Annotated in this window: 49 protein-coding genes (1 of these 49 running past the window's edge); 24 read left to right on the top strand and 25 right to left on the bottom strand. The window is 44.7% G+C overall.

Annotation, left to right across the window (positions count from 1 at the left end):
• The 11 genes from fdhF to F7R24_RS09920 form a co-directional block, all read right to left on the bottom strand.
• Nucleotides 1–1,663, bottom strand: partial view of a formate dehydrogenase subunit alpha gene (gene fdhF, locus F7R24_RS09970; RefSeq protein WP_151671113.1) — the 5' portion only. Its footprint begins 1,106 nt before the window's first position; only the first 1,663 of its 2,769 coding nucleotides appear in the window; its start codon is at nt 1,661–1,663; its stop codon lies beyond the left edge, outside the window.
• A 3-nt stretch (nt 1,664–1,666) separates the two neighbouring features.
• On the bottom strand, nt 1,667–3,367 hold the full coding sequence (locus F7R24_RS09965) for an NAD(P)H-dependent oxidoreductase subunit E (protein ID WP_151671112.1): 1,701 nt from the start codon (nt 3,365–3,367) through the stop codon (nt 1,667–1,669).
• 139 nt (nt 3,368–3,506) lie between these two features.
• Entirely contained in the window at nt 3,507–4,838 is a 1,332-nt protein-coding gene (locus tag F7R24_RS09960; RefSeq protein ID WP_151671111.1) for a TRAP transporter large permease, read from the bottom strand.
• 68 nt (nt 4,839–4,906) lie between these two features.
• Nucleotides 4,907–5,500 carry a TRAP transporter small permease subunit gene (locus F7R24_RS09955; RefSeq protein WP_151671110.1) on the bottom strand — a complete coding sequence of 198 codons (594 nt, stop codon included), beginning with the start codon at nt 5,498–5,500 and terminating at the stop codon, nt 4,907–4,909.
• Nucleotides 5,500–6,525, bottom strand: coding sequence for a TRAP transporter substrate-binding protein DctP (dctP, locus tag F7R24_RS09950; RefSeq protein WP_240776075.1), 1,026 nt, complete (start codon nt 6,523–6,525; stop codon nt 5,500–5,502). The genes F7R24_RS09955 and dctP overlap by 1 nt, the downstream gene beginning before the upstream one ends.
• A gap of 193 nt (nt 6,526–6,718) precedes the next feature.
• Nucleotides 6,719–7,549 (bottom strand): electron transfer flavoprotein subunit beta, encoded by an 831-nt coding sequence (locus F7R24_RS09945; RefSeq protein WP_151671109.1) that lies wholly within the window; start codon nt 7,547–7,549, stop codon nt 6,719–6,721.
• Entirely contained in the window at nt 7,539–8,810 is a 1,272-nt protein-coding gene (gene etfA, locus F7R24_RS09940; protein WP_151671108.1) for an electron transfer flavoprotein subunit alpha, read from the bottom strand. Before etfA ends, F7R24_RS09945 begins: the two co-directional genes overlap by 11 nt.
• Entirely contained in the window at nt 8,807–10,726 is a 1,920-nt protein-coding gene (locus F7R24_RS09935) for a (Fe-S)-binding protein (protein WP_151671107.1), read from the bottom strand. The genes etfA and F7R24_RS09935 overlap by 4 nt, the downstream gene beginning before the upstream one ends.
• 14 nt (nt 10,727–10,740) lie before the next feature.
• The gene (gene dgcA, locus F7R24_RS09930; protein WP_151671106.1) at nt 10,741–12,810 is read right to left on the bottom strand and encodes a dimethylglycine demethylation protein DgcA; all 2,070 of its coding nucleotides are present in this window, start codon (nt 12,808–12,810) and stop codon (nt 10,741–10,743) included.
• Nucleotides 12,811–12,897: 87 nt separating this feature from the next.
• Entirely contained in the window at nt 12,898–13,431 is a 534-nt protein-coding gene (locus F7R24_RS09925) for a DUF5943 domain-containing protein (protein ID WP_151671105.1), read from the bottom strand.
• Between the two features lie 81 nt (nt 13,432–13,512).
• The gene (locus tag F7R24_RS09920) at nt 13,513–14,490 is read right to left on the bottom strand and encodes a dipeptidase (RefSeq protein ID WP_151671104.1); all 978 of its coding nucleotides are present in this window, start codon (nt 14,488–14,490) and stop codon (nt 13,513–13,515) included.
• Between the two features lie 394 nt (nt 14,491–14,884).
• Between F7R24_RS09920 and F7R24_RS09915 the strand changes: the two genes are divergently transcribed.
• Both F7R24_RS09915 and F7R24_RS09910 read left to right on the top strand, forming a co-directional pair.
• On the top strand, nt 14,885–15,172 hold the full coding sequence (locus tag F7R24_RS09915; protein WP_151671103.1) for a hypothetical protein: 288 nt from the start codon (nt 14,885–14,887) through the stop codon (nt 15,170–15,172).
• Between the two features lie 204 nt (nt 15,173–15,376).
• Nucleotides 15,377–18,106, top strand: a complete 2,730-nt coding sequence (locus F7R24_RS09910; protein ID WP_151671102.1) for a cation-translocating P-type ATPase — start codon at nt 15,377–15,379, stop codon at nt 18,104–18,106.
• 18 nt (nt 18,107–18,124) lie between these two features.
• Here F7R24_RS09910 and F7R24_RS09905 read toward each other — a convergent pair whose 3' ends face one another.
• Nucleotides 18,125–19,669, bottom strand: coding sequence for an MFS transporter (locus F7R24_RS09905; protein ID WP_151671101.1), 1,545 nt, complete (start codon nt 19,667–19,669; stop codon nt 18,125–18,127).
• A gap of 129 nt (nt 19,670–19,798) precedes the next feature.
• Entirely contained in the window at nt 19,799–20,830 is a 1,032-nt protein-coding gene (locus F7R24_RS09900) for an AI-2E family transporter (RefSeq protein ID WP_151671100.1), read from the bottom strand.
• Between the two features lie 114 nt (nt 20,831–20,944).
• Here F7R24_RS09900 and F7R24_RS09895 point away from each other — a divergent pair, with 114 nt between their 5' ends.
• The 3 genes from F7R24_RS09895 to F7R24_RS09885 are packed head-to-tail and all read left to right on the top strand — an operon-like array spanning nt 20,945 to nt 25,261.
• Nucleotides 20,945–21,598: an ABC transporter ATP-binding protein gene (locus tag F7R24_RS09895; RefSeq protein ID WP_151671099.1), complete on the top strand. Its 654-nt coding sequence runs from the start codon at nt 20,945–20,947 to the stop codon at nt 21,596–21,598.
• Complete coding sequence (locus F7R24_RS09890) at nt 21,598–24,168, top strand: ABC transporter permease (RefSeq protein WP_168926813.1); 2,571 nt, start codon at nt 21,598–21,600, stop codon at nt 24,166–24,168. The genes F7R24_RS09895 and F7R24_RS09890 overlap by 1 nt, the downstream gene beginning before the upstream one ends.
• Nucleotides 24,158–25,261, top strand: coding sequence for a lipocalin-like domain-containing protein (locus F7R24_RS09885; protein WP_206057520.1), 1,104 nt, complete (start codon nt 24,158–24,160; stop codon nt 25,259–25,261). The genes F7R24_RS09890 and F7R24_RS09885 overlap by 11 nt, the downstream gene beginning before the upstream one ends.
• Before the next feature lie 51 nt (nt 25,262–25,312).
• On the opposite strand, the gene F7R24_RS09880 is transcribed toward F7R24_RS09885, so the two are convergent.
• Genes F7R24_RS09880 through sbcD form a run of 4 tightly spaced genes read right to left on the bottom strand, consistent with a single transcriptional unit; the run spans nt 25,313 to nt 30,479 of the window.
• Nucleotides 25,313–25,837: an RNA methyltransferase gene (locus tag F7R24_RS09880; protein ID WP_151671097.1), complete on the bottom strand. Its 525-nt coding sequence runs from the start codon at nt 25,835–25,837 to the stop codon at nt 25,313–25,315.
• Between the two features lie 40 nt (nt 25,838–25,877).
• Nucleotides 25,878–26,579 carry a pseudouridine synthase gene (locus F7R24_RS09875; protein WP_151671096.1) on the bottom strand — a complete coding sequence of 234 codons (702 nt, stop codon included), beginning with the start codon at nt 26,577–26,579 and terminating at the stop codon, nt 25,878–25,880.
• 22 nt (nt 26,580–26,601) lie between these two features.
• Nucleotides 26,602–29,268 carry an AAA family ATPase gene (locus F7R24_RS09870; RefSeq protein ID WP_151671095.1) on the bottom strand — a complete coding sequence of 889 codons (2,667 nt, stop codon included), beginning with the start codon at nt 29,266–29,268 and terminating at the stop codon, nt 26,602–26,604.
• Nucleotides 29,265–30,479, bottom strand: coding sequence for an exonuclease subunit SbcD (gene sbcD / locus F7R24_RS09865; RefSeq protein ID WP_151671094.1), 1,215 nt, complete (start codon nt 30,477–30,479; stop codon nt 29,265–29,267). Before sbcD ends, F7R24_RS09870 begins: the two co-directional genes overlap by 4 nt.
• A 182-nt stretch (nt 30,480–30,661) precedes the next feature.
• On the opposite strand from sbcD, the gene F7R24_RS09860 reads away from it, so the two are divergent.
• From F7R24_RS09860 to F7R24_RS09835, 6 genes are all read left to right on the top strand, one after another.
• On the top strand, nt 30,662–31,822 hold the full coding sequence (locus F7R24_RS09860) for a multidrug effflux MFS transporter (protein WP_206057519.1): 1,161 nt from the start codon (nt 30,662–30,664) through the stop codon (nt 31,820–31,822).
• Nucleotides 31,823–31,873: 51 nt separating this feature from the next.
• Entirely contained in the window at nt 31,874–32,287 is a 414-nt protein-coding gene (locus F7R24_RS09855; RefSeq protein WP_151671092.1) for an NfeD family protein, read from the top strand.
• A gap of 26 nt (nt 32,288–32,313) precedes the next feature.
• On the top strand, nt 32,314–33,267 hold the full coding sequence (locus F7R24_RS09850) for an SPFH domain-containing protein (RefSeq protein WP_151671091.1): 954 nt from the start codon (nt 32,314–32,316) through the stop codon (nt 33,265–33,267).
• Nucleotides 33,268–33,522: 255 nt separating this feature from the next.
• Nucleotides 33,523–33,840, top strand: coding sequence for a high-potential iron-sulfur protein (locus F7R24_RS09845; protein ID WP_151671090.1), 318 nt, complete (start codon nt 33,523–33,525; stop codon nt 33,838–33,840).
• A gap of 252 nt (nt 33,841–34,092) precedes the next feature.
• Entirely contained in the window at nt 34,093–35,445 is a 1,353-nt protein-coding gene (locus tag F7R24_RS09840; RefSeq protein ID WP_168926812.1) for a diguanylate cyclase domain-containing protein, read from the top strand.
• A 24-nt stretch (nt 35,446–35,469) separates the two neighbouring features.
• Nucleotides 35,470–37,851 carry an ATP-binding protein gene (locus F7R24_RS09835; protein ID WP_151671088.1) on the top strand — a complete coding sequence of 794 codons (2,382 nt, stop codon included), beginning with the start codon at nt 35,470–35,472 and terminating at the stop codon, nt 37,849–37,851.
• A gap of 59 nt (nt 37,852–37,910) precedes the next feature.
• Here the strand turns inward: F7R24_RS09835 and F7R24_RS09830 are convergent, their stop codons facing one another.
• Nucleotides 37,911–39,137, bottom strand: a complete 1,227-nt coding sequence (locus F7R24_RS09830; RefSeq protein ID WP_151671087.1) for an EAL and HDOD domain-containing protein — start codon at nt 39,135–39,137, stop codon at nt 37,911–37,913.
• Nucleotides 39,138–39,174: 37 nt separating this feature from the next.
• The gene (gene nosR, locus F7R24_RS09825) at nt 39,175–40,527 is read right to left on the bottom strand and encodes a response regulator c-di-GMP phosphodiesterase, NosR family (RefSeq protein ID WP_168926811.1); all 1,353 of its coding nucleotides are present in this window, start codon (nt 40,525–40,527) and stop codon (nt 39,175–39,177) included.
• A 113-nt stretch (nt 40,528–40,640) separates the two neighbouring features.
• On the opposite strand from nosR, the gene F7R24_RS09820 reads away from it, so the two are divergent.
• Genes F7R24_RS09820 through F7R24_RS09805 form a run of 4 tightly spaced genes read left to right on the top strand, consistent with a single transcriptional unit; the run spans nt 40,641 to nt 44,143 of the window.
• Nucleotides 40,641–41,000 carry a response regulator gene (locus F7R24_RS09820; protein WP_151671085.1) on the top strand — a complete coding sequence of 120 codons (360 nt, stop codon included), beginning with the start codon at nt 40,641–40,643 and terminating at the stop codon, nt 40,998–41,000.
• Complete coding sequence (locus F7R24_RS09815) at nt 40,997–41,629, top strand: chemotaxis protein CheC (protein ID WP_151671084.1); 633 nt, start codon at nt 40,997–40,999, stop codon at nt 41,627–41,629. The genes F7R24_RS09820 and F7R24_RS09815 overlap by 4 nt, the downstream gene beginning before the upstream one ends.
• 4 nt (nt 41,630–41,633) lie before the next feature.
• The gene (locus F7R24_RS14670; RefSeq protein ID WP_206057518.1) at nt 41,634–42,935 is read left to right on the top strand and encodes a sensor histidine kinase; all 1,302 of its coding nucleotides are present in this window, start codon (nt 41,634–41,636) and stop codon (nt 42,933–42,935) included.
• Nucleotides 42,932–44,143, top strand: a complete 1,212-nt coding sequence (locus F7R24_RS09805) for a sensor histidine kinase (protein WP_151671083.1) — start codon at nt 42,932–42,934, stop codon at nt 44,141–44,143. Before F7R24_RS14670 ends, F7R24_RS09805 begins: the two co-directional genes overlap by 4 nt.
• A gap of 14 nt (nt 44,144–44,157) precedes the next feature.
• On the opposite strand, the gene F7R24_RS09800 is transcribed toward F7R24_RS09805, so the two are convergent.
• The 4 genes from F7R24_RS09800 to F7R24_RS09785 all read right to left on the bottom strand — a co-directional run bounded on the left by F7R24_RS09800 (nt 44,158) and on the right by F7R24_RS09785 (nt 47,372).
• On the bottom strand, nt 44,158–46,197 hold the full coding sequence (locus tag F7R24_RS09800; protein WP_151671082.1) for a sensor domain-containing diguanylate cyclase: 2,040 nt from the start codon (nt 46,195–46,197) through the stop codon (nt 44,158–44,160).
• A gap of 206 nt (nt 46,198–46,403) precedes the next feature.
• Nucleotides 46,404–46,769 carry a thiol-disulfide oxidoreductase DCC family protein gene (locus tag F7R24_RS09795; protein WP_151671081.1) on the bottom strand — a complete coding sequence of 122 codons (366 nt, stop codon included), beginning with the start codon at nt 46,767–46,769 and terminating at the stop codon, nt 46,404–46,406.
• Between the two features lie 10 nt (nt 46,770–46,779).
• Nucleotides 46,780–47,175 carry a DUF3429 domain-containing protein gene (locus F7R24_RS09790; protein WP_151671080.1) on the bottom strand — a complete coding sequence of 132 codons (396 nt, stop codon included), beginning with the start codon at nt 47,173–47,175 and terminating at the stop codon, nt 46,780–46,782.
• Nucleotides 47,176–47,195: 20 nt separating this feature from the next.
• On the bottom strand, nt 47,196–47,372 hold the full coding sequence (locus F7R24_RS09785) for a DUF6435 family protein (protein ID WP_151671079.1): 177 nt from the start codon (nt 47,370–47,372) through the stop codon (nt 47,196–47,198).
• A gap of 130 nt (nt 47,373–47,502) precedes the next feature.
• Here F7R24_RS09785 and trxC point away from each other — a divergent pair, with 130 nt between their 5' ends.
• The 7 genes from trxC (at nt 47,503) to F7R24_RS09750 (ending at nt 53,772) form a co-directional block, all read left to right on the top strand.
• A complete protein-coding gene (gene trxC, locus F7R24_RS09780; protein ID WP_151671078.1) occupies nt 47,503–47,934 on the top strand; it encodes a thioredoxin TrxC in 432 nt (143 codons plus the stop codon).
• Between the two features lie 66 nt (nt 47,935–48,000).
• Nucleotides 48,001–48,891: a MurR/RpiR family transcriptional regulator gene (locus F7R24_RS09775; protein ID WP_151671077.1), complete on the top strand. Its 891-nt coding sequence runs from the start codon at nt 48,001–48,003 to the stop codon at nt 48,889–48,891.
• 150 nt (nt 48,892–49,041) lie between these two features.
• Entirely contained in the window at nt 49,042–50,052 is a 1,011-nt protein-coding gene (locus tag F7R24_RS09770; RefSeq protein WP_151671076.1) for a TRAP transporter substrate-binding protein, read from the top strand.
• Nucleotides 50,053–50,078: 26 nt separating this feature from the next.
• Entirely contained in the window at nt 50,079–50,600 is a 522-nt protein-coding gene (locus F7R24_RS09765) for a TRAP transporter small permease (protein WP_151671075.1), read from the top strand.
• The gene (locus F7R24_RS09760) at nt 50,600–51,889 is read left to right on the top strand and encodes a TRAP transporter large permease (RefSeq protein ID WP_151671074.1); all 1,290 of its coding nucleotides are present in this window, start codon (nt 50,600–50,602) and stop codon (nt 51,887–51,889) included. The genes F7R24_RS09765 and F7R24_RS09760 overlap by 1 nt, the downstream gene beginning before the upstream one ends.
• Nucleotides 51,890–51,893: 4 nt before the next feature.
• Complete coding sequence (locus F7R24_RS09755; protein WP_151671073.1) at nt 51,894–52,562, top strand: aspartate/glutamate racemase family protein; 669 nt, start codon at nt 51,894–51,896, stop codon at nt 52,560–52,562.
• A gap of 16 nt (nt 52,563–52,578) precedes the next feature.
• A complete protein-coding gene (locus tag F7R24_RS09750; protein ID WP_151671072.1) occupies nt 52,579–53,772 on the top strand; it encodes an MFS transporter in 1,194 nt (397 codons plus the stop codon).
• A 7-nt stretch (nt 53,773–53,779) separates the two neighbouring features.
• On the opposite strand, the gene F7R24_RS09745 is transcribed toward F7R24_RS09750, so the two are convergent.
• Both F7R24_RS09745 and F7R24_RS09740 read right to left on the bottom strand, forming a co-directional pair.
• A complete protein-coding gene (locus tag F7R24_RS09745) occupies nt 53,780–55,447 on the bottom strand; it encodes an alpha/beta hydrolase (RefSeq protein WP_151671071.1) in 1,668 nt (555 codons plus the stop codon).
• Between the two features lie 32 nt (nt 55,448–55,479).
• Nucleotides 55,480–55,875: a DUF4870 family protein gene (locus tag F7R24_RS09740; protein WP_240776074.1), complete on the bottom strand. Its 396-nt coding sequence runs from the start codon at nt 55,873–55,875 to the stop codon at nt 55,480–55,482.
• A 632-nt stretch (nt 55,876–56,507) separates the two neighbouring features.
• Here F7R24_RS09740 and F7R24_RS09735 point away from each other — a divergent pair.
• Both F7R24_RS09735 and F7R24_RS09730 read left to right on the top strand, forming a co-directional pair.
• Complete coding sequence (locus tag F7R24_RS09735; protein WP_151671070.1) at nt 56,508–56,774, top strand: type II toxin-antitoxin system TacA family antitoxin; 267 nt, start codon at nt 56,508–56,510, stop codon at nt 56,772–56,774.
• Nucleotides 56,765–57,271 (top strand): GNAT family N-acetyltransferase, encoded by a 507-nt coding sequence (locus tag F7R24_RS09730; protein ID WP_151671069.1) that lies wholly within the window; start codon nt 56,765–56,767, stop codon nt 57,269–57,271. The genes F7R24_RS09735 and F7R24_RS09730 overlap by 10 nt, the downstream gene beginning before the upstream one ends.
• The last annotated feature ends 400 nt before the right edge of the window (nt 57,272–57,671 follow it).

The following is a 57,671-nucleotide window of genomic DNA, read 5'->3' as shown; positions in this document are numbered from 1 at the left end:
ACGCCAAGGAGATTAAGCAACGCGCATTATCGGTGCCATGCGTATGCTGGGAGATCCCCATACCCCAGAAAATCATCGCTTTATCTGCTTGCGCATAAAAACGGGCAACACTGCGAATCTCTTCAGCAGCGATACCGCACAGTGACGACATAGCTTCGGGAGTCATATCAAGGACATGCTGTGACAGTGCCTCAAATCCTTCCGTATGCTCCGCAATATAGTCTTCGTTATAAAGCTTTTCTGTCACGATGACATTTAACATGGCATTAAAAAGCGCCACATCGGTTCCCGGCTCAAATCTCAGCACTTTATGAGCATAGGCGTTTAGGGCCTGCCCACGAGGATCAATAATAATAATCTTAGTGCCGCGTTTAGCCGCTTGTTTAAAGAAGGTCGCTGCTACTGGATGATTCACAGCGGGATTACAGCCGGTCAAGATAATGACATCAGCTTGACTGGCCTGCATAAAGGAAGCGGTTACCGCTCCTGTACCGATACATTCGATCAGTGCAGCAACTGAGCTGGCGTGACACAGCCTTGTACAGTGGTCAACATTATTAGAACCGAATCCGGTTCTAATCAGCTTTTGGAATAACCAAGCTTCTTCATTCGAGCATTTAGCACTTCCAAACCCCGCTAAGGCCTCAGCACCATACGCTGCCCTGAGATGCGATAATCCGGTAGCAGCAAACTCTAAGGCTTCATCCCAATCCGCTTCTCGAAAATGTGTTAAGGGGTTAGCGGGATCGAAATTAGGATCTATCCCTTTAGGTATCCCTTCTCGACGAATAAGCGGACGGGTAATACGACTTGAGTGATTCGGGTAATCAAAACCAAAACGTCCTTTGACACACAGGCGTCCTAAGTTAGAGGGACCTTGACGCCCTTTCACCGCAATAATTTTCTCATCGCGAACTTGATAAGTGAGCTGACAACCAACGCCACAGTAAGGACAAACCGAATCCACTTCTTTATCGATGGCTGCGGAATCTCCGACGCCTTTTTCATCGACCAATGTCGCGGGCATTAAAGCACCCGTAGGACAGGCTTGCACGCATTCACCACAGGCAACGCAGGTGCTCTCGCCCATCGGATCATCAAAATCAAAGACAATTTTGGATTGAACACCGCGATTAGCATGACCGATAACATCATTCACCTGTACTTCCCGGCAGGCTCTGACACACAGATTGCAATCAATACACGCCGCCAAGTTTACTGTCATGGCAGTGTGAGAACGATCAGACTCAACAGCAACCGCTGTTTGCGTCGGCAAAGCTTGTTTAACAGCCATCGCATCAATGGCTAACAGATCCACCATTTGCCAAAAATGACTGGATTTATCGGGACTTTGATTACGATCAGGCTGATCAGCGATGAGTAACTCAAGTACCCCTTTTCTGGATGTGATCGCTCTTTCAGAATGCTGACTGTGCACCACCATGCCGGGTTTAGCCTCGCGAATACAGCTTGCCGCTAAAGTACGCTCACCCTCAATTTCAACCATACAGGCGCGACAGTTACCGTCGGCACGGTAGCCTTCAGTATCCTTAAAACATAAATGTGGAATGGTTTCACCGGCTCGCTTAGCCACTTGCCAGAGTGTTTCGCCTTCATGAGCTGTAACCGAAACACCATCCAAAATCAGTTCAAATGCAGACATAACTTACCCTCTCAAAATGATATTGGATGCGATCAATTCATCTTTAAAGTCACGCAACAATCCTAGGACAGGATTGGGAGCGGCTTGACCTAAACCACAGATAGAGGCATCCATCATCACTTGGGACAGGCGATGTAACTGCTCTACATCCCACTCTTTTGCTTCAATCAAAGAAAGCATTTTGTCAGTGCCAACACGACAGGGCGTACACTGCCCACAAGATTCGTCCCGAAAAAAAGCCATTAGATTACGGGCAACCTGTTGTAAGTTATCTTGATCCGACAACACAATGACCGCCGCTGATCCGATAAAGCATCCCTCTGCCTGAAGAGTGTCAAAATCTAACGGAATGTTGGCTTTACTCGCAGGTAAGATACCCCCCGATGCACCACCGGGTAGATAACCCAGTAACTGATGACCACTGAGCATGCCACCACAGTATTCATCGATGAGTTCTTGTAGCGTAATCCCAGCGGGAGCTAAGTGAACACCTGGCTTGTTGACGCGTCCTGACACAGAAAACGAGCGTAAACCTTGTCGTCCATAACGCCCATGAGAGGCGAACCAGTCTGCTCCCTTGTGATAAATTTCGGGAATCCAATAAACGGTTTCCACGTTGTTGACGAGCGTGGGTCGATCAAACAAGCCCTTTTGGGCAACAAAGGGTGGACGATGACGAGGCTTACCCGGTTTACCTTCAAGAGATTCGATCAACGCTGATTCTTCACCGCAGATATAAGCGCCAGCACCCCGTCGTAATTGAATATAACCAACCTCGATGATCCCAGACTCCTCTAATTCTGCAATAGCTGCTTTCAAGAGCTTATTAACACCGGGATATTCATCACGTAGATAAATATAAACACCTATTGCTTCGATAGCCCAAGCACTAATTAATGCGCCTTCTAGGAACTGATGAGGCGATTTCTCAAGATAATAACGATCTTTAAAGGTCCCTGGTTCACCTTCATCTGCGTTAATGACGCAGTAACGAGGTCCTTGTTCAGCACGGACAAACTGCCATTTTTTAAAGGTAGGAAATCCAGCCCCGCCCAAGCCTCTTAAACCCGCCTTTTCCAGCATGGATATTAAGGATTCAACCGAGGTTTTACCGTCTCGACATGCCTGCAAAAGTTGATAACCACCTGCTGATTGATAAGCCGACAAGGACTGCCAATTCAGCGGCTCTGGTTCAAACATTTGCACTGACAGTGCCGCCTTTGTTTTTTCAACATCGGCATGTTCAATGTGATGGTGGCCCAGTTCTAAAACAGGAGCCTTATCACAGCGTCCCATACAAGGTGCATGAAGAATACGTACCTCATGGGGATCAAGCTCAGCTTTCAAGGCGTTGGTTAACGCCTCTGCTCCCGCTAATTGGCAAGATAATGAGTCACAAACACGAATAGTCACTGCGGGAGGTGGAGTTTCATCATCACGAATAATATCAAAGTGTGCGTAAAAGCTTGCCGTTTCATAGACGGCGGCCATAGGCAGATTCATGCGTTCGGCTAAAGCACGCAAAGAAGCGAAGGATAGATAACCTTGATGATCCTGTATGACATGAAGATGCTCTATCAAATACTCACGGTCGTTAGGTGCATCACCTAAAAGATGATTTAACCATGCCAATGTCTCGGGTTGAGTCATACGACCCCGCTGTCCCGACCGGGTTTTGTTTCGCTTCACAGTTGTTTGGCTCATGACAAGTCTCTTTTTATAATCGAGTCGAATGAGCTAATGATGTCACTGCCCTTTCAGGATCGCAATTCAATCACGATCATGAAGGGCAGTAATGTCTTTAGAGTATAAAGAAGGGTCGTTTAGAGGTAGCTTTCTAGGTCTACCTAGGTGGACCATAGATCAATTCAGGTAACCAGAGAGTTATCTGTGGGAACATGACTAGCAATGCTAAACCGAAGATCTGCAATATAATGAACGGAATAGCGGCTAAATAGAGGTCATAGATAGTCACCGACGGAGGTGCCACCGATCGCATATAAAACAAGTTATAGCCAAAGGGTGGCGTCAAATAAGCGGACTGCATACTCACGATAAACAGAATTGCGAACCACACAGGATCAAAGCCTAAGAACTCGACCACTGGGACAAACAAAGGCACGGTAATAAAGACAATAGCGAAGTCATCTAGGAACATACCGAGCACATAGTAACAAGCCAGCATCATCACGATAACTGCCATCGGCGCAAGGTTGGTATCTTCAACTAAGTCCTGCAACAGGAAGCCAGCACCTAAGCCTATATAAACCTTACTGAAGAAAATCGCTGTTAACGTTATCCAGATCAACATACCCATGATTTTGGTAGTATCTAGTAACACGTCTTTCATCATCTTAAAGGTTAAGGTTCGGTAAACCGCTGCACACAGAATGGCACCCGCTGCACCGATTGCAGATGCTTCAGATGGAGTTGTAATACCCAAAATAATGCAAGCCAACACCGTAACGATCAGTGTACCAGGCAAAATCAGCGCTTTGAGTGATAAGAGTTTGCCTTTCCAATCCACACGCTCCGATTCCGCTAATGGGGGTGCAATGGAAGGTTTAATTCGACTGATAACTAAAATGTAGACAATATAAATACCTGCCAACATCAGACCAGGTACTAGGCCTGCAGCAAACAGCTTACCTATCGATTCTTTCGCTAAAAATGCGTAAAGAATCATCAACACACTGGGCGGTATCAAGAAGCCGAGTGCACCACCGGCCATAATGGTTCCTGTGGCGAGTTTCTTGCTATAACCCCGCTTGAGCATCGCGGGTAATGCGATAACCCCTAAACTGACCGTTGCCGCACCTGATACACCCGCCATGGCTGCAATTAACGCACAGAGTACAATCGTACCAACACCCAACCCTCCTGGCTGTGCGCCCATCAGTTTGTTCATCATCTCGAACAGATCATCAGTGATTCCGGATCGTTCAAGCATGAGCCCCATAAAGATGAACATCGGCAATGCCACGAGGATAAAATTATCCATCGAAGAGAAAGCACTAATGGTGAGAAGATCTAAAGCACCTGTACCCCACAGGAAATAGGCAAAACCCATACCGACGGTTAACAGCGCCCATGAAAGTGGAGTACCCATTAGCAGCATAATAAACATCGCTGCAAACATACCCGCTGTAATCAATAAAGGATCAATATCTGACACCTTAAGTACCTTTTATCGTTATTTATTTCTAAAGCGACCGGTCTTAGCCGCACAGCACGTGATTCACATCACTTTTCAGTAACTTTATTTTCAGCAGTTTTGTTTTCAGTAGCCGTCTCTTCGGTTTCTTCAATGCCTCGCGTCGCACAGGCATCGCAACCAACATTGAAAGCCACACAGATATCTCTCAACAAATGTGCCGCACTCTGTAAGGTAATTAATCCAACCGCAACAGGTAATACTGTCTTGAATGGATATAAGGGCGGTGCCCAAGTACTGCGTGAAGACACTTCATTTCTTACCCATGAGTCATGGGCGAAATCAACGGAGGCGATAAAGAATACAATCAGAACAAAGAGTACCAAGGAACCCGTCAGCGTATCGATAATCGCTTTACCTCGGCGTGATAGCAGATGATAGAGCGCTTCAGAACGTACATGACCTTGATAACGATGAGTGTAGGTGCCAGCAATGATACAGAAAGTCCCGTAGAGCATTGTGGTCACTTCGTGTGCCCAAGCGGTTGGGTTATTGAAGAAATAGCGGGCAGCTATCTCATAGAGCATCACTGCAATGATGGCAAGGCACATCCATGAGACGGCCTTGCCAACAATTTCAGAGAGTCTATCAACCCAGCTAACTAAGTGACAGACTGAAGGCATTACGCACGCCCTGTCGCTTTAGCGGTTTCCTTAAGAATATCAATCGCCTTACGATTGCGATCGGACTTAGCCGCTTCTTCTTCCCAAATCACTGCAGCCGCTTCACGCAGACGCTGAGAATCTTCAGCTGGCAGACGATTCATTTCGAACAAGCCCGAAGCACCCGCGTCGATTGATCCACTAACCATCCAAGTGTTCATCTTAGAGGCATGAGTTTCAAAGGCGAGTTCCATTACCTTGCGCTCTTCATCAGACATGCGGTTCCACGCATCCATATTGATCAGAATTTGATCACAGTAGCCTGGGTAAACCATACCGATTGAAGTGTAATGTTTCGCAACTTCGTAAAGCTTCATACCGACGTATTCATTGGTACCTGCGTAAATCACACCATCAATAGTGCCGGTGCTTAAGCCAACATAAAGTTCAGAACCTGGTAGGAATACGGTTGGAATATCGAAGGCTTGCAGAATACGAGCAACCGCTGGTGTGGCACGGATACGCATATTTTTCAGATCATCTAAGCTGTTCACAGGTTCTTTGGTTAGAAGATCGAATGGACCACCGAAAATGGGTCCCATGTAGTGAACGTTGTGTTCTGCATAAGCTTCGCGTACTAGCTCAGTTAAACCCTTGTGACGGAATACATATTGAGCTTCATCATAGTTAGTCCAGGCGCCAGGTAGGCCTGACTCAATACCTGCGATATCTAACTGACCTGGCCAGTAACCAGCATAGCCTTGGCACATGTCGATGGTGCCACGGCTAACCGCTTGGAACATCTCAGCATCTGGCACCAGTGAACTACCGGTAAAATGACGAACACGCAAAGAACCATTGGAAGCCGTACGGACGTTTTCACCAAATTCAGCAAATACATCAGCAGCTTCACGACCCCAGTAGGTCTGCATACGCAGGTTGGTGGTTGCAAAAGCAGAAGAGGAAGTCATGGCGAGTGGAGCTGCAACAGCACCGGCAGCAGCAGCTTTAAGGATATTACGTCTGTTCAGGTTAGGTTTACTCATTTTTGTATCACCTTATCATTGTTGTTAGTGAGTGTACTTATCTGTCACACCCGTTTTACTTCAATCCAAACATCATTGGATTTAACGCGAAACCTGATGAATCATCAACTTGTCTGATCATCTAGCACTCTAGAACACCCACATCCGATAGGTCTTGCACAAATCTCCGGAATTTATTTACAAATTCTCCAGTCTATAAATGACCATCGAGATTTAGAACGCTCTCCTCCAATAATAGCTTAATAATTTCATTTGCGGCGTCATCCGCCGAAACTCCTTGCAAAACTTTGCCACCACTGGCATCTGCTTTAGCTGCAGCCGCCTTGAAACGGTCTCTTGCCGAGGTCGCTTTGATAATTTTTAAGCGTTTTGGACGTTTCTTAGCTGGTTGGAACTGCCATAAGAATGAGTGTAGTGCTGAGTTATGCTTAACTTCAGCGCCTGAAACAGCCTCTATCGATGAAAGTTTTTGGGGTGTAATCGCCCCACGTTGTGCCGGACCAAACGCCGACTGCCTAGCAACAGCAGCGGCTGGGTCTACAGCAAGAACCGCAGGTAAAGAGACTTTTAACTTTCTGCGCTGACCTCTGGGTAAAGCTTGCAATAGAGTTGCGCTTCCCTGATCCAGTTTTTCTATGGATACTAAGCCACTCACAATGGGCCAACCCAGTTTTTTAGCTAACAGATAAGGGACTAATCCTGATCCTTCTCCTGTTTCAGCACGACTTCCGCAAAGCACAATATTGGCCTGTGACTCACGCACACCCTGTTCAAGACCTAACAGAATATCGGAATTTCCGATGAGTTTAATCTGACTGATCCCCATGCCTAGATAGCTTCGCAGAGCCGCTTCATTATGCTCATTTAGCTGTCCAACATGTAAAGGGATAACGTCAGCATGGTTGAGTTGTAACGCTAGCTCAAGCGCACGAGCATCTTGATCCGCACGACGCGCTCGAGCAGTGACAGGATGCTGACCTATCGACAGCAATACTGCCACACGAGTTGCTTGATTAAGCGACATGGCGTTTCTCCTGTTTTAGCTCGCTAACTTTGCGACGAACTGCTGCTAATATCTCGGTAGAATCGCCGATCAACGCCAAATCAGCACGCTTGACCATATCGCATCCCGCATCGGTATTAATACAGATCACCTTGTCACAGCTTTGAATCCCTTGAAGATGTTGAATAGCCCCCGAGATACCCACTGCCATATACACTCGTGCAGTAACCCAGGTACCGGTTGCACCGACCTGTCGATCTCTTGGCATATAGCCATCATCAACCGCAACCCTTGATGCGCCTTCGGTAGCACCTAAGATTTCTGCTGTTTGGTGAAAACCATCCCAATCACGAATACCATTACCACCCGAAAGAATAAACTCCGCTTCTGCTAAAGAGACACTCGCGGGATCAACGGCCACCGCACCTAAATCTTGAATGCGTGGCAATTGGTCTAACGGCTGACGTACTAAATTGAATTCTTGAACAGCATGAAGCGAATCGCTGATAGGCTCTGCACACTCAGATAAAGCCAAGATCACTCTTGGCAACTCTCGGGTTAAATCTTGAGTAGATGCTGCTGCACGACACACACAACTGATAGGCTGCTCTTTAAGATTAACTTGCCAAAGACCTGTCGCAGCATGAACATCCAACTCAACCGCTAAACGCCGCCCTAAGTCACCTCCTCCTAGACCTGAATCTGGAAATAACCAATAGTCAGGATGCAACTCGCGTTCGATTGCGGTTAACCACGCAAGGCGTAAATCGGGTGAAAAACCATCAAAGGCTTCACCCTCAATGTGCAATAGCCTATCAACCCCAGCTTCAGCAAAGGCGGCTTCTTTATGCTCACCAAACACCACCAACATCACTGCGGTTTCCGCCTTTTTCGCTGCTAACTGATGTGCTAAGCCTAAAATATCTTTGTCTTGGGCACTTAGGCGTCCGCCGGTCATATCCGCAACCACGAGAATATACTGCTGTGGATGTTGGATTTGATGTGAGCGACGACTGGGTTGCTGTGCAATCTCTTTACGACTGGCACTACCAGCTTGTTGAGTACCGCTTCGATCAATGCGACGAATGCCATTTGGCCCAATGAAGCCAATATTGTGTGGGGCTTTACGTTTAATACCCTGCGGTCCCATCCATTCATGTAACACATCTGAACTAGAATCTTCAGTCGCAATTTCGGAATGCTGTGGATGCAAGCGGTTACGTAAGATCCACTCACGGCGCGGATCTCGTCGAAGGGTGCTGTTATTCATGTTCTCGCTCATGCTGCCTCCTCCGCTTCAACCAACTGCTTGGCAATGATCTCGGCAATATCAAGCACTTCAGGTCGAGGATCAACGACACCCTCCAACATAGCCGTACACTGTGGACAACCGACTGCCACGATTTCAGCACCCGTTTGTTTGATATCTTCCATGCGCATGTCAGGTATACGTTGCTTGCCAGGAATATCGGTGATCGGCGCACCACCGCCGCCACCACAGCAGCGTGAACGAAAACCTGACCGTTCCATTTCTATAACCTGAATACCCGCAGCGGCTAACAGATCTCGGGGAGCATCATATTCACCATTGTAACGACCCAGGTAGCAAGGATCATGGTAGGTGACCGATCCACCTTTGTAAGGGGCAAAGTTAAGCTTGCCTGTTTGTCTTAAGTGATTGATAAAGGTGCTATGGTGATAGACCACATACTGACCACCAAAATCACTGTATTCATTTTTGAGCACATGGAAGCTATGAGGATCACAAGTGACAATGCTCCGGAAACTGTACTGAGCTAAGGTGGTGATATTACGCTTCGCCAGTGATTGGAAGGTTGCCTCATCACCTAAACGACGAGCCACATCACCAGAATCGCGCTCTTCATTTCCTAGCACCGCAAAATCAACCTTAGCGGCACGCAGAATCTTCACCAAAGCTCGTAAACTGCGCTGATTACGCATATCAAAGGCACCATCCCCCATCCACAGCAATACATCGGTGCGTTTGACGTCAGATAAAACCGGCAATGCTAAATCAGCAGCCCAGTTCATGCGTGACGCAGGATTAAAACCGTTGGGGTTATCGGTCGCAATCAAGTTATCGATCACTTCCGCACCCTTGTTAGGGGTTTGGCCTCGTTCAAGGGTCAAATGACGGCGCATATCGACAATGGCATCGACATGTTCAATCATCATCGGGCATTCTTCTACACAGGCACGACAGGTAGTACAGGACCACAGGGTTTCGGCATCCAACAGTCCTTGCCCTTCTCTGGCAATAATCGAGGCGAAAGGGCCCCCTTGATGTTCACCAAGGGGTTTTCCGGGATAAGGTGAACCCGCATAAGCGGCATCCGAACCACCCGCTAAGCCTACGACCATATCTTGAATCAATTTTTTGGGATTAAGCGGTTGCCCCGCAGCGAAGGCAGGACACATCGCTTCACAGCGTCCACATTGCACACAAGCATCAAAACCTAAGAGTTGATTCCAGGTAAACTCTGACGGTTTTTCAACACCTAAAGGCTGTTGTTGATCATCAAAATGTAACGGCTTAAGTCCAGTTGATCGACCACCATTGAAACGTTCAGCACGACGATGAAAGGCTAAATGAAGCGCACCGGCAAAGGCATGTTTCATTGGCCCACCCCAGGTCATGCCGAAAAACATTTCGCCAAGACCCCAGATGATCAGCACCGATAATATTAACGCTAATACCCAAGCACCCAAGACTGCTGGCACTAATCCCGTCACCGGTAAGGTGACCAGGAAAAAGCCAATCGAAAAAGCCAATAAGCTTTTTGGTAAACGCATCCAAGGCCCTTTAGATAGGCGTTCTGGCGGTTGCACACGACGCTTGGCCACAAATAGAGCACCGACAAACATACTGGTCGTCGCCGCTAATAAGGCCCAGGCTAAAATCTGACTATTAAGTTGCAATCCGTGGACTAAAATAGCCAATATCGCCGCAGCCACAAATCCCCCACCGGTTGCCACATGAGTATTGGAGATATATTTATCTCGAGCGACAACATGATGAAGATCAACGAGGTAGCGACGTGGTAACGCCGCTAAACCAGCCATGATCGGCACGTCTGAGGGTCGACCATTTCGCCATAAACGTATACGACGAACACCACCGACCACAGCCAAGAGCAAAGCCCCAAAAATTAACAGGGGCAAGATCTGGTTCAACATAACCTCACTCCCGATTAGAAGTCCTTGCAAAGACGCAGGGCGTCATAGATAGCCGCATGGGTATTGCGTGGCGCTGTACAATCACCGATACGGAACAATAGGAAATCATCCCCAGCGGTACTCTCAGACAAACAGGGCTGCGGCTGAATCGCATACAGCGCTTCAATATCTATCTGACCTTTGTTTAATGACTGCTGTTTCAATGCATAGTACAAAGCTTCATCGGGTCTGACGCCATTTTCGACCACCACCTGATCAACCACACGCTCTTCCAACTGACCGGTGTATTCATTTTCTAGCACCGCCACTAACTGTTCATCTTCGCGATAAACCTTATGCAGTGCTAAGTCAGAGGTCATAATGACTTCTTTAGGATAGAGACTACGATAATAAGTCGGGAACGTCGTTCCTCCAATGGCGGCACCGGGTTTGACATCATCCGTGACCAGCTCAACCTTGCTGCCTTTTTCGGACAGATAATCCGCCGTAGACATCCCGGTAAATTCACAGATCGTGTCGTAGACCAGTACATTTTTTCCAGGCTCAACTTTGCCATCGAGAATATCCCAGCTACTAACGATGAGTCCTTCATCTGCGCCCCACTCGGGAACTTGTTCGATAAAGGGCTTACCTCCCACGGCCAAAATCACAATATCGGGTTGTTCAGCTTTAATTTGCGCTTCATCAGCATAGGTATTGAGGCGTAAATCGACATTCAAGCGAGCCAATTCCAGCTGATACCAGCGGGTGATACCGGCCATTTGATCGCGTTGAGGCGCTTTAGCGGCAAGAGTGATCTGTCCACCCAGTTGCGCCTGTCCTTCAAACAATACCACTTGATGACCACGTTCAGCCGCGACTCGCGCTGCTTCCATACCGGCAGGGCCACCACCAACAACCACCACTTTTCGCACCACCCCTTCCGTTTTTCCAATAATATGAGGCAAGCCCATATATTCACGTGAGGTAGCCGCATTTTGAATACAGAGGACATCTAAGCCTTGGTATTGACGGTCAATACAGTAGTTGGCTCCCACGCATTGACGTATTTGATCTATCTGACCCATTTTGATTTTGGCAATGATATGCGGATCAGCGATATGAGCACGGGTCATACCCACCATATCCACGTAACCACCTTCCAAAATGCGCTGTGCCTGATTAGGGTCTTTAATGTTTTGAGCATGAATAACAGGCGCTTTAACCACTTCTTTGATGCCCGCTGCCAAATGCAGGAAAGGCTCAGGTGGGTAAGACATATTCGGAATGACGTTAGCCAGAGTATTGTGGGTATCACAACCTGAACCGATAACACCAAAGAAATCCACCAAGCCCGTCGCGTCATAATAAGCTGCAATCTGTTTCATATCCTCATGGGTTAAGCCATCAGGGTGAAATTCATCGCCACAAATGCGCATACCCACGACAAAATCAGGACCCACCTCTTCACGCACCGCTTTCAGCACTTCCATACCAAAGCGCATACGGTTTTCATAACTGCCGCCCCACTCGTCGGTTCGCTTATTGACACGAGGGCTCCAGAATTGATCGATCAAATGCTGATGCACGGCAGAGAGTTCTACACCATCTAAACCACCCTCTTTAGCACGACGCGCCGCTTTCGCATAGTCACCAATAATGCGTTGAATCTCTTCAGGTTCAATAGTTTTGCAAGTGGAGCGATGCACCGGCTCACGTATACCAGAAGGTGAAACCAAGGTTGTCCAGTTGTAACCATCCCAGCGCGAACGACGACCCATGTGAGTGATCTGAATCATAATCTTGCCGCCGTGTTTATGAACTGCATCAGCAAGATTTTGAAAATGAGGAATAATGCGATCAGTGGATAGGTTTACCGAGCTCCACCAGGCTTGAGGACTGTCAATGGAAACTACCGAAGAGCCGCCACATATACACAGCCCGCAACCACCCTTGGCTTTCTCTTCATAGTATTTAACATAGCGATCCGTAGTCATCCCGCCATCAGTCGCATGCACCTCGGCATGAGCGGTACTGACAACACGATTACGAATGGTCAATTTACCTATCTGGATCGGCTGAAAAATTGCATCAAACTGTGACATAAAAACTCCGAAACCTTCTATTTGTTCTGTGGTAGTAGCGTTTTCGCTAAGGGTTTTTTCTCAGTGAAGAATTAGCTCAGTCGATCTTCAACTCAGCGGATAGGTCACGAAATAACCCACATCACAGCCTTCTTCAGCGCCACTTTGGGTTTGCTCTGCTTGAGTTCTTAACTCACTACCCTGAGCTGCTAAAATTTGATCCATGGCACCTGCAAACCAACCCGTAAACATGTATTCAATTTTGCGATTCACTTTGCCGTAGTGATACACGAACGCAGAATGCTCTAGTCGAACCTTGCAAGACCCTTCTTCGAGGTTGATTTCTTCAGTGATGAACTTACCCCAGCCACGCTGCGATAGACGTTTCATATAGTGCTCGAACACATCAACACCCGATAAGCCATGAAGCTCAGCTTCTTTTTCACACCAATGCCAAGCACTTTTGTAACCTGCCTTGTAGAGAATCTCGGCATAACGCTCTGGACCTAACTCTTCTTCAATCGCTTGATGGTTATTGATAAAGAAATGTCTTGGCACATAAAGCATTGGCAGAGCATCACTGGTCCAAACACCGGTTTCGCTATCCACTTCAATCGGAAGTTCTGGGGCCATTTTTGTCACGTTGTTCACCTTATTTCGATTATTCATTAAGAAGTGACTCAGTCACTCATTTGCAGTTGGGTTTGTGCTGATGGACTGGATTTAGGCACCCCAAACATCTTTCAGTACACGCACCCAGTTCTCGCCCATAATTTTGCGCACCTGAACTTCACTCATTCCGCGTTTAAGTAGGGTTTCAGTCAAATTAGGAAACTCGCCAACGGTACGAATGCCAAGAGGGTTCACGATTTTTCCAAAGCGAGTGAGACGACGGGCGTAACCTTTATCGTGTGTTAGCCACTCAAAAAACTGCTGATCATGGCCCTGGGTGAAATCAGTACCTATGCCAATCGCATCTTCACCGACAATATTCATCACGTATTCAATCGCTTCGGCATAATCATCAATGGTGGAATCGATTCCTTTTTTCAGGAAAGGCGCAAACATAGTGACGCCGACAAAACCGCCGTGATCAGCGATAAACTTCAGTTCTTCGTCAGATTTATTTCGTGGGTGCTCTTTCAAACCTGAAGGTAAACAATGCGAATAACAGACAGGTTTTTCCGATTCCAAAATGACTTCTTCAGAGGTTTTCGAGCCTACGTGTGACAGGTCACACATAATGCCTACGCGATTCATTTCAGCGACAATTTCACGACCGAATCCTGATAATCCACCATCACGTTCGTAACAACCGGTACCGACAAGGTTCTGTGTGTTGTAGCACATCTGTACGATGCCTACCCCGAGCTTTTTGAAGATTTCGACATAGCCGATTTGGTCTTCAAATGCATGAGCGTTTTGAAAACTTAAAATAATACCGGTCTTATTTTCAGCTTTAGCCTTGTGGATGTCTTCCGTGGTGTAAACGGGACGAACCAGATCGTCGTTCTCACGCATCAGTTTTGCGGTATCTGCAATATTATTGATGGTTGCTTGAAAGCCTTCCCAAACGGATACTGTGCAGCTTGCAGCCGTTAGACCACCTTTGCGCATATCTTCAAAGAGTTCACGGTTCCATTTAGCGATGATCAAGCCATCAATAACGATGGCATCTTGATGGATCTCAGCAGGGGTCATTTCAATCACTCCACATCAGGTGCATAGAAGGCATTTGCTATGAGTGGCAGAATAGCCCTCCCCTTCATCAGCTGACCCTATGGAAACGACTGCAATAATTCTAAAAACGTCAAGACATAGTTATTTGCGACTTTTTCAATCGAAGAGTGTTGGATGATAAAAGCTAATTAATGCACAGCAACATAGTTTAAGTGTTTTGTTTAAAAGTAATTTTATGCGAACAGATGTATTAAATGTGCAAGCGCAGCATGAAAACTCTAGTTAAATCATTAAAAACACTTGAATTTTTATCCATTCATATTTCTGTCACTTTGCCGAAGATCGGCTAAACTTAGAATGATTACTCAGGTCTATCACTAGGCCAAGTTCACTATTAGAGATTGAGGATGCGATCATGATTACGTACGAAGAATGTCTTGAAATGTGCGATCTCAGTGACGAAGAGATTGATGCGATTGCTGAACACGAGCATGTAGAGCCCATAATCGCAGTAGCCTTGGGTAAATATCTCGTTGAACATGATGGTAGCAATCAGATTAAGCAATACATATTAGATGATATCGAAGTTGCTCGCAGCCAAGGTAATACCGAGAAAATGGCTCTGTTAACCAAGACTTTATGTCATTTTGTTAGCACTCATCCAGAGTGTTGCCATGCAGCCAATCAGGCTCAAGTTGCTTAATTTGATCCATATTATTTAAATAACTTAGATAATATCGTGTAATAAAACAAACTTATCAAACGGTGAGTTTCGGATAAATGCAGTGCCCTTGCCCTTGAATCGGGCACAAAACGGAATAGTGACGGTCATATGATTGTTCTCTATTCCGTTTTTTTTATGCTAGGGTAATCCCTAAGCGGTTATTTTTCGAGGGTACTTATGGCTATGAACACTCAAAAAGCATGGCATCACCTGAATGGTGATGCCGTAGTCTCAGAGTTGGAGAGCGATTTAAATGATGGCCTAAACTCAGTAACGGTCAAACAGCGGCAACAAGAGTTTGGTCCGAACAGCATTACTGGTCAAAAAACCGTTCCTGCCTGGAAGCGTTTATTACTTCAGTTTCACAATCCACTTATCTATATTTTACTCTTTGCCACCATCGTCACATTGGTCTTAAAAGAGTACGTTGATTCAGGCGTGATTTTTGCGGTTGTTTTGATCAATGCCACTATAGGTTTTATTCAGGAATCTAAGGCCGAAGAAGCGATCAACTCACTGAAAAAAATGCTCTCTTCGAGTGCCACAGTAGTTCGCGATGGTCAGAAAACCTCCATTCCCGCTGTTGAACTGGTTCCGGGTGATATCGTTTTTCTAGCATCCGGCGATAAAGTGCCTGCCGACATGCGATTAGTTGAATGCAAAGATATCCAGATTGATGAGTCTGCATTGACCGGTGAATCGGTTGCCTCTGAAAAATCTCTGCAAGAGTTAAGCGAAGATACCGTACTGGCGGATCGAAACAATATGGCATTTGCTGGTACCTTAGTTACCTATGGCGGTGGTAAGGGTATCGTCACCGGCATCGGTGATTTAACAGAAACCGGTAAGATCGCTCATATGATTTCTGAAGCAAAAGTGCTGGAGACACCGTTAACTCGAAAAATTCACGCCTTCAGTAAGCTGCTGTTGTGGGTCATTCTAGGTCTAGCGGCCATCACCTTTGTGGTGGGTCTGCTCTATGGGATGCGCGCCAGCGAAACCTTTATGGCAGCAGTCGCTTTAGCTGTTGCGGCTATTCCTGAAGGACTGCCTGCTGTTGTCACCATTACCCTTGCGATCGGGGTTCGCCGTATGGCTTCTCGAAACGCCATTATTCGTAAACTATCTGCGGTTGAAACATTGGGATCGACGACGGTTATCTGTTCAGATAAAACCGGAACTCTGACAGAAAATCAAATGACAGTGCAAAAACTACTTGCCGGTGCTGAAACCTATGATCTCAGTGGTAGCGGCTATCAACCAGAGGGAGAGCTTACCCAATCTGGTAAACCCTCAAGCCTGTCTGACAATGCCGCACTCCACCATCTGCTAGTCGCAGGGTTGATCAGTAACGACTCGCGTTTAAAAGAGGAAGATAAACGCTGGACGGTTGAGGGTGATCCGACTGAAGGTGCACTCATTACAGCAGCAATGAAGGCGGGATATGGTCTAAAACAATGCGAGGCTGAATTTAAGCGCATCGATACCATTCCTTTTGAATCAGATCGTCAATATATGGCTACTCTGCATCGCATGGATTCAGGTCATAACTTAATCTACTTAAAAGGCTCTGTAGAGCAAATTTTAGCTCGCTGTAGCGCGCAAATGGACCAAAACGGTGAACAAGTTACCCTAGAACATGATTTAGTAGATGCTAAAGTTCGGGAGTTTGCTGGAAAAGGGATGCGTGTACTGGCCTTTGCCATGCAGCAAGTCCCATCGTCTGAAAATACACTGGAAGCATTTAATCAGCGAGAGCCTGATCAATCACTGGTCTTTATTGGTTTACAAGCAATGATTGATCCACCCAGAGCGGAAGCGATTCGTGCCGTGGCTACCTGCCAAAAAGCGGGTGTCCGTGTAAAAATGATCACCGGAGATCATGCGCTCACGGCTCGCGCCATTGCTGCAGAGATCGGCTTGAAAAATAACCCAGGTCAAGAGGTAGAAGAGCTAGAAGCGATAACGGGTCGAGAACTGAGCGATCTATCCGAGAGCGAAGTGATTGAAGCGGCTGATAGAGTCTCTGTATTTGCTCGCGTTGCACCCGAACAAAAACTTCAGCTAGTCAATGCCTTACAAAGTCGTCATCACGTCGTCGCCATGACAGGAGATGGTGTGAATGATGCGCCAGCGTTGAAACAAGCAGATATCGGTATTGCGATGGGCATCAGCGGAACCGAAGTTTCTAAAGAAGCAGCGGATATGGTGCTGACAGACGACAACTTCTCTTCGATTGAGGCTGCTGTTGAAGAAGGACGTAATGTATTTGATAACCTAATCAAATTCATTACCTGGATACTTCCCACCAATATGGGCCAAGGTCTGGTGATCATGGTAGCCATCCTGTTTGGCATTACCTTACCGGTACTTCCGGTACAAGCCTTATGGCTTAATATGACCACCGCGGTTTTCTTGGGTTTGATGTTAGCCTTTGAACCCAAAGAGCAAGGCATTATGTTGCGCAGTCCACGCGAACCAGATGCACCCATTCTATCGAAAGAGATGATTGGCCGTATTTTATCGGTCAGTACGCTGCTGTTAATTGGAGCTTTCGGCTTGTTTCAATGGTCTCAGTTGAATGGCGCTAGTATTGAAGAGTCAAGAACACTGGCGGTAACCTTGTTTGTCGTTGTTCAGACCTTCTTCTTATTTAACTGTAGATCCCTAACCAACAGTATCTTTAAAACGCCCATCAACTCCAATCCTTGGATTTGGGGAGGAGTTGCTGCGATGTTGGTTTCTCAGCTATTGTTCATCTACACGCCGGTGATGAACACTCTATTCCAAAGCGCGCCACTTAGCTTAAATCAATGGTTGTTGATGATTGGCTATGGTGTGTTAGTGATGCTATTGGTTGAAATAGAAAAAGCTGTCTGGAGACGTCATCACAACCAAACAGATAAGAAGTAAGTCTCTATTAACGAGCTATTACTTCTTGTCCACTACCGAATCCGCATCAGCAAGTTGCTCTTGCTCCCATGCTTCAATTAAGGATTCGGTAGTGACTGGCTGTTCGTCCGCTAACGCATTCAAATCATCGGCTAGTTGATCCAGATCTTCTTCGCTAATGCTGTCGTCACTCTTGTTCAACGCGCCAACAACATCGGTGTTTTCGCTAACCGGCAGTCCTGTCTCATCTAGCGCACTTTCATGAACAATATCAGGCACTAGAGCTGAACTTCCATCCTGTTCAACCTGACTTACATCTTTCTCTTCACTGATATAGAGGTCTTCGGGAACAGGTGTTAAATCATCCTGAGCAGCAGCGTAGAGTTCCTCTGTTGGGAACTGCACCGCAGGCTGAACCACGAACTCCATTTTTTCGCGCTGAAGACCCGCCACTTTCGATTGATAAATGGCATACATCATCACAGCTAAGTTAATAGCGATATAACCAAACAAGGCAGCAGGGCCAAACGCAGACATCAACGAGGAACTTAACATCGGCCCAAAGATAGCTCCGCCACCATAACCAATGATCATCCCTGAGGAAGTTTGCATCAGCTGATTAGGATCACTCCAGTCGTTCACATGAGCGACTGATAGAGGATAGATAACAAAGGCTAAGGATCCATAACAGAAAACGTTGATCAACAGCATGTAAAAAGGCAGAGTGAAAACACTGTGTAAAATCATCATGCAACTAAACACTAAGGCCCCAAAGCAGACACCGGCTAGTACTTTTCGACGTTCGATACGATCCGATAATTTTCCTAAGGGTACTTGCAACACCAACCCCGAAAATACCCCCGCCATCATAAACAGGGAGATTTGTTGCACTGAGTAATTGAGGTTTTGCACATAGATAGGAGCCATTGCAAAGAAGGCTGCCCCTACAGATCCGGCACAAACCGCGCCAAAAAAACCTGCTGGAGCGACTTTTAACAAAGGTTTGACCGAAAACCCTTTAACCGCTTGGGGCACGGGAGCCTCTGTGCGGGTCATCATTAAGGGCATTAAGGATAAAGAGAAGCAGATGGACGCCACCGCAAACGCTTCGAAGGTATCTGGAGAGGCAAACAACAGAAACAACTGCCCCAGACCTGAGGCTAAATAGTTGACCACCATATAGATAGCTAGAATGCTTCCACGGGTTTTATTATCGGCACGAGCATTCAGCCAGCTTTCCGTGATAATAAATAGCCCAGCCAAACAAAAACCATCGACTAAACGTAATACCGCCCACACCCAAGGATCGATAAATAGCACATGCATCAGGGGTGATAGCGACATAAAGGATGCAAACGCAGCAAAGGCACGAATATGACCGCCACGCTGAATCAACTTAGAGGTGTAACGAGCACCCAGAAACATCCCCAAGAAATAGCCAGCCATAATCAAACCGATGGTCTGTACGGCAAAGCCCTCGATATCGGCACGTAAACTAGTCAGCGTTGTGAACAAAGCGTTTGCTAGAACCAATAAGCCATAGCTACTGTAAAGAGATAAGAGTGTTCGAGCAGTGCGAAGCATAAAAGCCTTTATATTTTAAAAAGTCTGAATGTAAAAGTGTAGCAGCTTCTGAGCAAATGGCTCCGAATGGCTGATTGTTAATAACGAGTGTTTGACAATGAGATTAAATAGCACATTTTTTTGCAGCTATTAGTTTGCTTCTGATGGGACCTCATTACCAAGCAGAATAGCGATCCAACGAGTACCCGGGTGCTGCTCAAGAGCTATTTTAACGATCATAGTCAAGGGGATAGAAAGGAACATGCCAACGGGTCCAAATAACCATCCCCATAGAATTAATGATAAAAATACCACTAATGGAGAAAGACCCAAGCCACGTCCCATAAAACGTGGTTCAATCAAGTTACCCATAATAACGTTGATAGCAACATAGCCTAAGATCACCAACATCGCATCACCAACACCCAACTGAACTAGCGCTAGTAATACTGCCGGAATAGCGGCTATCAAAGAACCAATGTTAGGTATGTAATTCATCAACATGGCAATAAGCCCCCATAACACGGGGAAGTCTACATTCAACCACCACAACCATAGCGTTACTACAACACCGGTAATAAAACTGATGGTGGTTTTGATCATCAGATATTGATTCACCTGCTTCATAAAGCCTTGTGCATCACGAATCGACTTTTCAGCATTTGGAAGTGCCACTTTAAGCTTATCGGATAAGCCAGCACCCTCAAGCAAAATAAAGATTACGATAAAAATCACCAAAAACAGGTTCGTCAATAAAGAGCCTATTCCTGCCAATGCGCTACCCACCCAACCCATCATTTGAGAAGGATTTAAATGCGTCATGACCATATCGCGGTTAACCGGAATATCCCAACGCTCAAGGTGTGGTAACCAATCTACAATCAGTGACTGTAACCGACTCTGATACAGAGGCAGTCGAGTTAAAAACGCATCAATCGACTGGCTGACGATCATCACTAAAGCGCCGCCAAAGATAATCAAAACCGAAAGTACGATAACAACGGCAAGGGAAGATGGCACACCATGTTTGGCTAATCCACGCAAAAAGGGTGTACTGATGATAGCAATAAACAGCGCCAGCATAATCGGGATAACAATCGTCTCAGCAGCTTTTAAACCTGCTAAAATGATGATAACGCCAGCAATTCCTACTAACCATTTCAATCCTTGACTGTCTGACATCTAAAGCCTCTTGCGATTCGTATCTCGTAAAGAAAGGATTGTATACTTTATGGGCATTTTTTCCCAAAGGAAACGGGTAAATTTAAACAATAAGCGGGCTTAAAAGGTAATGTAATGCTATCGGCAATGGACTTAGCTAAAACCCATCGGACACCTCAAGGGCCACTTTCCCTTTTTCAAGACCTCAGTTTAAATCTAAATCATGGCGAAAGTGTTGCATTGATGGGTGAATCGGGTTGTGGTAAATCGACCTTGCTACATATTTTGGCAGGTCTTGAACAAGCAGATCAAGGCCGAGTTATGATTAATGAACAAGATATTTGTAGGTTAAATGACAGTCAACGAGCCCATCTCAGACGACATCATCTGGGCGTTATTTTTCAACAACTGAACCTGATTCCAAGTTTATCTATTTACGACAACTTGGTCTTTCAAGCACGCTTAGCAGATCGTCTTGATAAACCTTGGCTTGAGCATCTGATTACTAAGCTAGATTTACAACTACTTCTGAAACGCTACCCAGCTCAACTGTCGGGAGGTCAGCAACAACGTGTTGCCATAGGTCGAGCACTCGCTGCCAAAGCCCCGCTGTTGTTAGCCGATGAACCCACAGGCAGTCTCGATGAAGCCAATGCTGAACAAGTGATGTCATTAATGTTGAGTTTGGTTAAGGAAACAGGAACCAGTCTGTTAATGGTGACACACAGTTCACATCTAGCGTCACAGTTAGATCGATGCTTGACTCTCAGCCAAGGGCGTCTGAGCTGATGCCTAAGCTGCGCTACCCTACTTTACTCTCTTCTAGACTCTCTCCTAGATTCTCTCCTAGCTCTTTGTGGATACTGCATGCGCTGATCAGTCACTGGTGGCGACATCCTGTACAGCTTGGCACACTCATCATCGGGTTATTGGCAGCCACAGCCTTATGGAGCGGAGTACAAGCACTCAATCAGCAAGCGCGCATGAGCTATGATCAAGCCGCCGCTCGGTTTGACAGTATCAATCAAGCGCATCTGATCAATTCACAACAGCAACCTATTTCATTGCCCGACTACGTTTCTCTGCGTCGATTAGGCTGGCCGGTATCCCCACTCATTGAGGGCAACTTGGAAGTAAAGCATGAAGAGAGTCTATCCTTGAGCGTCATAGGAATAGAACCTCTCAGCTTACAAACCTCTAATCAAATCGCTGCGCCCTCTGCCGGTTTACCGGAAAACTTATCCTTAAATGCTTTTCTAACGCCCCCTTGGGAAGTCTGGGTATCACCCAAAACAGCTGAAGTGTTAGAACGTCTGCTGGATCAAGCGGACACATCAGGATTTCCTCTTAACCCTTTAGGAGAAAAACCAACTCTTAAAATCAGCCCTGCAATTGCCAATAACGAGTTGATTACCGATAGTTACCTTGCTCAGTATTGGTTGGACATGGATCAGCAATTTTCTAGGCTCCTGCTACTTGACTCTAGCTTTTCGCAGCCACTGCCAGAGGATCTTGCTTCAAGGCTTAGAGTCATCATTCCACAAAGTGATCATGACATTTCTCGTTTAACCGATAGCTTTCACCTTAACTTAACTGCATTAAGCCTATTAGCCTTTTTAGTGGGCTTATTAATGGTTTACTCCTCTATACATTTGGCACTTAATCAACGTCTTCCTTTAAGACGTATTCTTATGAGCTGCGGCGTGAGTCAGCGTCAATTGATGACATGGCTAATCGTAGAACTGTTACTAATTAGCGGGGCTATTGCGCTTCCGGGGTTGATGGTCGGCTATTGGATTGCATCGCTACTCTTACCCGATCTCTCTGCTAGTTTGGCAGGACTCTATGGAGCGCAAATATCCAGTGAGTTACAACTATCTTGGCAATGGTGGCAGCAAGGTGTGTTAATGGCTTGGGGAGGCACCTTAATCGCGGCACTCATGCCGTTAATCCAGCTATTTAAACAAGAAAATCCACAACTCTCATCCAACTCAGTATCGTTATCGCACCATTCTTTATTTAAACGACTGAGCTGGATAGGCATTGTTTCAGCAATGATCGCGCTTCTCGTTGGACAAACTGGTGAGTCACTGCTCAGTGGATTTTTAATATTAGCTTTAGTCTTTCTTAGCGCCGCATTGCTGCTTCCGTATTTACTCGACAAGTTACTCGCCTTAGGACAGCTGGCTGCCCGATCGGTCACCCTGCAATGGCTCTGGTCGGATGCGCGCTTGCAAGTGCCTCATTTAGCGGTCGCGTTAGTGGCACTTTTATTAGCTTTATCCACCAGTATCGGTGTGGGCGGTATGGTGGAAGGATTCAGAAACACCTTCGTCGGCTGGCTGGATCAACGACTGGCGGCCGAAGTTTATTTACGTGCAGATTCCCCTGCTCAAGCTCTAGAAATTACTGACTGGCTCTCGACTCATGAGCATGTCAGCGCCATTTTACCCTCGGCTAGAGCCGATACGCTGTTAGGTACGACACCGGTCGACCTTCGAGGCATCGAAGTTCACAGCACCTATGTTGATCATTGGCCGCTATTATCCTCTACAGAGCAAGCATGGCAGCAGATAGAGCGCGATTCTGCGGTGATGATCAATGAGCAACTGGCTCGTCAATTGCAGTTGAATTTGGGAGATAGACTAAACTTGGAACACGCTTCATCAGAGTTCACTGACACCGAAGAACTTAGCGCAGAGCACTTTACCGTTGCTGCGATTTACAGCGATTACGGTAATCCAACCGGTCAAATTATGATGTCGCTGGATACCCTCTATCGCTTTTGGCCAGAAGCCGCATTAGGAAGCTTTGCTATACGTGTAGATCCGAGTCAGATTACACCCTTGGTTTCACAATTAAGAGAAGAGTTTGATCTAAGCGAGACACAAGTGCTGGATCAGCAAGCGGTGCGCAACTACTCCGTACAACTATTTGAGCGCACCTTTGCTGCAACACAAGCACTGAACCTATTGGTCTTAGGTGTCGCGTCAATCGCTCTGTTTAGTAGCTTACTGACGCTATCGAGTATGCGACTGACTCAGGTTGCTCCGGTATGGGCCTGTGGCGTCTCTCGACGTCAATTAATGGGTATTGAACTGCTTCGGCTGTTATTGATGGCGTTTATGACCGCGTTGATCGCCATACCCTTGGGTTTAATCATTAGCTATTGCTTAGTGGCTGTCATCAATGTGCGTGCCTTTGGCTGGGCATTACCTTGGCAGATCTTTCCCCAACAATGGTTCACTTTAACGCTTGCTGCACTCGTCAGTGCTTTCTTCGCTGCTCTGATTCCGGTGCTCAAGCTACAACTCAGCTCACCGAGTGAACTGTTAAAGGGTTTTCGAGATGATCAGTAAAATCATGAAGCTTTGGGTCTTAACTGCATTACTAGCAATGCTATTAGCGGGATGCGAACCCAACAATCAAAGCACGCCAAGCTCGCAAGGGTTTGCTGGACTGGGAACAGAAGTGGAAGGATTTGCTCAAGTACAACCGAACCCACTGATCACCTATCCTGAAGCGCTCGCGAAGCACCCTGACTATCGAATCGAGTGGTGGTATATCACTGCCAACTTAGAAACCACCTCAGGAGAACCTTTAGGCATTCAGTGGACGCTGTTTCGACAGGCTGCTTCTCCTTCCCCACAAAGAGAAGGTTTAGCCAGTCAGCAACTCTGGTTAGGACATGTCGGTTTAACAACTGGTGATCAACACTTTTCAGCGGATCGATACGGACGAGGAGGTATTGGTCAAGCAGGTGTCGAGATGGAACCTTTTTCAGCGTGGATAGATCACTGGTCACTCGAAGCGATGGATGAAAACGCCAGCGATTTCACCCTGAAAGCCAGTGAAACCTTATTTGGAGAGGTACCTTTTGGTTATGAACTGACACTGCAAAAAACGGGACCAGCGGTGCTTCAAGGTGATCAAGGGTTTAGTGTCAAATCGCCACAAGGTCAGGCATCTTACTATGTCAGCTTGCCTTTCCTAGCAGCGAAAGGAAGCGTCAACATTGAAGGCGAAAGCTATCAAGTGACGGGTCAGGCTTGGCTAGACCGAGAATGGAGCAGCCAACCTTTGGCCGCCGATCAAGAAGGTTGGGATTGGTTTTCATTGCATTTGGATCAAGGCGACAAGCTGATGCTGTTTCGTTTACGACATACTGAAGCAGATGACTATTTCTCAGGAACCTACATTACCGCCGAAGGCATTCCACATCCGCTTAAACCCGAGCAGATTCATATGCAGCCTCTGCGACAACATCCAGTGGCAGGAAGGCAAGTTCCAGTAGAGTGGCAACTCAGTGTTGATGATTTCGGTATCAACCTTCGTACTCAAGCCCTAAACCCAGACGCATGGATGGCAACGGGCATCGCCTACTGGGAAGGTCCAATTCGATTTGAAGGGACGCATCAAGGTTGGGGCTACCTTGAGATGACAGGGTATTGAGATTAGTTAACAAAAATCTCAGCAACCATTAAGTGATCAACGACCTTAAGATTAAGTCGTTTTCAGAGTAACGTTATTATTTCTATCTCGACTTTCCTTAATAAGATTATCCGAGAATTCAAGGTTTCTTAATTTAGCCAACCGATCATAGAGCACGACATTAACGCTGGCAGCGAGGTTCATGCAGCCGATGGTAGGAACATACACCACACTATTGGCTTTATTCAAAACCGCTTGGCTAATAGTGCCGTCTTCTGGACCAAAGATGTACAAGGCTTTTTCTGGGTGAATAAAATCGGGTAAAGGCGTTGCTCCCTCTACCAATTCAACACAAATCACTTGAGTATCAGCCGCTAAGTCTTCAAAAAAGTCATCGACATGTTGCAGTGGTATTTTAAGGCTAACGCTTTTAGTATCGGTTTGAAATTTTAATGCTTTATCATAGCGGATCCCACTATAGAGAACCTTATCCGCTTGGTAACAGCCGGCTGCACGCATGACTGCACCGACATTGGTTGCGCTTTTGGGATTGGTTAAAGCAATGGAAACCTTAGTTGCATCTTCAACATTATTCATCTGTTTTCGCTTTAATAAGTGTCATGTCTATCAGAGTTATCTACGGGAATGAGATTTCATCTGGGCTAAGCAATCGGCTTTCTCCTGGCATCAATTCACCCAAACGCAGATGACCCACTGACGATCGATGCAAGGCCAGCACTTCGTTCCGAAAAGAACCAAACATTCGCTTTACTTGATGATACTTACCTTCGGTCAGTGTGAGCCTTGCAGTGAAATCAGTGAGTATCTCAAGCTGTGCAGGCTGGGTGGTAATATCTTCATAGGCGAAATAAATCCCCTGTTGAAATGCCCTAACATAATCATCGTTTAACGGTTGTGCCACCGTTACCTCATAAGTTTTCGCAAGATGACTTTCTGGAAGACTCATTTTTCGAGTCCAAGCACCATCGTTGCTTAACAACACCACACCAGTTGTGTTCAAATCTAAACGTCCAGCGATATGCAGAGATGCTTTTCGTGGATGGTCAATCAGATCGATGACCGTCGGATGTTGTGAATCTTTCGTGGCACTGACATAGCCTTGTGGCTTATTCAGCAAAATATAGATAGCCTGATTGTTTTGTAAACACTGATCATCCAGTTGCACTTGAGTGAACTGTGTCACTTTTTGCTGCACAGAGATCGCTGCTTGACCATCGACATAGATGCGTTTCTGAGCGACTAACAGCCGCACATCTGACAATGAAAACTCACTGTGCTTGCTAATAAATCGATCTAGGCGATAACTCGTTGTTTTCATAAAGCCACGCTATTCATTAAGGCTATCCTACCACCTCTAGCCGACTATTCCCCATACCCTGCTGCTTAACGACTCGAATTTGCACGGGAATACGCTGCTTCAGAGCTTCAACATGGCTAATGATACCGATGGTTTTTCCAGTCGCATTTAAACAGTCCAACGCATCCAAGGCGACATCCAGTGTCTCCGCATCCAAGGTACCAAAGCCCTCATCAAGAAACAGAGAGTCAATGCGAGTTTTATGACTGACAAGATCGGATAACCCTAGTGCTAACGCCAAGCTGACCAAGAAACTTTCACCACCCGATAAGGTCCGTGTATCTCGTTGCACATCAGCCTGCCAAGTGTCGATCACCGCAATCTCTAACTCTGCTCCGCTGCGACGGGTGAGTTGAAAGCGATTATGCAAACGCTGTAATTGTGTATTCGCTAAACTGATTAAATAATCCAAGGTAACACTTTGTGCATAACGACGGTATTTAGCACCATCTTTAGAGCCGATTAGATAATTCAGATGCTGCCAGAGGTCATATTCCTGCTGCTTTAGATCAATTTTACGCTGCAACTGTCCCTGCTTTAGCTGCAGATCATCATCCTGTTGTAACTGCTGCTGAATCTGCCCTAACTGAACTTGTTGCTCTCTTAAGGCTTCAGCCATTTGCTTTGCTTGTTGCTCAAGGGCTTCAAATGAAACATCCGTGGCTACTTTCGCTTGTTGCTCGTGCTGTTGCTGCAACAGGGTTTCCACTCTCACTTGAAGTTGCTGGCAGAGTTGCTGTTTTTCTTGCTGCTCCTTAAGCAGAGCCTGATAGCGTTGTTCATCTAACAGCGCCGCTTTAAAAGCTGACTCATCCGCAAATTCGCTGAGTGACAACGCCTGCTGCCAAACCACTTGCGCGGACTGTAACTGCTGCAATGCCAAATTTAGTGCTTCTGTCTCTGAATGACACTGTCCTAGAATGCGTTGTAAATCTGCTTGTACCGTTAGAATTTTCGTTTCATGCTGTCTAATCACCGACAGTTGCTGTTGTTGTTGCTTTAAATGCGCTTGCTTTTCAGTCAGGGCTTCTAAGGCATCAGTCGTGTCTGACTCTTGAATATCTAACTGTCCTAGCTGCTGTGATAACTCAACAACATGTCGCTGATGCTCTTCACCTTGTTGGGTCAATTGCGCCTGTTGCTGAGCAAGATAGTCTTGCTGGGCAGTGTCTTTTGCAATCTGCTGAGTTAACTCTGTGCCTTGTTGATGCAATAACTCAAGTTGATCCTTTAAATGTCTAAGTGCTATCTCTGTTTCAGACACATTGATCGCTTGATACTGCTCAATCGCCGGATGTTCGGTAGAACCACATAACGGACAAGGGCTATCCGGTTGAAGTTGATTCCGAAAAGCCTCTAGTTTTTGAATTCTGGCTTCTTGCTGAAGCAGGGTTTCTTTATCGTTGACTTGATCTTTAAGCATCGAGTAACTCAGACGCAATTGATCACGTTGTTGCTCATTTTTAGCAATGTTTATCCGCAATTGTTGCTGCTGCTGAGAGAGCACTTCAAGCTGCTCTGTTGACGCTGAGATCTGCTTAAAGCATTGTTGTAATGCTTGCCACGCACTGCGCTGCTCGATCAGCTTAATCTCTTGTTGATGCAGTTGTGCCTCATCCCATCCAGCAACTCCAGCCGTCAAGGTGGTTAACTCTTGCTGTAATGCTCTTAAATCTGCTTGTCTTTGAGATTTGCTGGCTTCAATAGCCGCTAGACGTTTTTGCTGTTGGACGTGGTGAGAAGATGCAGTCCGCCAAGCGTCCCAAGAATGCTTTAACGTAACGGCCCTTTCGTGAAGTTGAATAGCGCTCTGCTGTGGAGCAAACTCTTGCCACTGCTGATCTGCTAGCTGCTTTTCTGACAAGAGTTTTTCTGTCTGCTGGGTTAGCTGCTGAAGCTGACGATGATCCTGACACTGCTGTTGCAACGTCTGAAGCTGCGGTTGAAGCTGCTGCTCTTTTAGTTGAAGTGCTTGCTGTTGCTGCTGCAATTCATCACGCTGCTCTTTAGTTAAAGGCGTTACACCACTGAGTTGGCTTTTAAGCTGATCCAACTCGATTTTTTGCTGTTGCGTTTTTTCGAACACCTTGGCCGATATCAGTCCATAGATTTCTGTGCCTGTAAGTTCTTCTAACAGCTCGGCACGCTCATTGGCACCGGCATTCAAAAACGCGGCAAAGCCTCCTTGTGCCAGCAACATGGATCGGGTAAATCGATCAAAATCCAACCCACTTAACTCTTCAGTGATGGTAAGCTTTTCTTGTATTTTTGTGGTGATCACTTCACCCGAGTCTACCCTAGCTAGTTCGACCCTTGGCGCTTGCAAATTTCCGCCGACCTGATCACGTGCTCGACGTTGACTCCAAAAAGCGCGATAGGCAATGCCTTTAATCTCAAACTCTACTTCCGCCATGGCTTCGGCGGTGTGACGAGTCATCAACTCATTACTGGAGGCTGATACCACTTTCATACGCGGTGTTTGATGATACAGCGCCAAACAGATGGCATCTAACAGGGTTGTTTTACCCGCGCCTGTCGCTCCTGTGATTGCGAATAAACTGGTGTCGCAAAAAGGTGACTGGCGAAAATCTATACTGAACTCACCCTTTAAGGAGTTCAGGTTTTTTAAGCGCAAACTGAGTATTTTCATAGCTCATCTGACTCCACAACCAAGCTTTCTAACAGCTGTTTATGAAGTAATACCAAGGCTTCTCGTTGGGCTTCATCCAACTCTTCCAACGCCAAGCGACGACTAAATACCTCTTCTACTGAAAGCTCCTGAAGTTGTTGCTCTTGAATCTGCGCTAAACCCTCTTGTGAGCCCTGATGCTCTCGACGAATACGCAACACCTCGATCGGCAACTCGGCCGTTAAGGCTTCAATGCGAGGTTGAAGATCACTTAAGTAGGCATCACTATCCACGCGAATTTCCAGCCAAGCGGGCCATTGCTTTGAGGCTTTTTGGGCTAGGTTTTCAAGTTGCTTAGGTAATTCTGCTAATGAGGTTTTCAGTGACATTAAATGCCGAAACTCTGGAATTTCCTGTTCAGTGACGTCAACAAGGCCGTTTGCAAGCAGATCGACCAACAACACTTTTTTCTGCTGCTGCGCTTCATCAAAACTCAATGGAATGGGCGATCCGCAATAGCGCATCACCTCGCTGCCAGCAACCCGTTGCGCTCGATGAATATGACCTAGCGCTAAGTAATCAAAATCGGGGAAGGCATCTGCCGGAAAAGCATCCAATAGTCCGATGTAAAGATCGCGAACTGATTCACTCACACTGGCTCCCAAGGTGGTTAAATGACCGGTACCCACAATAGGTAAACGCTTAGCTTGTTGATCCGCTAGCAGTTTGATGGAATGGTATTGCTGTTGAATAGCGTCTAATAGTTGAGCCTGCTTCTGCTGCTGAGTTTGTCCAGCTTGACTGACCACTAGATCTCTGGGGCGGAGGTACGGAAGTGCACATAACCATGCCTGTTGCGTGCCCTGTCGATTGTGAAGTGGAATAACATGCTCCATTGGGTCAGTCATCAGTCCCGGCACAACCGTAATATTTAAACGGGCCAAGATTCCGCTTGACTCATTGAGCATCGCCACAGAGTCATGGTTGCCTCCTAAAACGACACACTGAACCTTAAGCTTACTGAGTTCTGCCAAACAGTGATGATAGAGTTCACGTGCGTAACTGGGTGGTGTTCCCGTGTCAAAAACATCACCGGCAATGAGAAGGACATCCACCTCTTTTTCGACAACCAGGTTCAGCAACCAATCAACAAAAGCCACGTGTTCTGCCTGACGTGTTTGGCCAAAAAAATGCTGTCCTAGATGCCAATCAGAGGTGTGTAAAATTCGCATAAATCTGATATCCAATCAAAATGTTCGCGCAATATTAACATAAGCTGGCTTTTTAACTGATCAAAGAGTGATGATCTGTTACAGTAGCATCTTATTTTTAAACCAATCGGTTCAACTTTTTTTAAAGCCTAATTAATCATCTTATGAACGTTCCAGCTAAACCTATTCCAGGGCTAATTTGGATGCTTGCGGCACTGACCGCGCTGGCTCCCTTAGCAGTGGATGCCTACTTACCCGCCTTTCCGACTATGGCAAAGGACTTTGATGTTGCTGTTCAACAAATAGAACTAACCCTAAGTGTCTTTTTGATCGGATTTGCCTTAGGGCAACTTACTGGAGGTCCTTTTTCAGATCACTTTGGACGTCGCACTGCCATTTTCACAGGGCTTTCGCTTTTCTTACTCGGCACCCTAGGCATAGTGTTAGGCCAAAGCATCGAAACTCTCTGGGCATCGCGTTTTCTACAAGCACTGGGGGGTGGTATCAGTATCGTCAACTCATCAGCCATTGTGCGTGATATATATAAAGGTGCTGATAGTGCCAGAGCCATGTCACGCATTTCTGCAATCATGATGGTAGCTCCGATGATGGCTCCTTTTCTGGGGAGCGCTATTTTACAACTGGGTAGCTGGCGAATTATTTTTATCGTTTTAGTTATTTACGCGATTACCTTGCTGTTCACCTTAAAGAAACATCTTCCCGAAACACGTCAATCAAGTGGTCAGCCTCGCTTATCTCCATTTAAGCGTTATCAACAAGTCATCACTCATCGTCGTGCTTTGGGCTACATTCTTTCTGTTGCGATGGGCTATGGAGCCATGTTTGCGTTTATAACTGGATCATCCAGTGTCTATATGGGCTACTTTGGTGCCAGCACAGCTCTGTTTCCCGTGTTGTTTGGTGCGAATGTGGTAATGTTATTGATCTTTAATAAAATTAACGCTCGCATCGTGCATCGCTTCACCCCAAAACGTTTACTTGCGATAGCTCAATACATCCAAATTTTGATTGGCTTAAGCTTAGTCACGTTGATTGCCTATACGGGATTACAGCTTTGGCAAATGGTGGTTGGCATTATGCTGTTCATTGGATTGCAGGGCTTTATTGTTTCCAATGGCACTGCCAGCACGTTGGAATTTTTCCCTCACAGTGCCGCAACGGCGACAGCACTGGTTGGCGCAACAGGATTTGCCTTAGGGGGACTATCGGGAGCAGTCATCGGTATTTTCGGAGATGGGTCACCGCTCTTTTTAATGGTTACCATGACGCTCGCGGTAATCTGTGGTGTTGTATTAAGAAAACTGCTGCATCATGGTCAAACACTCTACCTAAAAACAGACTAGACTGTAGGTATGAAATTACACTTTTATCAGTGATAGCAAAAAGGATACGTAATGGAAGCATGGCACCTTTGGCTGCTAGCCGGTCTTTTTTTAATGATACTAGAGCTTCTTGGTACAGGTTTTGTTGCCTTTGCGCTAGGCTTAGCTGCGCTTGCTGGCATGATTGCCGCCCTTCTTCATCTTCCGGCAGCGGCTCAATGGATCAGTTTCGCCATTGCTGCAGCGGTGTTGGCACCTTGGTTACGCAAAAAGTTTCAGCGATGGGCACCTTCTCGACGACGCAGTGGGTTGGCGGGTGAAAAACGCACGATGGAAGGCTTACTTTTACTTGATAACAGCGGCCAACTGAAGGTTAAAGTTGAAAGTGATACCTACTTTGTTCGTTCATTAAGTGATCGAAATTTAACCCCAGGTACTCGCGTGACGGTTGTCGATTTCGATGGCATTACGGCACTGGTCGATTAATTTTATAACGTTTAGGAAATACTCTAATGGATGCAATTTTACTGATCGCACTTGCCATCACCGTGATGGTCATCATCTTCGTCATCAAAGGTCTGATGATCGTACAACAATCTGAAGCGGTGGTTATTGAACGCTTAGGTTCTTACCATAAGACATTGGCTCCCGGCATAAACTGGATTATCCCATTCGTTGATCTACCTCGGTCCATCAAAATGCGCCGCTATCAAGTCATCAAGAATGAACAGATTCCTGTAGTCGTTGAGGAAACACGCATTGATCGACGTGAAACCGTGCTCGACTTTCCCAGCCAATCGGTCATTACTGGGGATAACGTCAGCATCACTATCAATGGCGCGCTTTACTTTCAAGTCATTGATCCTGAACGAGCGGTCTATCAAGCAGAAAATCTTGTTCAGGCGATAGAGATTTTAGCTAAAACGTCACTACGTTCTGAAGTCGGTAAAATGGAGTTGGATAAACTGTTTGAATCTCGACAGGAGATCAATGACAAGCTCCAAATTGTCATGGACGAAGCAGGTAACAAATGGGGCGTTAAGGTCACCCGTGTAGAAATTCAAGATATCGACATTCCTAAAGACGTCGAAGATGCGATGCGTAAGCAGATGACTGCTGAGCGTGAAAGACGTGCTTTAGTGCTGCAAGCCAGTGGTGAGCGAGAAGCTGCCATCGCACGCGCTCAAGGTGAAAAAGAATCTGCGGTATTGGTTGCTGAAGGCGACAAAACTGCATCGATTTTACGGGCAGAAGGTGAACGTGAAGCCATCAACCAAATTATGGCCGCTGCAGAAGGCCGAATCGATCCTGAGCTTGTCGTAGGATATTTGTTGGGCCTTGAGTACCTGAACACGCTACCTAATATTGCCAAAGAGGGAGATAGAGTATTCCTTCCCTTTGAGTCATCCAGTGTGCTTGGTGCAGTGGGATCTCTACAGCAACTACTCAGCCAAACCCAAAAATAACTGGGTCAGTCATCAAGAATGTGGCTTTATTCAGATCCTGTTAACACTGAACAACGTAACATTATCTGATGAATTAATGCTTCGATGCTTTGGTGATGGAACTGAAGCATCATTTGCAAGTCGAATAATCGAATATTGATATAAGTCATTGCACTGATCAATAAAGAAAGTTCTAATATAGATACAAACCTAAAGCCCGATAGCCGATCATCAGAATTAGCACGGGTTCAACCGTCAATGAAAAGGTAACACATCATGGCAAATTCAAGCCGTCGCAGTTTTTTGAAAAAAGGTATGTTTGGTCTTGCTGCTCTGCCATTAGGCATGGGCGTCATGACATCTAAAGCTTTTGCAGCAACGCTTCCTCCTTTAAGCGAAGACGCCCCTAATGCTAAAGCATTGAACTACGTTAAAGTAGCTGCTGATGCTGCTGATCATCCAGCATTCAAGCCTGACTCATACTGCGATAACTGCATGTTCTGGCAGCCAGATACCAATGGTTGTACCTTGTTCCAAGGTTTCTCTGTAGAAGCCAAAGGCTGGTGTCAATCTTGGGTTAAGCGTCCAGGTTGATCTGATGCTTAACTAATTCGACAGCATCAACCTGTTGTTACGAATATGATTCTTTAACAAAGCCCCTGCTACGGATGTACAGGGGTTTTTTGTTTGGATTTTATATCAACAGATTAGCCTTCTTGGTATCATCAAGGCAGTATCGATGTTTAAAATGAATTGAATTGATAAGCGGCTTATCATCTTAAAATGAAATCTTTATCCTCAACACCATTGTTAAGAAGGATCCTTGCACCCGCTCTAGGTGTGCTAGTGGCGTTGATTTTTTTTATGATGGCCTCCTTATACCAGCAAACCCTAGAAGAGCAGCAACGAGCCGTACAAATCGAACGTGTTGCCGAAATACGCGCAAACATTGAAGGGGCATTTAATGGTGCGACCAATTTAACGGCAGGTTTAATCGCTTTTGTTAGCTCAACCGGGGAAATTAGCCAAGATTTTTTTAATCAACTCAGTGAATCGTTGATTGCACAAAATCACTTGATTCGAAATATCACTTTAGCTCCGGGTAACATTATTCGCTACGTCTATCCTCTGGCCGGAAATGAGGCTGCGCTGGGATTAGATCTACTGAATCACCCAACCCAAGGTGAAGCAACGAAAGTGATGATCGAAACTGGAAAGCCCGTACTTGCAGGTCCTTATAACCTGGTACAAGGTGGTGTAGGTGTCATTCATAGAGTGCCTATCTTTCTTAAGGATGAGGCTGATGTGACCTACTGGGGTCTTATGAGCACCCCGATTGACTTTACCGCCCTGCTAGAACTGTCAGGTATCCATGATCCTAAACTGGATTTATCCTTGGCAATGCGAAGCGTTGAGGGTACAGGTACTGATGGTGTTATCTTCTGGGGGGATGAAAAAGTGTTTTCTCATCCTAATGCGCTCCATACCTACATCAGTGTATTGAACGGTAAATGGGAAATTGCAGCCATAGCTGAAGGAGACATTCCAGTTTCGGGACAAAGACTTATTCTTTCGGTAAAACTGATGGGTGGTATTTTTGCCCTCCTTACTGCCTTTATGATCTGGCAACTTCTTCGCATGAATGAGCGACTTCACGCTTCTCAATTGCAGTATCGTCAACTGGCACAACATGATAGCTTAACAGGTCTACCCAATCGGATTTTGTTAAGTGACCGCTTTGAACAAGCGGTTTCCAGAGCAGAACGCAACCGAGAAAACCTAGTGTTACTCTATATGGATTTAGATGGGTTTAAGCGTATTAACGATGACCATGGTCACCAAACTGGCGATTTAGCCCTGGCAGAAATTGCCAAGCGTTTTCGAAACACTATCCGCAGTAGTGATAGCGTCATTCGCATGGGTGGTGATGAGTTTATAGTGTTACTGGAAAATGTTCATAATGTAGATGCCGTTCTGAGCATTAGCGATAAACTGCTCAAGTCGGTTAGCGAAACGATTAAGATCAATTCATTAGAGTTCAATCTAGGGATGAGTATTGGCGTAGCCTGTTTCCCTAACGATGGTTTAACGTTAGACCAACTGATTACCGCAGCAGATCATGCAATGTACCAAGCCAAGACGGCAGGAAAAAATCAAATTAGCTGGTCATCAGATCCAAATATCTACTTTGCTCGCTAGGATAAAGATAAAATGAGCTGAAACATGACAAAAACAACTATTTTTCGCTCCCTTATCATTACTGCAACCCTATCTACGTTAGTTTTCCTAGCGGTTTTGGCATCGATACTCTATTTCGGCACCATGACACCGATGGAAAAACTTGCTAAATCCGAAGCGCTAGATAATGTTCGTCAAAAGCTCGATCTCCACCTACGCTCAAAAGAAGACTCTGTACTGTCAATCGCTGCGTCCTTGGCACGTGATAGTCAAATAAAACAAGCGCTCTCTGAGAATTACCGCGAACTCGCCAGCTTAAGCCTAAGTCATCTGACTGAAGACTTTGCCACCATCACAGACTATCGAATGATTCGAGCCCAAGTGATCGATAATCACGGCATTATTTTTGCCAGATCATGGGATCTGAGCTTTTTCGGTGAACCCGCCCCTCATCCAATGGTTCCCATCACCATGCGTGACAAGACTGCATCTGCTTCGTTCGGCTTAGGGAACGCAGGAGTTGGCATCATTGGTTTTGCACCGGTCATTGATAATCAAGAATTACTAGGCCTTATTTCTGTAACTCAAGGCGTTGGCTCAGTCGTTCGATCGCTAAAAGAGGATCAGCTGGATTGGATTTTACTATTAAGCAAGCAGTCTATATTAGAACGTTTTTCAGGACGCTATCCTCCTACCCTCGAAGCCTTACCTTCACTCAATGAAGATTACTTTCTAGCGCATGAAGCATGGTTTGATTTATCTCTAGCACAAAGCTTGATGCCCAACCTGCCGAAAAAACAACCAGGTGAGTCCATTGTTGTTTATCTAGATGATCACCTATTGTTCGACTTTCCGATCTATGACAGATCAGGAAACTACATTGGTAGAAGCTTGGTTATTGGTGATCAAAATTCTATCGCAAACAGAATGGAAAGTATTGAATCTGCAACCTATCTGTTAATTGCTGCCACATTGTTTATTGTCAGTGCCGTGGTTGCTTTACTGTTATTATTGGTAAGGCGCAGAATTCTATTTCCTGTACAACATATCATAGCGGTTATCAATCAAACACTTAATTCGGGTCGCTTTTCAAACCGCGTACGCATTTACCGTCAGGACGAATTGGGATTAATGACTGAAAATCTTAATCAGTTGCTAGCCAACCTTGAAAGAGGATTACTTGAATCTAATCGCGTCATGAACGAACTCGCACTGGGCAACTTTGAAGCACGTATTGAAGGTCGGTATAAAGGCGATTTACTGGATATGAAGCGAGGCATCAATGCAGCGGCAGTTGAGCTCAAAGAAGCACGCGTTAAAGTTCTTCAAGCCAGTCAAGCGAAAAGCCAGTTCCTTGCCAATATGAGTCATGAGATACGCACTCCGATTAATGGTGTTATTGGCATGTTATCGCTTTTAGAAACCACTCCCTTATCGACTGAACAAGCAGAACAAGTTCACCTAGCAACGCGATCAGCAGAAATTTTACTCGGTTTAGTGAATGACATTTTGGATTTTTCTAAAATTGAAGCCGGTAAAATGATATTGGAAAACGAGCCTGTACATCTCAGTGAACTTATTTATACGCTGCAGCATTTATTTAAACATATTGCGGAAAGCAAACAGATCAGCTTAGCTGTAGAGTTTGACAGCCAATTATCAGAATGGATTAAAGGTGACTCGCTAAGATTACGTCAGATTTTGAACAATCTACTTTCGAATGCCATAAAGTTTACCGATAAAGGTCAGGTATCTATCAACGTAACTTTAACTGATGATGCGCAACGTATAAGGTTCGCCGTCAGAGACACGGGCATTGGTATCAGTAAAGAGGCTCAGCTACGCTTATTCCAGAGCTTTAGCCAAGCCGATAACTCAACTAGCCGAAAATATGGCGGGACAGGACTTGGGTTGATGATATCAAAGGAATTGATTGAATTGATGCAAGGCTCGCTATGGTTAGAAAGCTTACCAGGGGAAGGATCATGTTTTTATTTCGAGATCCCATACCAACCCTGTGCAGCTGAAATTCAACAGCTTGCCAACAGTAACGTCTTTAGTGACTACTCGGATCGACGAGTTTTGCTTGTTGAGGATAATCTCATCAATCAAAAACTGGCATTAAAGCTACTGGAAAAGTTTAAGATTGAAGCCACCCTTGCCCAAAATGGTCAAGAAGCAATTCATCAATTGGAAGCTAATTTATTCGATTTGATTTTGATGGATTGCCAAATGCCTGTCATGGATGGTTATGAAGCAACACGTATCATCAGAAATAGAGACATTATGACACCCATTGCAGCGTTGACTGCCAATGCCAGCGAAGAGGATAAACGTGTTTGCTTAGCCTGTGGCATGAATGATTTCTTATCAAAACCTTACAACATAGAGAAGATGTCTTCTCTACTTGAACGCTGGCTGAAGTAAATTACTTCAGCCTACCTAGTCAGTAACTACTTAGTTAGGAGCTACCTAGTCAAGAATAGCTAAGAATCATCAGTCAGGGACATCATTTCCTGAGCCCAGGCCACACTTGAAAGATATTCTCTATTTAATACGTCTACCAGTTTCAAAGATCGTTTTTCCATTCTGGCATTCTCAAAGGATTCGATCACAGCAATTACCTTTCCTAACTCACCCTGACCTAAGAGCAAACCATCAGTAATCACTTTTTCTAACCCAGCCTCAGTCAGGATTTTATCCAGTTCCACCCCTTCTAATTGATCCATCATTGAAAATAGACCGCCAGTAAAAGCCACTTCTGGATCTAAATCCTGAGTTCTATGTGCCAACTGCTTAGCAAGATGAGCCCTCACCAAAAGTTTAAATACTAATAAACGCTTTATTGGTTGGTTATTAGCCAATAAAAGCGTAGCGGTTAATGCTCTGATTTTCTCAAATCCCAGCAGCATAATGGCTTGATTAATACTGCTAATCGAATTAGCACGACGATTTTCAGCAGAATTAACCCTTTTAAACAATAGATTACATAAATGAGGATCTTGTGCAATCAGTGATTCTATCTGGCTAACCTCTGTATTTTTATCATAGAGTGCACGTAATAACTTGAGATCTGCAGCCCTATTACCCTGTCGAGTTTGTGAGGTAGATGCAAACTGCTCAGGAAATGCATAGAAATATCCTTGTAACAAGTCAAAACCCACTTCTATCGCTTTATTTAGCATTTCAGAGTTTTCAATGAAGCTGGCTAAGAGAATTTTTCCTTCACTCTTAAAGCGATCAGCACAAGAAAAAGCATCTTCTCGCCTAACATCGACCTTAACAATATGCGTAAATACGCTTAGTTTTTCACCATAGCGAATTAACTGTTGATCTGACGACGATATTTGATAACCCTTGTCGACTGCATTCTTTAAATGAAACCAGAAATTATGATCAAAATCACTATCAGGTAATTCAATAACGACTTGCTCAACAGGAAGAGGTAATAAATCAGGATTTGCTAACCAATCCGTGGACACATTTAAATACAGCAAGCGCTGTCCCACCAGCGCATTTAATCCAATTTCATAAAATGCAGTGCTGCAGGCACGAGCGGTTGCAATAATGGGGTCGGTAATATCTGCACTGACAGCACCGCCATGAGCACGATACAATAATTCATCAGCAACGTGTTTAAACTGTCGGTCGCATATGGGGTGAAGGGCTATGCAATAACGAGACTCATCTTTACTGAGGGAATCTAAATTCAACGTAACTCTCCAAGCGATGCTGGTACTTCTAAAATAATCAATTTATTGTAGCGTTTACCTCATCTTCTTGCGACGAATAAACATAGATACGCAACACTTCATTGGATGATTCCACATAGCTTTGAATCCGTTTGATGGTCTGCCAAGTCATGACATGCCCTTCTGGAAGTAACAGTAAATTTGATGCCGTTAACACATCACGTGATAGCTTCATGCCCGATTCAAGTTTCGGGGTTGAAACCACCTTTTCATTTCTTTCAAGATGCTCTATGTGGAGATCAGGGATCACTTGAATGAGATGGTTAATAATGTCGGGGTCATAAATAATATCTGACTTTTGCATTAATAGTTGAGCAGCTCCTTCTGCACTATAACGCAAATCAGCCGATACCCCTCGAATGGCATAGATATAATCACGTGCGACAGCAAGAATACGAGCACCCAATGGAATATTCTCTCCACTGAGTGATGAACTGTTGTCTTTACCGTCAAACCGATCGAACTGATGTAAAACGGATAATGCAATTGAGGATAGATGCACGACTGGTGACATCGCTTTAAATGCCAACTCAGCGTGCTTTTTATATGCCACTAATTCCTCAGCATTCATATAATACTGGGGCTTATGAGAAATTTGATCATTTAGGCACAGCACACCCACCTCAGACAAAAGTCCAGACAACTTGATATTCATGCATTCAAAATCACTAAGCTCAAATCGTTTCGCAATCAATAAGCATAACTGACTGACTTCATGGGAATACTGACTCCCTTGAGTACCCTTAAGTGACAGTAAATTATAAAAAACACGAATAATAGCTCGAACTTGTTCTTTGACTTGCTGATGGCTGCGCTGCAAATCTATCAAAGTCTTTCGTATCTGCTCTGTTCTCTGTTGCACTTTTTCTTCTAATGCGGAATTAAGTTCTTTTAACTCTTCATTTTGTGCTTCAACTAGAGACATCAGCTTTATATTTTCAAGCTTGAGTCGTTTTGACTCCATCTCTTGCTCTAAACTACTCAGTAAATCATCAGTATCCCAGGGCTTTTGCACATAACGATGAATACGACCACGGTTAACCGCTTTTATTGTCGAGTCAATATCAGCATAACCGGTCAACAAGATACGAACTGTATCTGGATAGAGAGTGGCGACTTGCTCTAGAAATTCAGCGCCGCTCATCAGCGGCATACGCATATCTGAAATGACCAAATCAATCGTTTGCTGTTTCAGAATCTCTAATCCCGCTTGACCACTCTCAGCGATAAAAACTTCATAATACTGTTTAGGTAAAAGTCGACGTAAAGACCGCAAAATGCTCGGTTCATCATCGACACAAAGAACCTGCCAGCGATAGATTTCATTGTTTCCCTTACTGCTCTGCTTCATTGCCTTCTCCAAATACAAAGAAATACCGTTTTTTCTGTATTTTCCTTTTTTTCTAAAATATACTAAGCACCAATAAAGGTCAATCATTGGGAATTTAATAGAGGTACGAAAGGATGAAGATAACAGTCTGTGATGATTCATTAATGTCTCGAAAGAGTGTTATTCGCGCACTACCTGAAACCTGGTCGGGAGCCATAACTCAATGTAAGCATGGACTTGAAGCACTTGAAGCCTGCAGAGCGGGACTGGCTGATATACTTTTTTTAGATTTAACCATGCCCATTATGGACGGTCTTGAAGTCTTAACACGTTTAAAAAGTGAACAAATCAAGGTTTCTGTGATTGTCATCAGTGCTGACTTCCAGCCTAAGGTTCAGCAACAGGTCATGCAATTAGGAGCCTTAGCGTTTATTAACAAACCACTCACACAAGAAAAGCTTGAAGGCACCTTAAAACAGGTAGGTTTGTTATGACAGATACGTCTATGCATCCAGAGGTGCCAATTGAGGTTGATGAGTTAAGAAAAGATGCATTACAGGAAATTTTTAATATCTCTATGGGTCAAGCTGCCGACTCCTTAGCTTGTCTGGTCAAGGATAGGGTTTATTTATCCGTTCCTCAGATGCATTGGGTTGAAAAATCAGACGTGCAGGATTTAAAAGCTGCCATGAAACGTGTACCCAAAGGCATCATTATCTGCCAACCCTTTTCCGGATATTTAAAGGGTGAAATTTTAGTCTGTTATGAACAGGGAGCTGATTTTACCGTCATCGGTGAAAGTTTAGCTTACACCAAAGAGCAAGTGCAGAAATGGCAACATGAACTCTTGCTTGACATTACCAACATCCTTGGCGGTGCTTGTTTAAGAGGCGTTGCAGACCAACTTAATATTCGATTAGAGTTTGGCGCGCCTAATTTAATAGATCGCCACAGTGAAGTGACCACAATTCTACTTAACTCCTCCTCCATCTGGGACAAAGCCTTAGTGATGGAAATAGGCTTCAGCGTACAATCCATGTCGATGACCTCCGATATCCTCATCTGTATGCCTGAGCAATACATCAATAAGCTATTTAAATGCATTGATCATTTGTTGGAGTAATCACATGAATCGAGTTTACAAAGAAATTCTTAATCAACTGAATCTCGGCGTTATTGTCTTTGACGAACATTGTCAGTTGCTCTATGTAAACCACTTTATTCGTGATAACCACAAACAAACCGTAGGATTAGGTCAGTCTTTATTTACTCAATTTCCAGAATTGCCAGAAGCTTGGTTCAGAAAGCGTGTTGAATCGGTGATCATGTTTCATAACACATCTTTTACTCAGTGGCAGTATCGCCCGCACCTTCTGAATTTAATGGAAACTCGCCCAATTACCGGTACACATGAACTAATGTACCAAAATGCCTCGCTTATCTATTTAGGTCATTATGATGCGAGAGAGCTAATCTGCTTAGTCATTCAGGATGCAACTCAGACAGCCTTAACGCAAATGAAGCTGGCTAAAACCCTAAACAAATTAAATCAAGAACACAAACAATTGCATACTCTTAATCAACAGCTAAAAGAAGCTCAATCTCAGCTGGTTCAAAATGAAAAAATGGCTGCTGTAGGTCAACTGGCTGCAGGAGTCGCACATGAGATTAACAACCCGATGAGTTTTATTAAATCTAACATCGAATGTTTGCAACATTATACTCAGCGATTAGTTGAAATGGGGCATTATCTCGAGTCTTTACTGCAAAAACAGGAAGATCAGCAGATTATCGTCAGCTTAATGCGACAAAAAGAAGCGTTAGATATTGAACAAATTGAGGAAGAGTTACCCGAACTTATTAATGAAACATTGGATGGCGCAAAGCGTATCCAAGACATCACTGGATCGTTACGAGATTTCTCCCGCCTCGATAGTTCAGAATGGCAGCTAGCGGATATTCATGAGGGATTAGAATCGACCCTAAAGATCGTCAATCATGAAATTAAATACACCGTTAATGAAATTGTTAAGGATTTTGGCAAACTTCCAAAAATTTATTGTTTGCCCAGTCAGTTAAATCAAGTCTTCTTAAACCTGTTGGTCAATGCATCTCATGCGATTGACAAGGATGGTAAGATTATCATTGAGACGCGTTTCCTTGAGGATAGCAATCAAATCACTATTCGTATCACGGATAACGGAGCAGGTATCCCAAAAACTATATTATCTAAAATATTCGACCCATTTTTTACGACTAAAGAAATAGGAACTGGAACCGGACTCGGCTTATCGATTTCCTATGGGATAATTCAAGCTCATCAGGGCAGCATCGAAGTGAACAGCACTATCGATCAAGGCACCTCTTTTCTCATTACCCTCCCTATCAATCCCCCTATTTCAACCTCGCTATCGGATCAGAGTTTATGAATAACGACAAGCCAACGTATACACTTTTGGTCGTCGAAGACTCTGCCACAACGCGGTTAATTTTAAAGCAAGGGCTTAATAATTCCGGATATAACGTTGTCTTAGCCGAAAATGGTTATCAAGCCTTGTTAGCGTTTGAGCAACACAAGGTTGATCTTATTTTGATGGATGTCAACATGCCTGTCATGGACGGTTTTGAGTGTTGTGAAGCGCTACGAGCCAGTGAAATAGGAAAAAATATACCGATTATTTTATTAACCGCAAGAGATGATCACGAATCGATTAATCATGCTTTCGAAGTGGGTGCTTCCGATTTTATTACCAAGCCTATTAACTTACGTTTATTAGTACAGCGGGTTCGTTATGGTCTTAGGGATGCACACCGAGAACAAGAGTTACTTAGATCAAAAACCGAGCAAGCAGAATTAATCGACAAACTAACCGCTACACAAACCCAGCTGATTCAAAGTGAAAAATTAGCAGCGATTGGCATATTGGCGGCAGGCATTGCACATGAAATCAATAATCCTCTGACAATCGTTAAAGCCAATGCAAAGGAACTTCAAAGCTATTTCGGTACATTACTGGACTGGTGTCACAGTGAACTATTGTTACCCCACCTATCCGAGCAACAACGTTTTGAATTGGCAGAAATGAATTCAGAAATCAGTGATTTACAGACTGATACATCTGAGGGCTTAAATCGTATTCAACAAATTATAGAATCCATGATGACGCTATCACATGATCAGCATACCTTTGATGATCATTCGAATCTTAAGAGTGCACTTGATGAAAGTTTACAATACTGCCTGAAAATCCACGCTTTTACTGGCACCATAACACGCCATTTTGAGAATATAGACGGTAATGTAAAACTGTGTAAGGTGGATTTACTGCAGGTGTTGAATACTGTTATTCGTAACGCTATTGAGGCTGCAGGAAAAGACGCCAATCTAAAACTCGTGGTTGATCGAGTTGGCAGTGCCTTTCACATTCAAATTTGCGATAACGGGCCCGGTATTTCAGAAAATCATCTTAGCAAAGTTTTTGATCCTTTCTTTACAACAAAAGCTCCTAACCAAGGAACTGGTCTTAACTTGTCTATCGCTTACCAAATCATTACCAAAGCAAACGGTCAGATAAAAGCCTTTAACCATCCGGATGGTGGTGCTTGTATTATGATTGAGCTACCGATTGCAGAATAGGCTAGCTGACATTTCTAATCGTCTTCGACACTAGAAACCACTATCCTATTTCGTCCTTCAGATTTAGCCTGGTACATAGCATGATCAGCACGAAACATGACTTCATCTGAGTTGATGTCATTTAATCTAGCGTTTGTGATACCCATGCTAATCGTTACCGAGATAGAGTGTTCTTTGTAACTAACCTTTAACTTAGCCAGATTAGCTTTAATACGTTCTGCTAGCTCTTTAGCCCCTTGCAAATCGGTGTCGACTAAAAGCATCACAAACTCTTCACCACCCAATCGTGCTAATAGATCAGTCTCACGCAGAAGCTCTTGCATCATTGTAGATACTTGGCACAACACCTTATCACCCGCAGCGTGACCATACTCATCATTGATTTTTTTAAAATGATCTATATCCAACATCACAACGCAAAAAGGACGATGGTGGCGTTTGAATCCCATCACCGAAACAGTTAAACGTTTGAAGAAATATCGTCGGTTATACAAGCCAGTAAGACTGTCGGTAATAGAAAGACGACGCAATTCTAGCTCAGCATGTTTGCGAGCAGAGATATCGGTTGCAGTCCCTGTCATCAGAATAGGCTTTTCACCGTCCCATTCAGTGACCTTGCCTCGCCCTTCTACCCACAACCATGAACCGTCTGCGCAAAGAGAACGATATTCAACACGATAAGGTTGATGATTTTCAAAATGCTTCTGTACTTGCAATTGAACCTGTTGCAGGTCATCTGGATGAATATGCGCATACCAATCATCCACTTTTAAAGGCTTTTCTTCTTGATAGCCAAGCATTTCAAAACAGCGTCTATCCCAATGAAGTTCACCGGTCACAAAGTTAACTTCCCATAACCCATCATTCACGGCACTGAATGCATTTTGATAGCGTCGTTCACTGGCTTTAAGCTTTTCCTCTGTTCTTGCTTGAAGTGAAAGTGCTTGATCAATTCGGTTCTGTAAACGTAATCGTGTTTGCGACAGTAACCAGATCACTAGCACTAGTGATATAAGGTAGGTTAACAGTAGTAATAAGCGTGTTTGTAATGTGTTCTGATGGACACTACGGACTAATTCGGTTTTATCTTGCCAAATCCAAACGGAACCTACTGGGATATTGGATTCTGATGGGCCTTGATATTCAAATAAAGGAAAACGAATCAAATGATAACTTTGATCAAATAATGTCGATAGCGTCGATTGCAGTTTATTATTATGATTTTCAGAGAAAGGGTTGTCTTTTAACCAATCTATGATGGTATCTCTTGATGAGGACTCTATGTAACAGTTGCAATCCGCTGGTAACTGAACTCCATTGAGATCACGGTAATCTTGCCAAACTCGTTCATCAACATGCTCTTGACGCAACAACAATGCAAAACCTGCATCATATTGTTGATCCAACCGCATTAATTGCTGATCTAACGAAATACCGGCTTCAAGCACTCCAATAAACTGCTTCGACTGAAAAGGTGGTGTAAACCAAACAGGCACAACACCGCGAATGCCGGAATAGATTCTTCCTGTCTCAAAACCACTTCTAGCCTGCTGGTCTTGCAGTACATCCTCGATCACTTTTCTAACACCCTTTAGAGAGTCGCCATAGCTTGAAGGGTTGTGTACACGAAGAAAAGATGTGACATCAGTCGGTAAATGAAATTGCAACTGCCTTAAGCCATACTCATCTTGCATGAGTTGCCAGCGAGGCGCTAGGTATTGCAGTAAAGCTGATCGCCAAAATGCAGTTTCAGTGTCTCCAGCACCACCACCTTCAGATTGTTGAGCAATCGAACCTTGATAAAATAGGGTTTGAACACGGGTGTTTTCAGCCAACAATCGAGCAACCAATAACATTTGTTGTTCAACATCTTTCTGAGATAGCTCAAAGCCATTTTTGAAGCCTTGAGCTTCAATTTTAAGCTGATTTCTAAGTTGCTGATCACCCCGGTACTCTATCAATTTTGCCATACCAATAAAAAGCATAGCTAAAACAAAGCTTGCTAAGATGGTATATTTGTTATGACGCAGAAACATTGAAACAAAAGCTTGCATCCAAGATATCGCCGAGGGTTCTTCTAGACGTCGCTAGTGATAAAGTGATTTGTTTATAATATTACCTATTATGACAAATGCATAAACACAAAGCATGTTTTAACTTAAAATAAAAACAATACTTTAGTTCACTAACTCTCTCACTTGGATGATTAAGGGGTTATGTAAACGACTTGATTTGATCACAAACTAAGGTAACTAACGAGCTAACGAACACATACTTCGCATGAAGCTTGTTTCTTAAAGCGCCAATTTGCCCATAAATTATAAATTCCTACCGCTATTGAGTGAATGATAGGAAGGCGTAAAAATTTAGCGGGTAATTTCCAACCCACTTTTTCCCAATAATAGAGACTGGCATCCAAGCCAACCAGAAACTCAGCACCCGTCCAGAGGTGAATTTTTTGCATCATGGTTTGTTTATCAACACCCTGCCATGCAGTGAAATCAGCTTCACTGATATCAACCAGAATAAAGTGCCGTGATAGACGTTTTTGCAAGTGATCTATCTCTTTGCGACAAAGACTGCAACTTCCATCATAAAATAAACGAGGCGTTAGGCTTGTTGTCATTTTTAGTACCTCAAAAATTAAAGAATAACCAGCTTCCGTGACAGACAATCACCACAACACTAAGGCATCGTCTTAACCGACGATAGTCATCAACCTTGATTTGACTATAGTCATAAACCCACCAAAGAACATAAGCAATCATCAGTAAAATTAATGATTCTTTTAACGGCAATGTCAAAGCCACCCAACCAATCAGGCTAGGCAACATACATAAACTTAGACGCCAACTATTACTCCAGCGTGGATCTTGTAAAGCCACTCCCCAATGTATACCACCTAAAAATGACAAAATCACTGCACTATAAGGTAAAAAGTAAGTCGCTGCCCAAGGCTGATGCATCACAGCGGTAAACCCAACAAAGGGTATAAGCCCAGACAAACCTAATAAGTACGCAGTTTTATGCATTTTGACTATCTCAGCGGGTGTTACTGGTTCAATGCTTGCAATTCTTTAAGTAGCTTGTCTGCCTCTTCCGACAGAGTCGAATAGCCACGAATATCACCATTTCGCTGGGCATTCATTGCCTCGGTTAATTTCTTTTCATAGGCTTGTTGAAGCTTTTGCGCCTGTTTTTCCGGGGAACTTTTAAATAAACCAAACATAAATGGATCTCCTATAAAATCTACTAACTCATACGTGTAAAAAAGAATTTGGTTCATACTTGGCTTTTTAAAAACAACCCCAATATATTAGAATAATTGAAACTGAAAGAATGAGTCTACTGAGGTTGATATGTCAGAAACCCTGATCGTTACCTGCCCACACTGCCATCGTAAAAATCGTGTACCTGTCGAAAAACTTGCCAATGACGGTAAATGTGGAGCTTGTAAAGAAAATCTTTTTTCAGCACAACCTATTGAACTGAATTCTAACAACTTCGATGCGCATGCTACCGCTGACTTACCGGTTGTGGTAGATTTTTGGGCACCTTGGTGCGGTCCTTGCCGTCAATTCGCGCCGATTTTTTCACAGATGGCTAAAGAGCTTGAACCTAGAGTTCACCTCGCGAAGATCGATACCGAAGCTCAACCTGAGTTAGCCGGTCGATTTGGAATTCGTAGTATTCCTACCCTAATTATTTTTAAGCAGGGTAAAGAGATCGCACGCATGTCAGGCGCTTTGCCTGCGACTCAATTTAAGCAATGGGTTTTACAGTCAATTTAACGTCAAGCATGGCATCTTAAGGTTGATGAAAATATACTTTCATCAACCACTAAAACGAGATGCCTTATGTCACCTTCTCACGCCCCTACTTTTCTTTCCCGTATTCGCGCCTCGCTTGCTTCATTGCATCCCAGTGAACGACGTTTAGCTGATACGCTGTTATCTTTTCCCGGTGAAGTCGCCAGTTATTCCGCCACTGAATTAGCTCAACTTGCCAATGTATCCAATGCAACGGTCACTCGTTTTGTTCGCAGACTAGGCTACAAAAGTTTTGATGAAGCACGTCAAGCTGCCAGAGTGACACAACAATCAGGGGCAGCCGTCTTTCAATCGCCTATCTCTAAACAAGAACCAGAATCTGCACTTGCAGCACATATCGAACAAGGTCGAGTCAATGTTGCTAACAGTTTTGCTGAGCTAACACTGGCAGAAATAGACTCACTGGCAGAAGCGCTACTGAAAGCACGACGAGTATGGATCGTAGGGTTTAGGACCGCTCATGCGTTTGCAATTTACTTAAATGCTCAAATAGGTCAAATCGTTACCGATGTCATGGTGCTCCCACAATCAGGCCAAACCTTAGCTGAAAGCCTGTGTAGCATTGAAGCCAACGATGTGGTAATTGCATTTGCCCTGCGCCGACCCGTGAAACAGATGGAATATGTCTTCCGAGAACTGAGCGGTACAGAGGCTCGTTGTGCGGTCATTACAGATTGCCCTATTATTTTGAATGATAACGATGATGCCACATTATCTGGTACTCCGTTAGACAGCCTACTATCCGCCGAATGGTCACTTCGAGTGCATACCATGGCGCCTGGTCCACTCTTTAATCATGCAGCAGTGCTGACGCTGTGTCATTTAATCGCAACGCGAGTTCTTGAACTATCCGGTCCTAGTGGTCGTCGCCGCTTACTTAACATTGAAGCCATGCACGATGCACTGGATGAAATGTAAAATTTTTTTCATACAAAACTATTGTGAAAAATATTTTTTATGTTAGTGTTATAAAAAACGACACATAAGAACGTTTAGAAGTGCCCCTCATTCAATTGCCAACTGCTCAACTATTGAACAGATGGTTTTTTAACTTAGAGAGGTACGACCATGTTTCAGCATTTCAAACAACGTCTGCTAAAAACAGCTCAAGTCATTACATTCAGCGCAGTCATTCCTGCAGCTTTACTTTCCAGTCAAGCCAATGCCAACAGTGTTCTACAAATCAACTCCTCATTACCTGATGGTAGTTTCGCACATGTTTTTTTAACTGAATTCAAACAACGGGTTGAAGCAGAGCTACCCGGTAAAATTGATGTTCAGATTTTTATGGGTAACACCCTAGGATCTGAAGAAGATGTTCTTCAAGGACTGGGATTTGGTACTCACCATGCATCGCTTTCTGCTTCAGCCGTTGTTCAAGTGAACCCACGTTCGGCTATTTTCGATCTACCTTATCTTTTTGAAAACCGCGATCAAGTTCAAGAGTTCACGCAATCACCTGCATACGATCTACTTGCAGAAGGTTTTTCCGGTCGCGGAATGCATTTGGCAGCGCTATGGGACAATGGCTTTCGCGTTATCACTAACTCCATTCGCCCTGTCGTCACACCGGATGATCTCAGAGGCCTAAAAATCCGCACACCTACCAGCCGTCAACGCGTGGTGATGTTCAACACTCTGGGGGCCAATGCTACTCCACTGTCTTTCGGTGAAGTCTATTCAGCTTTAGATCAGGGCGTGATTGATGGTCAAGAAAACCCTGCTCAGGTGGTCGAGAGTGCACGCTTGTATGAAGTGCAAAAATATCTCTCACTTTCCAATCACGTTTACCTGCCAACATTTCTTTTGTTTGGCCAGCCTTGGCTGAATGCTCAAACACCTGAAGTTCGGGAAACAGTGTTGAGAATTGCTGCAGAAACAGCACCTTGGACATTTAGCTGGGGTGAAGAAACTGATGCACGCGTGATTGCAGATTTAGCCGATCAGATCGAAATTAATGATGTCGATTTTTCTGCTTTCCAAGCCGCAGCATTGCCACTTTACGATGATCCTGTCTTCGTCAATGCCATTGGTGAAGAGATGATCAACGCCACTCGTGCAGCGTTAGGTCTGGAATAATTCAAGTCATCTGACAGGAGGCACCCATGGATACTTTGGGCAAAATCGTTCTCTGGCTGGATCGCTGGATGTGCAAAGCACTGGATCTTTTTACCATCATTGTGGCTGCCATCCTGTTGGTTCTACTCAATTATGCAGTCTTTTCGCGCTTCATCTTAAATGCATCTGTGTCCTGGGGTGAAGAACTCCCCGCGCACATTCTGGCTATGTTGACCTTTATCGGCGCAGCTTATTTAACTCGGACTAATGAACATTTAGGTTTCGATGGTATAGCGAAAAACTTACCACCCATTGTTCAACGCACCATCGCCTGTATTAACCAGATTTTAATGGGTGCATTTGCGACTGCCTTATTGTGGTTTGGTGGTAAAGCTGCCTTGAGTTTTACTGGCAGAATGCTGATCTCGGTTGATCTGCCAGTGATTTTATTCAGAGGAGCCGTACCTGTAGCGGGAGCCTTGATCTTAATCATCTGTTTAGTTCGTTTAGTTGGGCTTATTTCTGGCCGTATTCATCCTAATGACCTGTTACCTGAAGGAGATGGCTAATGTTCATTGATCCGGGTTATCTCATTCTTATTTCACTGATTATTTTACTATTATTCGGCGTACCTATTGCTTATGTTCTAGGCGTTACCGCGATGATGATGATTTTTCTAGATCCTGCGGTGATGCCAATGGTCATCGGTCTCATCCCCTTTGGTGGCGCAAATAACTACCTATTAGTTGCCGCTTTATTGTTCATGATTGCGGGTGAAGTGATGAACCAAGGGCGCATTGCTGAAAAGCTGATCGCTTTTGCTTCTTCTCTGGTCGGTCATATTCGTGGGGGTCTGGCACACGTCAACATTTTAACCTCACTTTTTTTCTCAGAAATTTCTGGAACCGCGACGTCAGACGCGGCTGCAATTGGGTCAGTCATGATTCCGCAGATGAAAAAGCGCGGCTATTCTGCGGCCTTTGCTGCGGCGGTAACATCCACCTCTGCGACCATGGCGATCATTGTTCCACCCTCGCTTAACCTTATCTTATATGCCTATGTAGCCAACGCTTCCATCGCTGAACTGTTTGCTGCCGGTATTATCCCGGGCTTTTTAGTCTGCTTTTTACTGATCATGACTGCTTACATCATTTCAGTTAAGAAAGGTTATCCTACTGAAGGGAAGTTTGAGTTCTCTCGTGTGATTGCCACCGGTAAAGATGCCGCACTCCCGATGACGCTGCCGATTCTAATTTTGTTCGGTATCTTAGGTGGTATCTTCACGGCGACTGAAGCAGGTGCGGTTGCTGCTTTATGGTCCATTATTATGGCTGCCACTTGGTATCGCTCACTAAGCTGGAATCATTTTATCGATACCCTTCGCATAGCGGGCAAGCGAAGTGCAATGTTGATGTTCATTGTCGCGACATCAACCCTATTAGGCTGGTATCTGACTAACCAACGCATTCCACAAGAAATTGCGGAAGCTATTTTGGGTATTTCAGACAACTATTGGGTCATACTGCTTGCCATTAACGTCTTCTTTTTATTGGCAGGTACCATCGTTCATGGTACGCCAGCCATACTGATGCTAGTACCGATTTTCTTACCCTTAGCGGATCAACTGGGTATTGATCGCGTTCACTTTGGTTTGATCGTCACCATTAATCTAGGCATTGGACAGCAGACACCGCCGGTAGCCTCGGTGGTATTGATCACCTGTTCAATCGCTAAAATAACGATTATGCAGATAGTACCACCCTTAATGTGGTTCATCGGGGCGATGCTTGTTGCGCTGGCGCTGATCAATATTTTCCCTGCAATAACACTCTGGCTACCCTCAGTTATTTTAGGCTAATCATATGAAACTATTAATCATCAACCCGAATTCATCGCCCAGTGTAACCGAGCGTATTAATGCTGCAGCTCAAGCTGCGGCGCTATCTAACGAAGAAATTATTACCATCTGCGCTACTGGCGCACCGGAACTGATCGTGACACCTGAAGATGCTCTGATTGCAGAACAGGCGGTGACACAAACCTTAGCAGCATGGGAAGGTCATTTAGATGGAGTCATTCTTGCCTCTTTCGGGGACACCGGATTGAATGCCGTTAGAGCAGCACGGGATGTTCCAGTTGTAGGGATCGCTCAATCCGCTTATGCCATGGCTTCTGTGATAGGACCTCGATTATCCATCGTTTCTTTTTCCCCTAGCATGGCGAGTGCTTTACAAAAAACAGCAGAAAGCTATGGCTATGGAAAGCATTTAGTGTCTATGCATATGGTTGAACATAGCCATTGGCAAGACCCTGGCGATATTCAAGAAGATTATGCAGAAGCCTTGCTTGAACTTTGTCAAAAAGCGGCAAAAGAAGATCAGGTCAACAGCATTGTTCTGGGCGGCGGACCTCTTGCGGGTCTCGCCTCAAAACTTCAACCCAAGGTTTCGGTTCCTATTATTGATGGAACCACGGCTGCTATTGCCACGCTTAGGGTGGCGTTAATGGCAAAACTTAAACCTCAATGCTAACTAAGATCGAAGGTTAATGAACTCATTAACACTCAAAATCCATTTCGCCCTTATCTTTCTGGCACACGCATTGGGCGCAATGTGTGTCCTTGGAGTCTTAGCGTCAGGTCCTCAGCTCATAGCGCAACTGAATCTGACAGCCATTCAGGTTGGAGCCTTAGCCAGTGCCTATTCAGCAACACTGGCTATTGCTTCATTGCCTGCGGGGATGGTCGTTGATCGATTGGGTACCAGACCCGCATTAACGCTAGCGGCCCTAGTGATGAGTTGTGGAATGCTATGGGTATCGTTTAGTGACAACTTTGCGTCTCTTTGTATCGGCATGGCCATCAGTGGTGCTGGATATGGATTGATTAACCCCGCAGCAGGACGAGCTGTTCTGCTATGGTTTTCGCCCCAATGGCGTGCAACCTTGATGGGGCTCAAACAAACGGGGGTGCCAGTCGGTGGCGCTATAGGCACTGCTTTAGCCGGTCTTGGACTCGTTTATGGTTGGCAGATAGGTGTTCTGGGGGTAGCTCTAGTAGCTGGACTTTTAGCAATATTATTTTTCTTTTTACTTCCTAAAAAAGACACAACTGGCACCAACCAACACTCACCAAACATAACACGAGGCTTAGCCAAAGTATTGAGCACCCCTAAATTGGGTCGAGCGAATTTAGCTGCGGGTTTAACCAATGGAGGGCAATTTACCCTGTGGGCATTTTTAGCCGAAACCTTACGTCAGTCAGCAGCCTTAAGCGCATCATTAATTGCGTTATGCATGGGACTACTTCAGCTAGGAACACTCTTGGGTAGACTTTTTTGGGGAGTGACCAACGATCGCTTTATGTCTCAAAATGCGGCACTAACGCTGCGCTGGTTATGTTTTGTGGGTATTGCAGGTGCTTGCATGTTGCTACTTTTGAGCCATTTAGACCTATGGATTTTAGCACCCTTGGCGGCTTTACTGCTTGGCTTTTCAATGTGTTCGGCAACAGGGATTCATATTGCCTTAACTATCTCCCTAGCTCCCACACAGTTTGCCGGAACAGCCATAGGTTACACTATGCTAGTGACTAACCTGGGAGGTGTCATCATTCCATTAATATTTGGCGCACTTCTGGATTACGCTGGAGCCAGTTTTTTCTCCATCGGATTAATCGTGATGATGGCAGTCGCTTTCTGGTTGTTGTTATTTAGGGTTGAAACTCAACCTAACAAAACGTAACGCATCACTATTTATTGATTTCGTAGCGGCTGAACAACTGCTTTAACTTTTCAACATCTTCCTTAGTCCAATGATCGAGTTCCATTAACGCTAGCCAAGCATCAATATAATGTTCCGCAGCATATTCATGCCCAAAACCTTTAGGCGCTGTACCTACCACAGTATCGGCCGCTAACTGTAACATCGTCACTATGGGAAACCAGCGTAAATCGGGTGATACATCAGGTCCCCGAGGATCGCGCATCCAGTTAGGTTCGTTCCAAGCCGCATGTGGACTGAAGAACACAATAGGATCGCTGGCATACTGTAAAAAGGCGATACGGAATGCCCCCCAAGGGGCATTCCCACTCTCTTCTAAGCTTTGATACTGATTCATAAAGCGCACCACTGACCCATCGCGGAAAGTAGGTAACCATGCTGGAGACCCGTCGTCACGCTCGGCAGTGACTCGTCGCCAAGTTTCGTTTCTAAACGGAGGGCCTACCCATAACGCCCCATCAAAGGGCTCGTCGATAATATCAAACAGATCAAACGAGAGATCAGAATTCATCGAACCCAAACTTAAGCCTGACAGATAGAGTTTAGGTCTTGAATCGCGTGGTAAGGTACGCCAATAACCATAGATTTCTGCAAATAAGGCGCGTGCAGCTTCTTGTCCATATTCTGCTTGAGTAAAGAGTGTTAGCGGACTATTTAGATAGGAGTATTGAGCAGCCACAGACGCCACATCACCACGCAATAAATACTCCAGCGAATCTTGGGCATTAGGATCAATCCAACCGGTTCCCGTCGGAGTGACAATCACTAATACCGAACGATCAAAACCACCGACTCGCTTTAACTCTTCCAAGGCTAGCTGTGCACGTAACTCACTGTTTTCAGCACTGGACAGTCCAACATAAACTCGAATAGGTGCTAATACCTCTTCATCAAAAAAATGACTCAGTTGATCTTGTGTGGGAGCTTCGGCTACGAAGCGCCTCCCCTGACGACCTAACTCTTCCCAACTAATCAAGGACTCACTGCTGCCTGTCTGTATAGATAAGATGGGCTTAGGCAGATCATCTTCAATTAAAGCATCTAATTGTTGAAACGAGCTGTCTGCAGCACGCAATAACGCTGTCACTAACACACCATCAATGACTGACCAAAACAATACTAAAGCAACAACAAAACTGGTCATATAAGAGATACGATTAGACACATAACGTCGCCAACGTACCGCAAGTGAATGCATCACCCAATTAAAAAGACGCGCTAACGTCAGTGCTGCCAGAAAAACGAGCGCAGCCATTAAGCCCAACAAGACCGGTTGATGCCCCTGCTGCAGCTCCATCCCCATCATTTCACGGATCGAGTTCTGCCAAGTTGAAGCCTGCCAAATAAAACTAATGGTCAGCAAAACACATAAAGATGTGGCAAGTTGTTTTACCCGCAAAGCCCAACGTTTAGGTAATTCGGGTAACTGTAAATAATGCCAAAGCCACATTGCGAAAACCCCAACAGCATAACCCGCTGTAAAGGATAAACCCGATAGAGTGCCCTGAATTAAAAAAGGTCTTGGAAGAAGAGACGGTGTTAACGAAAAGGCAAAAAATACGGTTCCAAACAACAAACCCACTAAGCTTGGATAAGTTAGTGGGTTCTGACCTTGGTATTTGAGAAGGGACTGCATACTCGAAGAAAAACTCAACAACTTAGCATTAATTAAAAAAGCCAAGAGGTGACATTCTCAACAGGTTCACCCCTTTCAGCAGCTTTTAAACCTTTGACACAACGAACAATCATCCATATATAAAGCAATAGTAACAATACGAAACCGACTACTACTAGCATTAATAATAAGCAGACTAGACCATACAACATGCCAATCCAAAAAGTACGAATTTGGTATCGATAATGATTGCAGGCAACTTCACCCGCCTTTGGATCTTTATTGATGTAGGCCATTATTAAGCCGACTAAACCCGTAATACCAATCACCAAAGAAGCTAAATAGAGAAAATAGATGATTTTGGCGGTAAAAAGCGATGATGCTTGGACAGTATTCGGTTCTTGAGAGTCAAAATTAGCATCTTGTAGGCTTGGGTGTCGATCGCTCATGTGATTCCCTAAAATTTTTATCCAAAAAGAAGGCTATTCTAACATAGGGCTGTAAGGGTCAATAGTCTTGAAGTATGCAGGGAATATAGAGGTAAAGAAAGGTAGAAGGTTCACGATTGCATCCTTGCTCGATCCCCTTCCAAACTAAACATCCATGTCTAGCTTTTTTCTCGGACCGGGAAGTCTTCGAAAAATTGATATCAGATGGCTTCTATCTATGAAGCTTTCGGCACGTCCTTGGCTGATCTGATGGAGAAACTATAATGTCATGCTTTTTGAATGGATATAGGAGTTTTTCCTAAAATTGCTATGGCTGATGATTTATTGCTTTGAAGTTGATCTGTGTCAGTTTTTTGGCTGCTAACTTACTTTTCCCGCTAGTTGGTTAAGTTCGTTGTGGCTGTGAGTGTTTACTCTGAAACTCAAATTACTAATGCCGATTCACATCAGCTAGACCTACGAATTCTCTTAACTCCGATCCTCGTTTCTAAGCTCTTCTTGTAAGCTCGTGTTAAATTCGTTGGGATACTACTGACTCCGCCCCTTAATTGGAAAACCGCAGTACGTATATCTATTGACTATACAAAAAAACCACTTAAACTGTATATTAAATAGATATAGAGGAAGGTGTTATGGCTACAAAGACAGCTCCAATCAACATGCGAGTTCTGCCATCAGTGAGAGATATTATAGACGCAGCAGCAAATCTCAAAAAGGTTGATAGAACCGTATTCATTCAGCAAGCGGCGCTTAATGAAGCACATAATGTGTTGGCTGAACAGAGAGATTTTGTGCTTGATGCTAAAGCATATGCAGCATTCGATCTTGAACTTCATGCAGCACCTCAGACTCTTGAAAGCATGAAAGATCTTTTTAATAGGAAAGCACCTTGGGAATAAGTGCACCAACACAACTGACCGATCAGCACCAACTCAATGCATTTCGGTGTAGCATTGAAGCTCTGGACAACTGGTTAACCAAACAAGCTTTAAAAAGTCAAAAACAAGGTACAGCAAGAGTTTACGTGGTAAATGACACGAGGACTAATCAAGTTGTTGGATACTATGCGATTGCTATGGGATCGGTATCAAGAGAACAAGCATTCAGTTCGCTAAAAAGAAACAGCCCTGATCCCATCCCAATGGTGATATTGGCAAGGCTAGGCGTTGACAGTGCTTATCAAGGTCGCGGGATTGGCGCAGGTCTTTTAAAAGATTGTATTTTGCGCTCTATACAAGCAATGAATGTTGTGGGTGGTGCTGGCATTTTGGTTCATGCGATCGATCACAGTGCGCAAAAGTTCTACAAAAAATTTGGCTTCAAAGAATCGGCGTTTGATCCTCTGGTATTGATGGCTCGGATCTGTGATGTAGAGAAAACATTGTCATCTTCGTGAGATGATGAGTGTCTGCAAGTGCTTGCATATGACTTAAGTTCGTTGTGGCTGTGAGTGTATACTCTTAACTTCATCTGACTCGCCGTGAATACATCCTTGTAGGCTCGACTGTCACATCCATGTGACAGACGGTCAGATAAAGTTAAGAGTAAACACTCAGGAAAATATGGTGGCATCCCATAATAACGAAAAAAGGCCAGCACATAACTGACCTTTTTGTAATTAGAGTCATGTGTCAGACTAAATAATTACTCTGACCCAGAATACACATATAATCGAGTAGGGTGAGGAGTTACCTCCTCATCCCTCTCACAGAACCGTGCGTACGGGCCTCGTACACGGCTCATGCTACCCACTATCCCAATTCAGGGACTAAGATACCCGTCCTTACCTTCGATAT

Source organism: Nitrincola schmidtii (genome assembly GCF_008973715.1).
GTDB lineage: Bacteria > Pseudomonadota > Gammaproteobacteria > Pseudomonadales > Balneatricaceae > Nitrincola > Nitrincola schmidtii.
The sequence above is the reverse complement of the archived record's forward strand: the minus strand, read 5'-3'. Positions and strand labels throughout refer to the sequence as shown.

Bases quoted from the DNA above. Each gene is read 5' to 3' on its own strand.
- F7R24_RS09965 (WP_151671112.1), bottom strand. From the start codon at position 3,367: ATGAGCCAAACAACTGTGAAGCGAAACAAAACCCGGTCGGGACAGCGG.
- F7R24_RS09955 (WP_151671110.1), bottom strand. From the start codon at position 5,500: ATGCCTTCAGTCTGTCACTTAGTTAGCTGGGTTGATAGACTCTCTGAA.
- dctP (WP_240776075.1), bottom strand. From the start codon at position 6,525: ATGAGTAAACCTAACCTGAACAGACGTAATATCCTTAAAGCTGCTGCT.
- F7R24_RS09945 (WP_151671109.1), bottom strand. From the start codon at position 7,549: ATGTCGCTTAATCAAGCAACTCGTGTGGCAGTATTGCTGTCGATAGGT.
- etfA (WP_151671108.1), bottom strand. From the start codon at position 8,810: ATGAGCGAGAACATGAATAACAGCACCCTTCGACGAGATCCGCGCCGT.
- F7R24_RS09935 (WP_151671107.1), bottom strand. From the start codon at position 10,726: ATGTTGAACCAGATCTTGCCCCTGTTAATTTTTGGGGCTTTGCTCTTG.
- dgcA (WP_151671106.1), bottom strand. From the start codon at position 12,810: ATGTCACAGTTTGATGCAATTTTTCAGCCGATCCAGATAGGTAAATTG.
- F7R24_RS09920 (WP_151671104.1), bottom strand. From the start codon at position 14,490: ATGACCCCTGCTGAGATCCATCAAGATGCCATCGTTATTGATGGCTTG.
- F7R24_RS09915 (WP_151671103.1), top strand. From the start codon at position 14,885: ATGATTACGTACGAAGAATGTCTTGAAATGTGCGATCTCAGTGACGAA.
- F7R24_RS09910 (WP_151671102.1), top strand. From the start codon at position 15,377: ATGAACACTCAAAAAGCATGGCATCACCTGAATGGTGATGCCGTAGTC.
- F7R24_RS09905 (WP_151671101.1), bottom strand. From the start codon at position 19,669: ATGCTTCGCACTGCTCGAACACTCTTATCTCTTTACAGTAGCTATGGC.
- F7R24_RS09900 (WP_151671100.1), bottom strand. From the start codon at position 20,830: ATGTCAGACAGTCAAGGATTGAAATGGTTAGTAGGAATTGCTGGCGTT.
- F7R24_RS09895 (WP_151671099.1), top strand. From the start codon at position 20,945: ATGCTATCGGCAATGGACTTAGCTAAAACCCATCGGACACCTCAAGGG.
- F7R24_RS09890 (WP_168926813.1), top strand. From the start codon at position 21,598: ATGCCTAAGCTGCGCTACCCTACTTTACTCTCTTCTAGACTCTCTCCT.
- F7R24_RS09885 (WP_206057520.1), top strand. From the start codon at position 24,158: ATGATCAGTAAAATCATGAAGCTTTGGGTCTTAACTGCATTACTAGCA.
- F7R24_RS09880 (WP_151671097.1), bottom strand. From the start codon at position 25,837: ATGAATAATGTTGAAGATGCAACTAAGGTTTCCATTGCTTTAACCAAT.
- F7R24_RS09875 (WP_151671096.1), bottom strand. From the start codon at position 26,579: ATGAAAACAACGAGTTATCGCCTAGATCGATTTATTAGCAAGCACAGT.
- F7R24_RS09870 (WP_151671095.1), bottom strand. From the start codon at position 29,268: ATGAAAATACTCAGTTTGCGCTTAAAAAACCTGAACTCCTTAAAGGGT.
- sbcD (WP_151671094.1), bottom strand. From the start codon at position 30,479: ATGCGAATTTTACACACCTCTGATTGGCATCTAGGACAGCATTTTTTT.
- F7R24_RS09860 (WP_206057519.1), top strand. From the start codon at position 30,662: ATGCTTGCGGCACTGACCGCGCTGGCTCCCTTAGCAGTGGATGCCTAC.
- F7R24_RS09855 (WP_151671092.1), top strand. From the start codon at position 31,874: ATGGAAGCATGGCACCTTTGGCTGCTAGCCGGTCTTTTTTTAATGATA.
- F7R24_RS09850 (WP_151671091.1), top strand. From the start codon at position 32,314: ATGGATGCAATTTTACTGATCGCACTTGCCATCACCGTGATGGTCATC.
- F7R24_RS09845 (WP_151671090.1), top strand. From the start codon at position 33,523: ATGGCAAATTCAAGCCGTCGCAGTTTTTTGAAAAAAGGTATGTTTGGT.
- F7R24_RS09835 (WP_151671088.1), top strand. From the start codon at position 35,470: ATGACAAAAACAACTATTTTTCGCTCCCTTATCATTACTGCAACCCTA.
- nosR (WP_168926811.1), bottom strand. From the start codon at position 40,527: ATGAAGCAGAGCAGTAAGGGAAACAATGAAATCTATCGCTGGCAGGTT.
- F7R24_RS09820 (WP_151671085.1), top strand. From the start codon at position 40,641: ATGAAGATAACAGTCTGTGATGATTCATTAATGTCTCGAAAGAGTGTT.
- F7R24_RS09815 (WP_151671084.1), top strand. From the start codon at position 40,997: ATGACAGATACGTCTATGCATCCAGAGGTGCCAATTGAGGTTGATGAG.
- F7R24_RS14670 (WP_206057518.1), top strand. From the start codon at position 41,634: ATGAATCGAGTTTACAAAGAAATTCTTAATCAACTGAATCTCGGCGTT.
- F7R24_RS09805 (WP_151671083.1), top strand. From the start codon at position 42,932: ATGAATAACGACAAGCCAACGTATACACTTTTGGTCGTCGAAGACTCT.
- F7R24_RS09800 (WP_151671082.1), bottom strand. From the start codon at position 46,197: ATGCAAGCTTTTGTTTCAATGTTTCTGCGTCATAACAAATATACCATC.
- F7R24_RS09795 (WP_151671081.1), bottom strand. From the start codon at position 46,769: ATGACAACAAGCCTAACGCCTCGTTTATTTTATGATGGAAGTTGCAGT.
- F7R24_RS09790 (WP_151671080.1), bottom strand. From the start codon at position 47,175: ATGCATAAAACTGCGTACTTATTAGGTTTGTCTGGGCTTATACCCTTT.
- F7R24_RS09785 (WP_151671079.1), bottom strand. From the start codon at position 47,372: ATGTTTGGTTTATTTAAAAGTTCCCCGGAAAAACAGGCGCAAAAGCTT.
- trxC (WP_151671078.1), top strand. From the start codon at position 47,503: ATGTCAGAAACCCTGATCGTTACCTGCCCACACTGCCATCGTAAAAAT.
- F7R24_RS09775 (WP_151671077.1), top strand. From the start codon at position 48,001: ATGTCACCTTCTCACGCCCCTACTTTTCTTTCCCGTATTCGCGCCTCG.
- F7R24_RS09770 (WP_151671076.1), top strand. From the start codon at position 49,042: ATGTTTCAGCATTTCAAACAACGTCTGCTAAAAACAGCTCAAGTCATT.
- F7R24_RS09765 (WP_151671075.1), top strand. From the start codon at position 50,079: ATGGATACTTTGGGCAAAATCGTTCTCTGGCTGGATCGCTGGATGTGC.
- F7R24_RS09760 (WP_151671074.1), top strand. From the start codon at position 50,600: ATGTTCATTGATCCGGGTTATCTCATTCTTATTTCACTGATTATTTTA.
- F7R24_RS09755 (WP_151671073.1), top strand. From the start codon at position 51,894: ATGAAACTATTAATCATCAACCCGAATTCATCGCCCAGTGTAACCGAG.
- F7R24_RS09750 (WP_151671072.1), top strand. From the start codon at position 52,579: ATGAACTCATTAACACTCAAAATCCATTTCGCCCTTATCTTTCTGGCA.
- F7R24_RS09745 (WP_151671071.1), bottom strand. From the start codon at position 55,447: ATGCAGTCCCTTCTCAAATACCAAGGTCAGAACCCACTAACTTATCCA.
- F7R24_RS09740 (WP_240776074.1), bottom strand. From the start codon at position 55,875: ATGAGCGATCGACACCCAAGCCTACAAGATGCTAATTTTGACTCTCAA.
- F7R24_RS09735 (WP_151671070.1), top strand. From the start codon at position 56,508: ATGGCTACAAAGACAGCTCCAATCAACATGCGAGTTCTGCCATCAGTG.